This window comes from Mesorhizobium sp. CC13 (assembly GCF_039907765.1).
Classification (GTDB): Bacteria; Pseudomonadota; Alphaproteobacteria; order Rhizobiales; family Rhizobiaceae; genus Aminobacter.
In genome coordinates this window covers 56,956-110,710 of sequence record NZ_JARDJI010000001.1, presented here as the reverse complement: position 1 = coordinate 110,710, position 53,755 = coordinate 56,956, and the positions used below count along the sequence as shown (strand labels likewise).

At 65.8% G+C, this 53,755-nt stretch carries 60 protein-coding genes, 3 tRNA genes and 1 riboswitch (1 of these 64 cut by a window edge); of the genes, 33 read left to right on the top strand and 30 right to left on the bottom strand.

Translation table 11 applies throughout. The annotated features are described in order from the left end of the window. Positions 1-74 carry the final stretch of a phospholipase D family protein gene (locus PV773_RS00565; RefSeq protein ID WP_347964459.1) on the top strand. It extends 1,477 nt beyond the left edge of the window, so 74 of the gene's 1,551 nt are visible here — the last part of the coding sequence; its start codon lies off the left edge, out of view; it ends in the stop codon at positions 72-74. A 50-nt stretch (positions 75-124) separates the two neighbouring features. On the opposite strand, the gene PV773_RS00560 is transcribed toward PV773_RS00565, so the two are convergent. The 5 genes from PV773_RS00560 to PV773_RS00540 form a co-directional block, all read right to left on the bottom strand. Then, positions 125-643 (bottom strand): prepilin peptidase, encoded by a 519-nt coding sequence (locus PV773_RS00560; RefSeq protein WP_347964458.1) that lies wholly within the window; start codon positions 641-643, stop codon positions 125-127. Positions 644-645: 2 nt separating this feature from the next. Further along, entirely contained in the window at positions 646-1,197 is a 552-nt protein-coding gene (locus PV773_RS00555; protein ID WP_347964457.1) for a tetratricopeptide repeat protein, read from the bottom strand. A gap of 64 nt (positions 1,198-1,261) precedes the next feature. Continuing rightward, a complete protein-coding gene (locus tag PV773_RS00550; protein WP_347964456.1) occupies positions 1,262-2,218 on the bottom strand; it encodes a type II secretion system F family protein in 957 nt (318 codons plus the stop codon). A 10-nt stretch (positions 2,219-2,228) separates the two neighbouring features. Then, complete coding sequence (locus PV773_RS00545) at positions 2,229-3,200, bottom strand: type II secretion system F family protein (protein WP_347964455.1); 972 nt, start codon at positions 3,198-3,200, stop codon at positions 2,229-2,231. Further along, the gene (locus tag PV773_RS00540) at positions 3,200-4,582 is read right to left on the bottom strand and encodes a CpaF family protein (protein WP_347964454.1); all 1,383 of its coding nucleotides are present in this window, start codon (positions 4,580-4,582) and stop codon (positions 3,200-3,202) included. The genes PV773_RS00545 and PV773_RS00540 overlap by 1 nt, the downstream gene beginning before the upstream one ends. A gap of 694 nt (positions 4,583-5,276) precedes the next feature. On the opposite strand from PV773_RS00540, the gene PV773_RS00535 reads away from it, so the two are divergent. The 10 genes from PV773_RS00535 (at position 5,277) to PV773_RS00490 (ending at position 13,462) form a co-directional block, all read left to right on the top strand. Then, positions 5,277-5,486 (top strand): Flp family type IVb pilin, encoded by a 210-nt coding sequence (locus PV773_RS00535; RefSeq protein ID WP_347964453.1) that lies wholly within the window; start codon positions 5,277-5,279, stop codon positions 5,484-5,486. A gap of 107 nt (positions 5,487-5,593) precedes the next feature. Continuing rightward, positions 5,594-6,604 (top strand): Flp pilus assembly protein CpaB, encoded by a 1,011-nt coding sequence (gene cpaB / locus PV773_RS00530; RefSeq protein WP_347964452.1) that lies wholly within the window; start codon positions 5,594-5,596, stop codon positions 6,602-6,604. A gap of 71 nt (positions 6,605-6,675) precedes the next feature. After that, positions 6,676-8,106, top strand: a complete 1,431-nt coding sequence (locus tag PV773_RS00525) for a type II and III secretion system protein family protein (RefSeq protein WP_347964451.1) — start codon at positions 6,676-6,678, stop codon at positions 8,104-8,106. After that, positions 8,093-8,377, top strand: coding sequence for a hypothetical protein (locus tag PV773_RS00520; protein ID WP_347964450.1), 285 nt, complete (start codon positions 8,093-8,095; stop codon positions 8,375-8,377). Before PV773_RS00525 ends, PV773_RS00520 begins: the two co-directional genes overlap by 14 nt. A 75-nt stretch (positions 8,378-8,452) precedes the next feature. Further along, complete coding sequence (locus PV773_RS00515; RefSeq protein WP_347964449.1) at positions 8,453-10,003, top strand: TadE/TadG family type IV pilus assembly protein; 1,551 nt, start codon at positions 8,453-8,455, stop codon at positions 10,001-10,003. Positions 10,004-10,008: 5 nt separating this feature from the next. Beyond that, positions 10,009-10,533 carry a TadE/TadG family type IV pilus assembly protein gene (locus tag PV773_RS00510; RefSeq protein WP_347964448.1) on the top strand — a complete coding sequence of 175 codons (525 nt, stop codon included), beginning with the start codon at positions 10,009-10,011 and terminating at the stop codon, positions 10,531-10,533. Between the two features lie 2 nt (positions 10,534-10,535). After that, on the top strand, positions 10,536-11,168 hold the full coding sequence (locus PV773_RS00505) for a TadE/TadG family type IV pilus assembly protein (RefSeq protein ID WP_347964447.1): 633 nt from the start codon (positions 10,536-10,538) through the stop codon (positions 11,166-11,168). Beyond that, positions 11,165-12,328 carry a pilus assembly protein gene (locus PV773_RS00500; RefSeq protein WP_347964446.1) on the top strand — a complete coding sequence of 388 codons (1,164 nt, stop codon included), beginning with the start codon at positions 11,165-11,167 and terminating at the stop codon, positions 12,326-12,328. The genes PV773_RS00505 and PV773_RS00500 overlap by 4 nt, the downstream gene beginning before the upstream one ends. Next, on the top strand, positions 12,318-12,905 hold the full coding sequence (locus tag PV773_RS00495) for a L,D-transpeptidase (protein WP_347964445.1): 588 nt from the start codon (positions 12,318-12,320) through the stop codon (positions 12,903-12,905). Before PV773_RS00500 ends, PV773_RS00495 begins: the two co-directional genes overlap by 11 nt. Then, the gene (locus PV773_RS00490) at positions 12,902-13,462 is read left to right on the top strand and encodes a hypothetical protein (protein WP_347964444.1); all 561 of its coding nucleotides are present in this window, start codon (positions 12,902-12,904) and stop codon (positions 13,460-13,462) included. Before PV773_RS00495 ends, PV773_RS00490 begins: the two co-directional genes overlap by 4 nt. Positions 13,463-13,471: 9 nt before the next feature. On the opposite strand, the gene PV773_RS00485 is transcribed toward PV773_RS00490, so the two are convergent. Beyond that, positions 13,472-14,005 (bottom strand): hypothetical protein, encoded by a 534-nt coding sequence (locus PV773_RS00485; RefSeq protein WP_347964443.1) that lies wholly within the window; start codon positions 14,003-14,005, stop codon positions 13,472-13,474. Positions 14,006-14,187: 182 nt separating this feature from the next. Further along, positions 14,188-14,262, bottom strand: a tRNA-Thr gene (locus PV773_RS00480). Positions 14,263-14,420: 158 nt separating this feature from the next. Here PV773_RS00480 and PV773_RS00475 point away from each other — a divergent pair. The 10 genes from PV773_RS00475 to PV773_RS00430 all read left to right on the top strand — a co-directional run bounded on the left by PV773_RS00475 (position 14,421) and on the right by PV773_RS00430 (position 20,348). Next, positions 14,421-14,609, top strand: coding sequence for a hypothetical protein (locus PV773_RS00475; protein WP_347964442.1), 189 nt, complete (start codon positions 14,421-14,423; stop codon positions 14,607-14,609). 129 nt (positions 14,610-14,738) lie between these two features. Beyond that, complete coding sequence (gene murA / locus PV773_RS00470) at positions 14,739-16,028, top strand: UDP-N-acetylglucosamine 1-carboxyvinyltransferase (RefSeq protein ID WP_347964441.1); 1,290 nt, start codon at positions 14,739-14,741, stop codon at positions 16,026-16,028. 188 nt (positions 16,029-16,216) lie between these two features. Next, positions 16,217-16,651, top strand: coding sequence for a DUF2948 family protein (locus PV773_RS00465; RefSeq protein ID WP_347964440.1), 435 nt, complete (start codon positions 16,217-16,219; stop codon positions 16,649-16,651). A gap of 12 nt (positions 16,652-16,663) precedes the next feature. Beyond that, the gene (hisD, locus tag PV773_RS00460; RefSeq protein WP_347964439.1) at positions 16,664-17,956 is read left to right on the top strand and encodes a histidinol dehydrogenase; all 1,293 of its coding nucleotides are present in this window, start codon (positions 16,664-16,666) and stop codon (positions 17,954-17,956) included. 6 nt (positions 17,957-17,962) lie between these two features. Further along, positions 17,963-18,448 carry a UPF0262 family protein gene (locus tag PV773_RS00455; RefSeq protein WP_340036340.1) on the top strand — a complete coding sequence of 162 codons (486 nt, stop codon included), beginning with the start codon at positions 17,963-17,965 and terminating at the stop codon, positions 18,446-18,448. Positions 18,449-18,451: 3 nt separating this feature from the next. Further along, complete coding sequence (locus tag PV773_RS00450) at positions 18,452-18,910, top strand: low molecular weight phosphatase family protein (protein WP_347964438.1); 459 nt, start codon at positions 18,452-18,454, stop codon at positions 18,908-18,910. 88 nt (positions 18,911-18,998) lie between these two features. Further along, positions 18,999-19,217 (top strand): translation initiation factor IF-1, encoded by a 219-nt coding sequence (gene infA, locus PV773_RS00445; protein ID WP_019172992.1) that lies wholly within the window; start codon positions 18,999-19,001, stop codon positions 19,215-19,217. A 46-nt stretch (positions 19,218-19,263) separates the two neighbouring features. Continuing rightward, positions 19,264-19,893, top strand: coding sequence for a Maf-like protein (locus PV773_RS00440; protein ID WP_347964437.1), 630 nt, complete (start codon positions 19,264-19,266; stop codon positions 19,891-19,893). Continuing rightward, on the top strand, positions 19,890-20,108 hold the full coding sequence (yacG, locus tag PV773_RS00435) for a DNA gyrase inhibitor YacG (protein ID WP_347964436.1): 219 nt from the start codon (positions 19,890-19,892) through the stop codon (positions 20,106-20,108). Before PV773_RS00440 ends, yacG begins: the two co-directional genes overlap by 4 nt. A gap of 164 nt (positions 20,109-20,272) precedes the next feature. Next, positions 20,273-20,348 (top strand) — tRNA-Phe (locus PV773_RS00430). 120 nt (positions 20,349-20,468) lie between these two features. Here PV773_RS00430 and PV773_RS00425 read toward each other — a convergent pair. The 3 genes from PV773_RS00425 to PV773_RS00415 all read right to left on the bottom strand — a co-directional run bounded on the left by PV773_RS00425 (position 20,469) and on the right by PV773_RS00415 (position 23,304). Then, a complete protein-coding gene (locus PV773_RS00425; RefSeq protein WP_347964435.1) occupies positions 20,469-20,894 on the bottom strand; it encodes a hypothetical protein in 426 nt (141 codons plus the stop codon). A gap of 318 nt (positions 20,895-21,212) precedes the next feature. Then, positions 21,213-22,214: a magnesium transporter CorA family protein gene (locus PV773_RS00420; protein WP_347964434.1), complete on the bottom strand. Its 1,002-nt coding sequence runs from the start codon at positions 22,212-22,214 to the stop codon at positions 21,213-21,215. A 199-nt stretch (positions 22,215-22,413) separates the two neighbouring features. Next, the gene (locus PV773_RS00415; RefSeq protein WP_347964433.1) at positions 22,414-23,304 is read right to left on the bottom strand and encodes a hypothetical protein; all 891 of its coding nucleotides are present in this window, start codon (positions 23,302-23,304) and stop codon (positions 22,414-22,416) included. Positions 23,305-23,535: 231 nt separating this feature from the next. Here PV773_RS00415 and PV773_RS00410 point away from each other — a divergent pair, with 231 nt between their 5' ends. Beyond that, positions 23,536-24,132 carry a hypothetical protein gene (locus PV773_RS00410; protein WP_347964432.1) on the top strand — a complete coding sequence of 199 codons (597 nt, stop codon included), beginning with the start codon at positions 23,536-23,538 and terminating at the stop codon, positions 24,130-24,132. 45 nt (positions 24,133-24,177) lie between these two features. Here the strand turns inward: PV773_RS00410 and PV773_RS00405 are convergent, their stop codons facing one another. The 7 genes from PV773_RS00405 to PV773_RS00375 form a co-directional block, all read right to left on the bottom strand. Next, positions 24,178-25,110, bottom strand: coding sequence for a sugar kinase (locus PV773_RS00405; protein WP_347964431.1), 933 nt, complete (start codon positions 25,108-25,110; stop codon positions 24,178-24,180). Between the two features lie 40 nt (positions 25,111-25,150). Further along, the gene (locus tag PV773_RS00400) at positions 25,151-25,972 is read right to left on the bottom strand and encodes an IclR family transcriptional regulator (RefSeq protein ID WP_347964430.1); all 822 of its coding nucleotides are present in this window, start codon (positions 25,970-25,972) and stop codon (positions 25,151-25,153) included. Between the two features lie 43 nt (positions 25,973-26,015). Beyond that, positions 26,016-26,399 carry a RidA family protein gene (locus tag PV773_RS00395; RefSeq protein WP_347964429.1) on the bottom strand — a complete coding sequence of 128 codons (384 nt, stop codon included), beginning with the start codon at positions 26,397-26,399 and terminating at the stop codon, positions 26,016-26,018. Positions 26,400-26,415: 16 nt separating this feature from the next. Further along, positions 26,416-27,186 (bottom strand): amino acid ABC transporter ATP-binding protein, encoded by a 771-nt coding sequence (locus PV773_RS00390; protein WP_347964428.1) that lies wholly within the window; start codon positions 27,184-27,186, stop codon positions 26,416-26,418. A gap of 10 nt (positions 27,187-27,196) precedes the next feature. After that, on the bottom strand, positions 27,197-27,859 hold the full coding sequence (locus PV773_RS00385; RefSeq protein WP_347964427.1) for an amino acid ABC transporter permease: 663 nt from the start codon (positions 27,857-27,859) through the stop codon (positions 27,197-27,199). Positions 27,860-27,864: 5 nt separating this feature from the next. Continuing rightward, complete coding sequence (locus tag PV773_RS00380; RefSeq protein ID WP_347964426.1) at positions 27,865-28,527, bottom strand: amino acid ABC transporter permease; 663 nt, start codon at positions 28,525-28,527, stop codon at positions 27,865-27,867. A gap of 69 nt (positions 28,528-28,596) precedes the next feature. Then, on the bottom strand, positions 28,597-29,436 hold the full coding sequence (locus PV773_RS00375; protein ID WP_340036325.1) for a transporter substrate-binding domain-containing protein: 840 nt from the start codon (positions 29,434-29,436) through the stop codon (positions 28,597-28,599). A 153-nt stretch (positions 29,437-29,589) separates the two neighbouring features. On the opposite strand from PV773_RS00375, the gene PV773_RS00370 reads away from it, so the two are divergent. Next, a complete protein-coding gene (locus tag PV773_RS00370; RefSeq protein WP_347964425.1) occupies positions 29,590-30,648 on the top strand; it encodes a D-TA family PLP-dependent enzyme in 1,059 nt (352 codons plus the stop codon). 3 nt (positions 30,649-30,651) lie between these two features. Here PV773_RS00370 and PV773_RS00365 read toward each other — a convergent pair whose 3' ends face one another. The 3 genes from PV773_RS00365 to PV773_RS00355 form a co-directional block, all read right to left on the bottom strand. Beyond that, complete coding sequence (locus PV773_RS00365) at positions 30,652-30,876, bottom strand: GNAT family N-acetyltransferase (protein WP_347964424.1); 225 nt, start codon at positions 30,874-30,876, stop codon at positions 30,652-30,654. A gap of 406 nt (positions 30,877-31,282) precedes the next feature. Further along, entirely contained in the window at positions 31,283-31,732 is a 450-nt protein-coding gene (locus PV773_RS00360) for a universal stress protein (protein WP_347964423.1), read from the bottom strand. Positions 31,733-31,843: 111 nt separating this feature from the next. Next, on the bottom strand, positions 31,844-32,758 hold the full coding sequence (locus PV773_RS00355) for an ABC transporter substrate-binding protein (protein WP_347964422.1): 915 nt from the start codon (positions 32,756-32,758) through the stop codon (positions 31,844-31,846). Positions 32,759-32,914: 156 nt separating this feature from the next. On the opposite strand from PV773_RS00355, the gene PV773_RS00350 reads away from it, so the two are divergent. From PV773_RS00350 to PV773_RS00340, 3 genes are read left to right on the top strand one after another with little or no spacing between them, the layout of a single operon-like run. Next, positions 32,915-33,718, top strand: coding sequence for a transporter substrate-binding domain-containing protein (locus PV773_RS00350; protein ID WP_347964421.1), 804 nt, complete (start codon positions 32,915-32,917; stop codon positions 33,716-33,718). Positions 33,719-33,745: 27 nt separating this feature from the next. Next, complete coding sequence (locus PV773_RS00345) at positions 33,746-34,390, top strand: ABC transporter permease subunit (protein WP_347964420.1); 645 nt, start codon at positions 33,746-33,748, stop codon at positions 34,388-34,390. Further along, positions 34,387-35,040 (top strand): amino acid ABC transporter permease, encoded by a 654-nt coding sequence (locus PV773_RS00340; protein ID WP_347964419.1) that lies wholly within the window; start codon positions 34,387-34,389, stop codon positions 35,038-35,040. Before PV773_RS00345 ends, PV773_RS00340 begins: the two co-directional genes overlap by 4 nt. A gap of 12 nt (positions 35,041-35,052) precedes the next feature. On the opposite strand, the gene PV773_RS00335 is transcribed toward PV773_RS00340, so the two are convergent. Both PV773_RS00335 and galE read right to left on the bottom strand, forming a co-directional pair. Continuing rightward, the gene (locus tag PV773_RS00335; RefSeq protein WP_347964418.1) at positions 35,053-36,303 is read right to left on the bottom strand and encodes a D-amino acid dehydrogenase; all 1,251 of its coding nucleotides are present in this window, start codon (positions 36,301-36,303) and stop codon (positions 35,053-35,055) included. 147 nt (positions 36,304-36,450) lie between these two features. Continuing rightward, a complete protein-coding gene (gene galE / locus PV773_RS00330; RefSeq protein WP_347964417.1) occupies positions 36,451-37,440 on the bottom strand; it encodes a UDP-glucose 4-epimerase GalE in 990 nt (329 codons plus the stop codon). Positions 37,441-37,697: 257 nt separating this feature from the next. Here galE and hemA point away from each other — a divergent pair, with 257 nt between their 5' ends. Further along, a complete protein-coding gene (gene hemA / locus PV773_RS00325; protein ID WP_347964416.1) occupies positions 37,698-38,975 on the top strand; it encodes a 5-aminolevulinate synthase in 1,278 nt (425 codons plus the stop codon). 61 nt (positions 38,976-39,036) lie between these two features. Here hemA and PV773_RS00320 read toward each other — a convergent pair whose 3' ends face one another. Together PV773_RS00320 and mscL are read right to left on the bottom strand one after the other, a co-directional pair. Continuing rightward, positions 39,037-40,203 (bottom strand): pyridoxal phosphate-dependent aminotransferase, encoded by a 1,167-nt coding sequence (locus PV773_RS00320; protein ID WP_347964415.1) that lies wholly within the window; start codon positions 40,201-40,203, stop codon positions 39,037-39,039. A 111-nt stretch (positions 40,204-40,314) separates the two neighbouring features. Beyond that, positions 40,315-40,731, bottom strand: coding sequence for a large conductance mechanosensitive channel protein MscL (mscL, locus tag PV773_RS00315; RefSeq protein ID WP_347964414.1), 417 nt, complete (start codon positions 40,729-40,731; stop codon positions 40,315-40,317). Positions 40,732-40,972: 241 nt separating this feature from the next. Between mscL and PV773_RS00310 the strand changes: the two genes are divergently transcribed. Then, positions 40,973-44,467 carry a NahK/ErcS family hybrid sensor histidine kinase/response regulator gene (locus tag PV773_RS00310; RefSeq protein WP_347964413.1) on the top strand — a complete coding sequence of 1,165 codons (3,495 nt, stop codon included), beginning with the start codon at positions 40,973-40,975 and terminating at the stop codon, positions 44,465-44,467. Positions 44,468-44,469: 2 nt separating this feature from the next. Here the strand turns inward: PV773_RS00310 and PV773_RS00305 are convergent, their stop codons facing one another. Beyond that, positions 44,470-45,126: a response regulator transcription factor gene (locus tag PV773_RS00305; RefSeq protein WP_340036311.1), complete on the bottom strand. Its 657-nt coding sequence runs from the start codon at positions 45,124-45,126 to the stop codon at positions 44,470-44,472. Positions 45,127-45,279: 153 nt separating this feature from the next. Beyond that, positions 45,280-45,666, bottom strand: coding sequence for a hypothetical protein (locus tag PV773_RS00300; protein ID WP_347964906.1), 387 nt, complete (start codon positions 45,664-45,666; stop codon positions 45,280-45,282). 161 nt (positions 45,667-45,827) lie between these two features. Between PV773_RS00300 and PV773_RS00295 the strand changes: the two genes are divergently transcribed. After that, positions 45,828-46,178: a DUF952 domain-containing protein gene (locus PV773_RS00295; protein ID WP_347964412.1), complete on the top strand. Its 351-nt coding sequence runs from the start codon at positions 45,828-45,830 to the stop codon at positions 46,176-46,178. Then, positions 46,175-47,251, top strand: a complete 1,077-nt coding sequence (locus PV773_RS00290) for a quinone-dependent dihydroorotate dehydrogenase (RefSeq protein ID WP_347964411.1) — start codon at positions 46,175-46,177, stop codon at positions 47,249-47,251. Before PV773_RS00295 ends, PV773_RS00290 begins: the two co-directional genes overlap by 4 nt. Here the strand turns inward: PV773_RS00290 and PV773_RS00285 are convergent. After that, positions 47,227-48,507 (bottom strand): MATE family efflux transporter, encoded by a 1,281-nt coding sequence (locus tag PV773_RS00285; protein ID WP_347964905.1) that lies wholly within the window; start codon positions 48,505-48,507, stop codon positions 47,227-47,229. The two genes, PV773_RS00290 and PV773_RS00285, sit on opposite strands and share 25 nt — an antisense overlap. A 190-nt stretch (positions 48,508-48,697) precedes the next feature. Between PV773_RS00285 and PV773_RS00280 the strand changes: the two genes are divergently transcribed. After that, on the top strand, positions 48,698-49,594 hold the full coding sequence (locus PV773_RS00280) for a histone deacetylase (RefSeq protein ID WP_347964410.1): 897 nt from the start codon (positions 48,698-48,700) through the stop codon (positions 49,592-49,594). Position 49,595: 1 nt separating this feature from the next. On the opposite strand, the gene PV773_RS00275 is transcribed toward PV773_RS00280, so the two are convergent. Continuing rightward, on the bottom strand, positions 49,596-49,859 hold the full coding sequence (locus tag PV773_RS00275; protein ID WP_340036307.1) for a DUF6460 domain-containing protein: 264 nt from the start codon (positions 49,857-49,859) through the stop codon (positions 49,596-49,598). A 143-nt stretch (positions 49,860-50,002) separates the two neighbouring features. On the opposite strand from PV773_RS00275, the gene PV773_RS00270 reads away from it, so the two are divergent. After that, positions 50,003-50,076: transfer RNA gene (locus tag PV773_RS00270), tRNA-Gly, on the top strand. Between the two features lie 160 nt (positions 50,077-50,236). Here the strand turns inward: PV773_RS00270 and PV773_RS00265 are convergent. After that, positions 50,237-51,016, bottom strand: a complete 780-nt coding sequence (locus tag PV773_RS00265) for an ABC transporter substrate-binding protein (RefSeq protein WP_347964409.1) — start codon at positions 51,014-51,016, stop codon at positions 50,237-50,239. 107 nt (positions 51,017-51,123) lie between these two features. Continuing rightward, positions 51,124-52,212 carry a 2'-deoxycytidine 5'-triphosphate deaminase gene (locus PV773_RS00260; protein ID WP_347964408.1) on the bottom strand — a complete coding sequence of 363 codons (1,089 nt, stop codon included), beginning with the start codon at positions 52,210-52,212 and terminating at the stop codon, positions 51,124-51,126. A gap of 149 nt (positions 52,213-52,361) precedes the next feature. Beyond that, positions 52,362-52,439, top strand: a riboswitch (SAM riboswitch). A gap of 43 nt (positions 52,440-52,482) precedes the next feature. Between PV773_RS00260 and PV773_RS00255 the strand changes: the two genes are divergently transcribed. Continuing rightward, a complete protein-coding gene (locus PV773_RS00255) occupies positions 52,483-53,676 on the top strand; it encodes an O-succinylhomoserine sulfhydrylase (RefSeq protein WP_347964407.1) in 1,194 nt (397 codons plus the stop codon). Positions 53,677-53,755 lie beyond the last annotated feature (79 nt).

The window sequence follows — 53,755 nt, the reverse complement described above, 5'->3', positions numbered from 1 at the left end:
AGCCGCAGGCCAGCCTGCGGCGGAGGCTCGTCGCCAAGGTCATCGGCTGGCTGCCGATCGAATCGCAGCTGTAGCGCCGCAGGCTCCTCCGGAAGCCCGGGACGCTACCCTCGTTTCCACGGGATCAGGAACTCAACGCTGCCACGACCTGCGCGGCCAGCTGCAGCCCGATCGTCACGATCAAGGCCGCGGCAATCGGCACGCCGAACGGCACGACGCGCCTGCGGTCGAGATGCTCGACATAGACGCGGAACGCCGGCGACGGCAAAAGCATCGGGTTCCTCACCACCATCACGGTGACGATCGCGAAGACCAGCAGGGCGATGGCGAAGACCATGAGATCCGCCCCACCCGACACGAACGGCGCGACTGCCATCAGCTTGACGTCGCCCGCCCCCACCTTCTTGAGCAGCCAGAACGGAAACAGCGCCAGGAAAAGCACCAGCCCTGCCGCCGAGCTGAGGCCGAGGTCCCACCACGAGCCCTGCGCGAGCCCCGCCAGGAACAACGATGCCGCTCCCAGGCAAAGCAAGAGGAGCACGTTGCTGTTGGCGATGCGATGGGTCGTGAAGTCGAGCCTGGCGATCCTGAAGAGCAGTGGGATCGCCAGGAGCTTCATGAGCATCGCGGCGGCCGGCAGCATGTTCAGCGCTCGATGTTCTTGACGCTCGACGAGAGCAGCTTGAGGTTGTTGGCCACCGTCGGATCGTTGGGCGCGATCTCATAGGCTTTGAGGAAGTTGCTGCGCGCCTCCTGCAGCTTGCCGCGCAGCAGATACGAGTAGCCGACATTGTTGTAATATTCGGCGGTCGGGCCGAGATGCTTGACCGCCTGCCGGTAGGCGAGGTCCGACAGGTCGAATCGGCGGATGCGGTCCGTCGATGCCGCAAGCCCCAGCCAGGCGACGCCGTCATTGGGCGCGAGCTGAACGGCCTTGTAGAACAAGGCGCCGGCATTGCCGTAATTCTCCTGCCGAAACTGGTTCTTGGCCTCGGCCATGGCCTGGTCGGAGGCGTAGTATTCGACGTCGGAGACCGTCTTGAGGCCCTGGAAGGCGTCGCCGAACGCGGTGAATTCCGGCGAGACTGGCTCGTTCGTGCGCACCACGCCGTCGTCGAGCGCGCTGCCGGTCTGGCAGCCGGCCAGCGCCGCCCCCATGAAAAGGGCAGCCGCGGCAATCAGGATAGGCCTTGTCATTCTTGTCTCGTCCCCTCGGCGCGCCGGGCGCCATCTGCAATCTTGCCCCTGTCCGCCCGTCCGGTCAAAAGAACACGCCCCTCATGCGGATAATGACTGGCAGCATGATAATCATCAAGACCACCGGGAAGATACAGAGCCCCAAGGGGATCATCATTTTCACCGGCAGCGAATTGGCCTTGTCCTCGGCGCGCAGGATTCGCTGCGTGCGCATCTCGTCGCTGTAGACGCGCAGCGCTTCGGTTAGACTGGTCCCGAGCTCCTCGGACTGGCGAAACAGCACGGCCAGCGACCGCGCCTCGTCGAGGCCCATGCGGTCGGCGAGATCACGCAGCGCATCGCGCAGCGGCTTGCCGGCCCTGAGCTGCAGATTCATGATCGACAGCTGGATGCCGAGCCACTTGTGCGTGCCGGCAAGTTCGCTGCTCACCCGTTCCACCGCCGCCTCGAGACTCATGCCGGCATCGGCGCAGGTGATCATCATGTCCATGAAGTCGGGGAAGCCGATGCGGTACTGGCGCTGCCTGGCGCGCTCGAAGCGGTCGAGCGCGACGCTCGGGACGACGAGGCAGGCAAGCCCGAACAGCGCCGCTCCCGCGAAGGCCACGAAGCCGGGCAATTGCGGCGGCAGCACCCGCGACAGCAGCAGATAGGCGCCGAGGAAGCCAACCGCGACCACCCCGATCCGGCTCAGCATGTAGATCAGCGGCGCGCCCTTCTGGTGGAAGCCGGCGCGGAACAGTCTCAGTTCGAGCGCGTCGGGCTTGCCGCGCTCCTTTTCGAGCGCCCGGAAGTAGGCGTCGACCGGGCGCTGTGCCGCGGCACGCGCCACCTGCTCCTGGGCTGCGAGGGACCGGCGGTCGGTGATCCCGTCGGCAAGCAGGCTGCGGGCGACCATCTTCCGCGTCTGGATGACGGGCAGGATCACCAGTGCACCGAACAGGAACAGCGACGCGGCCGCGGCGAACACCGCCGTCGAGAGCAGAAGACCCGAATTCCCGAAGCTGGAGAGGAGTTCCATGCCAGCCTCCTCAAATCTCGAAATTGACCATGCGGTACATGATGAACACGCCGAGCAGGCACCAGGTGCCAAAGGCCAGGAAGACCGGCAGGATGAGGGGGCTGGTCCAGACGCCACCGTAGTAACTCGGGGAGATCAATTGCAGCAGCAGAAACATCGCGACCGGAAAAAGCGAAATGATCCAGGCCGACACCCGGCCCTCGGCCGAGAGCGCACGTATCTTGAGCCGCAGCTTCTGGCGCTCGCGCAGCACGCGCGCCAGGTTGGACAGGATCTCGGTCAGGTTGCCGCCGGTCTTGGCCTGGATCGACAGCGACACCGACAACAGGTTGAGCCCCTCGAAGCCGACGCGCTGGGCGAGCTTCTTGACCGCCTGCTCGAGGCTGAGCCCAAAGGTGATCTCATCGGCGACGATGCCGAACTCCGTGCCGATCGGGTCCGGCATCTCGCGCGCAACCAGGGCGATGGCGACGGTGGTCGGATGGCCGGCGCGCAGCGAGCGCACGATCATGTCGAGCGCGTCCGGCAGTTGCCTGGCAAACTTCCGGATGCGTTTGTTGCGCGCCCGCCGCAGGACGACCAGCGGCAGAACGAAGGCGACTGTGGCGAAGACGATTGCCCCCAGGGCCGGCGAGAAGGCCATCAGCAGCATGGCCAGCAGCGCCAGTGCCAGCCCGGCAAGCATGAAGACGGCGGCGAAGGCCAGCGGATTGCCGGTGATGCCGGACTGCGTATAGAGCCGGTTGAGCCAGACGATGCCGTAGCTGAAGTCGCCGCTCTCGGTCAGGCCACGCTCGCGCAGCAGTCCCTGCAGCGCCTGCTCGGCCGCCCCCTCCTCGGCCAGGCGCTTCAGCCTGCGGTTGATCGCGCCGGCGGTCGCCCGTCTGCCGGCATAGGAGAGGTAAAAGGTCTCGACAGCCAGGATGGCGGCCGCGGCCACGAGCACGTAGATGACGTAGAGGAGCGTCTGGCCGGTCAGCATCAGAGCGCCACCTGCGGGTTGAAGGCGTCCTTGGCGAAGTGGTGGCCAAGCGTCGCCGCCTCCTGGGCGAAACGCGGCCGGATGCCGGTGGCGCGGAAGTCGCCGACGATCTTGCCGTCCTCGGTCACGTCGCGGCGAACGAAATGGTAGATCTCCTGCAGCTGGATGACGTTGCCTTCCATGCCGGTCAGTTCCGAGATCGAGATCACCCGCCTGCCGCCGTCGGACAGGCGCTGGGTCTGGACGATGATGTCGATGGCAGAGGCGATCTGGGCGCGGATGGATTCGGCCGTCATCGGCATGCCGGCCATGCCGACCATCTGTTCGAGGCGCGACAGCGCATCGCGCGGCGTGTTCGCGTGGATCGTGGTCATCGATCCCTCGTGGCCGGTGTTCATCGCCTGCAGCATGTCGAAGGCTTCTTCGCCGCGCACCTCGCCGACGATGATGCGGTCGGGGCGCATGCGCAGCGCGTTCTTGACCAGCTCGCGCTGGCGCACCTCGCCCTTGCCCTCGACGTTGGGTGGCCGCGTCTCCAGCCGGCCGACATGCGGCTGCTGCAGCTGCAGCTCGGCCGCGTCCTCGATGGTGATCAGCCGCTCGCGATGCGAGATGTAGCTCGACAGTGCGTTGAGCAGCGTGGTCTTGCCGCTGCCGGTGCCGCCCGAGACCAGGATCGACTTGCGCGACCGCACAGCAATCTTGAGCATGTCGATCATCGGCGGGCGGATAGAGTTGAACTCGATCAGGCGCTCCAGAGAATAGGGATGTTTGGAGAATTTGCGGATCGATACCAGCGGCCCGTCGACCGAGATTGGACGCACGGCCACGTTGACGCGGGACCCGTCCTCCAGGCGAGCGTCCACCATCGGATAGGATTCATCGACCCGGCGGCCGATCGCCGAGACGATCTTGTTGATGACCCGCAACAGATGCGCCTCGTCGCGGAAGCGGATCGGCGTCTCTTCGAGCACGCCGCGGCGCTCGATGAACACACGCCTGTGTGTGTTGATCAGGATGTCGGCGATGGAATCGTCCTTGAGCAGCGGCTCGATCGGGCCGAGGCCCAGCATCTCGTCGGCCGTGTCGCTCGTCAGCTGGTCGAGCTCGCGGGCGTTGAAGGGCAGGTTCCTGTTGCGCACGAACTCGCGCACGATCGGCCGGATCTCGTTGAGGATCTCGTCCTTCGAGGCGGTGTCGAGCGCGGCCAGGTTGAACCGCTCGATCAGATGGCTGTGGATCTCGACCTTGAGCGCCAGCAGGCGGTCCGCCTCGCCGTCCGCATCTTCAGGGGCCGCAACGACATGGACCGCCACTTCAGGGACGGGTGTTGCGACCTGGGGAACGGCAGTGCCGTTCGATCTGGTAAAGCGTCCGAGCATGACTACGCCTCACTCCTTATGCCCGGCACCTGCGACCCGCGTGGATCGCGGTCCAAGCCAATCTCCGCCTTGGACGGCGGCCGAAGAGGAGGCCATTTGCGAGAATGCGACGGTAACTGCGTCCCCCGAAAAGGACAGCGCCACCCGGGCACCTGCCTCGCTTCCGAACCCTGCGATTTCCCCACCGCCCGCGTCCTTAAGCTCGTGGTAAATTATTTGCTAACCGACCCCCGCGCAAGCGCGACAGCCGGACACGCCCTGGTTTACTTGGTCTATAGTTAAGAACTGTCGCACGGCGATCCCTTTACTTGTCATAGGTTCACATGCTTTTGTATGAGTATCGCATACGACAGCGCACGCACCCCTCACAAACCCCGCCACCATGCGCAAAAACCTCTGCATAACAGGGCAATATAACGGTTTATGCAACACACCTAATATGATCAGGTCTTAGCCCGACAATACCCCTATATGGTTAAGGATGCGCTAAAATATCATCAATTCATAAGGTTAGGCTTGCCGGAATGAGGCGATTTTGCGGCCTTCCATGTATTGCTGGGTTAAGGAACCGTTAAAATGGTTTGACTTGCCGAAACAGCGGTCCCTAGCATCGTGAGTGACGGGGGATGCTTGGGTATGGATTTCATCCTTTGCTCGTCTCGTCGGGTTGAAACTCCAGTGGGGAGAAATTGGCATGAACAAGCTCATGACGATGGCCCGGCAGTTCCGCGACGATGAAGACGGCGCTGCCATGGTCGAATACGCAATCCTGATCGGCATCATCGCGGCTGCCGCGATCGGCTTCATCATCGGCATTGGCGGATGGGTCACCGGCCGGTTCACCGATCTTTGCGCCGACCTCAACGCGGCGCCTGGTACCTGCGCCGACGGCTCCGGCACCTGACGAAAACGAAGTCTGGTCCGGTCCGTCGAGGTCCGGACCAGACTCCCTCGACGAAAGGGCATCGATCGGGCAGGATCGCCTGATCGAATTTGACGGGCGGGACGGACATGCGTGCGAATTCGATCATCATGATTGTTCTGGCCGGCATCTTCGGCGTACTTGCCGTGGTGCTCGCCAACATGTGGCTGGCCAACCAGCGCAACCAGATGGCCAGCGCCAGCGAAGTTCCGGAATCGACAATCGTCGTTGCCACGGTGGCGCTCAAGTTCGGCGACCAGATTACCGCCGACAAGATGCGCCAGATCCCCTGGCCGGCAGGGTCGATCCCGGCAGGCGCCTTCAAGACTGCCGACGAGGTGCTCGTCAAGGAAGGCAGTCGCCAGGCACTGCAGGCGATCGGCGTCAACGAACCCATTCTCTCAAGCAAGATCACCGGCCCAGGCCAGCGCGCGACGCTGTCGGCCGTGCTTGCCGACGGCATGAAGGCCGTCTCCATCCGCGTCAACGACGTGCTCGGCGTCGCCGGCTTCGTCTTCCCGGGCGACCGTGTCGACGTGCTGCTGACCCGCAACGTGCGCAATGCCGACGGCTCCGACCAGAGCTTCGTCGACGTGCTGTTGCAGAGCATCAAGGTGCTCGCCGTCGACCAGGTTGCCGACGAGACCAAGGAGAACCCGACCGTCGTGAAGGCGGTGACGCTCGAGGTCAGCACCAAGGACGCGCAGAAACTGACGCTGGCCGCCGGCGCTGGTCAGCTGTCGCTGGCGTTGCGCCAGGTGGCGGCAAACCAGGGCGAGGACACGGCTCGCATCACCCTTTCGGATCTCACCGGCGACACGCCGCAGGATGTCGCCGCCCGCCAGGCGGATCTCGAACGCCAGGCCGCACTCGAAGCCGAGCGCAAGCGCAACGACGAACGTCTCGACGGCTTGCAGAAGGCAGTAGAGAATGTCGGCAGCCGGCTCGAAGAAATCGGCAAGGCAAAGCCCTCCACAGATGCGAAAGAGGTCGTTAAGGAAGTGGTAAAATACGTGCAGCCCGAATCACCCACTTATGCGACAGTGGGTGTGTTCAGGGGCACCGAACGCGTGACTTACGATGTGCCGCGGACGAATTGAGGGGAAGAGATTTCGCCGCGGCAATGATGTAAGCTTGATCGACTGACGCATAGCCAGAGGGGATGGAGTACATGCGAGGATTTTGTGCGGCGTTACTTGCGGCGGCACTGGCGATCGCCGCCCCACCCTCTCTGATCCCGGCCGCGGCCGGCGCGGCCGACCGGAACATAGACGTTTCCAGCCCGCGCGTTCACCGCATCTTCCTGCCGATGTCGCAGTCGGTGACCATCCAGGTGAACCAGAATCTCGGCGACATGGTCGTGGCCGACAACAAGATCGCCGACGCCCAGCCGATGACCGACCGCACGCTTTATGTCATCGGCAAGGGCGCAGGTACCACCTCGATCAACCTGTTTTCGGAAGACCGCCGTTCGCTCGGCGTCATCGAGGTCGAGGTCGGCGTCGACATCGACGACATGGCGGCCGCCGTCCGCCAGGTGGCGCCGCGCTCGCGCGTGACCATCGGCTCGGTCAACGGCAAGGTGCGCCTCGGCGGCCGCGTCAAGGACGGCGCCCAGCTCGCCGAGATCCTGCAGGTCGCCCAGCAATACAGCCCTGAGCCGATCATCAACGCCATCCAGGTCGACGACAGCCAGCAGGTCAATCTGGAAGTCCGGGTGCTGGAAGTGTCGCGCAACGCCGGGCGGGAGCTGGGCGTTTCGATGCGGGCGAAGAGCGATGGGTCGGATACCGGCAACGGCTTTGCCTCGGGGCCGGCATCCGCTGCGGCCCTGTTCGCCACCGGCAATGCCCCCTTTGCCTCGCTGATCGCGCGCGTCATCGATGCCGGCGTCAACGTCGACGTCATGATCCGCGCGCTGGAGGACAAGCGCCTGGCGCGGCGTCTCGCCGAGCCGAACCTGACTGCCCTATCGGGCGAGGAGGCGAGCTTCCTTGCCGGCGGCGAAGTGCCGATCCCGGTGCAGCAGGAAGAGAACAAGGTCACGGTCGAGTTCAAGGAATTCGGCGTCAAGCTGCGCTTCACCCCCATCGTGCTCGAGGACAGCAAGATCAACCTCAGGCTTGCCCCGGAGGTCAGCGAGGTCGACCCGACAGTCTCGATCCGTGTCAACGACCTCGACATTCCCGCCTTCAGCACGCGCAAGGCCACGACGGTGGTCGAACTGCGCGACGGCCAGAGCTTCGCCATCGCCGGCTTGCTGCAGTCGAGCAACCGCAAGGTCCAGAGCCAGGTGCCGTGGATCGGCCAGGTGCCGATCATCGGCGCGCTGTTCCGCTCGTCGAGCTACATCAAGAACGAGACCGACCTGGTCATCATCGTGACGCCGCGGCTGGTGCGCCCTGTGAAGCCCGGCCAGCAGCTGGCGACGCCGCTCGACAAGACGAAGCCGACCAACGATCCGGAATTCTTCCTCATGGGCCAGCTCGAAGTGTCGAAGGACATGGTGCGCGCCTACGAGCTCGGCAGCGGCGTGACCGGCCCCTACGGCCACATGCTCGACGTCAAATCCAAGGACAAGATGATCTATGTCAAGAAATAGCACCCTGTCCCTGATTGCCATCGCCGGGCTGCTCTCGGGCTGCGCCGACTATCTCAACCGCTACGACACGGTGACGCTGGCGGCCGGCGACACGCAGAAGCACAACATGCTTCTGCAGACCGCCGACCCCTTCAATCCGGCCGCGCGCAACAACCGCATTCCGACCAGCGGTGCGCGCACCGACACGGTCATGAAGCGATATCTCATTCCGCCGCCACCCACGGCGTCGCAGAACGTCACCATCAATGTGGGGGCCGGCTCAGGCAGTTAAGGAGAAGGATGCGGCGCCAAGTGGTGCCGGGCGTGCGAGGCGGCCGGCACAACGAACAGGCTGAGAGTTTTCGCCATGTTGCGGACACTTCGCGCATTCTGGCAGGACCAGGACGGCATCGCCCTCATCCTCGTCAGCATCATGCTGCCGGTCATCATCGGCTTTTCGCTGCTCGTCATCGACATGAGCCGCGCCAGCACCCTGCACAACGACCTGCAGAAGGCAGCCGATTCCTTTGCCCTCGCCGCCGGGGCCGAGCTTGACGGAACCGCCGGTGCCTGGGCCCGCGCCGAGCGCGCCATGGCGACACTCGTCCAGAACCAGAGCTATTTCTCGACCGCGGGCGTGACCACGCTGACGGCCGGCCAGCCGGGCGGCACGCTCAACTGCAACAGCGCCGGCAGCATCTCGTGGTGCTTCCTCAAGAGCCTGCCGACGAACGATAGTGACCAGGTGGCCTTGACTGACCGCGCGGATTCAAATCCGACAATTGGAGAAGGCCAGACCCGGTTTATCCAGGTCACGGTCACCCCGACCGCCTTCAGCACCATCTTCCCGGCATCGTTCCTGACCGGCGACACCGCCGACGACGGCTTCAACGTCGGCGCCCGCGCGGTCGCAGGCTTCACCTCGGGTGTCTGCGACTTCACACCCGTCTACATCTGCAATCCCTATGAGAATAGCGCCTCGGAAACACTCTACGATGTAGTTGCCGACCCCGCGAAGCGACGCCGCCTGATCGAGTTGCGCCAGCAGGGTGGAGCTTCCGCCCAGAATTCTCCGGGCAACTATGGCTTCCTGCAGCCTCCCGACGGCTCCGGCGGCGCCAACGCGATCCGCGACATGATCGCAAAGGTGAAGTCCGCTGCCTGCTACAATGAACGGGGCGTGCTGCTGCGGCCCGGCTTCATTGCAACCGTGCGTGACGCGCTGAACGTTCGCTTCGACGTTTACGATGGCCCGATGAATGGCAATAAGAATGATGTGAATTTCGCTCCTGCCAAGAACGTCAGGAAAGGCTACCAACCTGCGGCCAATGCCTGCAACGCGGCACCCGTCAGCCCGGCACAGCCGACAAACTACCAGTCGCTGCCCCGTGACAGCTGCTTTGCGACCGGGACTTGCACGATCGCCAACGGTCGTGTCGGCAATGGCGACTGGGACTTCGACGGATACTGGAACGCCAACTTCGCCACGACGGTAAATCCGGTCACGGTGTCGAAGCCCAAGGGCGCCGATGGTGTAAACCTTGCGAGCAATACAAACGAGCCGACCCGCTACGAACTTTACAGATACGAACTCTCGCAAGGGATCGTGAGCCATCCTTCGAATGGCGGTGAGATAGGTGCCCCAGCCTGCTCGCCAAACAGCGTCGCCGACCCCGACAGGCGGATCCTGTATGGAGCGATCCTCAACTGCCAGGCGCTGGCCGCCGCCGGCTTGATGAGCGGCGGCAATTCGTCACCGCCGCTGCCGGTCGAGGCCTTCGGCAGTTTCTTCATCACGGAGACCGTCGAGAGCGGACCGGATCAGATTATCCGTGTGGAACTCGTCGACATCACCGGCCGCGGCGGCCAGGGCACGCTCGACAATTTCCTGCGCGACGAAGTCCAGCTCTATCGGTGACGGCGATGTTCGACGCGCTCAAAGCCCTGAGGGACCGTTTCCGCCGCGACGAGCGCGGCACCACGCTCGTCGAGATGGCGCTGATCGCACCGCTGATGGTGACGCTGGGGGCCGGCGTGTTCGAGTTCGGCAACATGATCCACCAGAAGCTCCTGATGCAGGCCGGTCTCAACGATGCCGCCCGCTTCGCCGCGCGCTGCAACAGCCAGCTCTATGCCCAGGCCAGTCTCACCATCGACTGCGCCGACATCGCCACCAACATCGCCGTCTTCGGCAACGCGGCCGGCACCGGCCCGGCCCGGGTCACCGGCTGGGCCAAGGCCGACGTCACGGTGCAGATCGCCAATGCCGGCAGCTGCCACGACGCGGTCGTCGCCGGCGTCACCCAGTATCGTTCCGTCACGACCCAGGTCTGCATCGTCCGGGCATCCAGCGACAAGGTCTATGCCGATCTCGGCATGCTTGCGCTCCTCGGCCTGGGGCCGATCACGCTGCACAGCGCACATGAGGAGCGGTTGATCCGGTTCTGACCATGCTGAAGTGCTTCGCCACGTCAGAAAAGGGTGCGGCCATGGTCGAGGCGGCCATCGCCATGACGCTGCTCTTTCTGCTGACGCTCGGCTTCGTCGACTTCGGCAACGCCTTCTACCAGTGGAACGCGGCCGACAAGGCGGTGCAGTATGGCGCGCGCCTCGCCTCGATCTCCGACCCGGTGGCGACCGGCCTGGCCGCCGCCGCCCCGACCACGACGCCCGGCGCACCCGTGGTCGCCGGCGCCTATGCGCCCTTCGTCTGCAGTTACACGGCCGGCGTCGGCTCGTGCAGCAGCGGCGGGTTCAGCGCTACCAGTTTCAGCCGCATCTTCCGCGGCGATACGAGCTTCAGCGATAGCGACGACTGCCCTATCCGCACCGGCTCGCAGAGGCCGGGCATGTGCCACTTCTTCCCCTTCCTCACCCGCGCCAACGTGGTCGTGACCTATTCCGCCACCGGTCTCGGCTACCAGACGCGGCAGGGAGGCCCGGTGCCGACCATCACCGTCAGACTCCGCAACGTCAATTTCCAGTTCTTCTTCCTCAGCGGCCTCCTGGGCTTCGGCAACATCGCCATGCCCTCGATGCTGAGCACGGTAACCGGCGAAGATATGAAGAGCACAGCGCCATGAACGCCATCGATCAGAAGGTCCTTCCCACCCGCCGCAAGCAGATCGCGCTCTTCTCGGCCGATCCCAACTTCAAGCGCGAAATCGCCGCGAGGCTGGACGCGCTCGCCATCTACGAAGTGCATGTGGCCGAACCCGAGGCCTTCCTCAAGGGGGCCGTGCCCGGCTCGCGCCCCAGCATCATCATCCTCGACGTCGGCGACGGCGACATGTTGGCCAGTGCCGGGCTGGTCGAGGCGCGGGCCTCCTGGCCGTCGGTGCCGGTGATCGCGGTCTCGGGAGAATTGAAGCCGGAGCTGATGCGCAATCTCGTCCGGCTCAACACCTCCGACTGGCTGCGCAAGCCGCTCGACGGCAAGGAACTGATCAACGCCGTCACCTTCCACGACAGCGGCAGCCTTGCCGCCAGGAGCCGCATCGTCACCTTCATCGCGGCCAGCGGCGGCGCCGGCGCCACCACCCTCGCCATCGCCGGCGCCGAGCATCTCGCCGGCAAGTCGGCCGAGCGTGCCGCCGCCACCTGCCTCGTCGATCTCGACTTCCAGAACGCCAACTGCGGCGCCTACCTCAACCTGTTCAGCAAGTTCGACCTCGGCGGCATCATCGCCCAGCCGGAACGGCTCGACGTCGAGCTCATGGACGTCGTCAAGCTCAGCCGTCCGCGCGGCCTCACCATCTATTCGTTCGAGAGGCCGGAGATCCCCTTCGACCCGCATGGCGCCGAATTCGTCTTCAAGCTGCTCGACCTCGTCGCCTACCGTTTCGACGACATCGTCATCGACCTGCCCAATCTCGAGACGCCATGGCAGAATTCGGTGCTGTCCAACAGCGACGAAGTGTTCATCGTCTTCGAGCTCAATCTGGCGTCGTTGCGCCAGGCCAAGCGGCTTTACGGCAAGATCCGCGAATTGCGCGGCAACGGGGCGAGCGTGACGCTGGTCGCCAACAAGCAGAAGCGCAAGTGGTTCGGCAACCACTTCTCGCGCAAGGAGCTGGAAAAGGTGTTCAAGGCTCCCAACATCAAATCGATCAGCCTCGACCAAGCCCTGCTGACCGACTCGCTCAATCGTGCCATTCTGCCTTCCGAGGTGGACGCGCGGGCGCGATTCAACAAGGAGGTCAAGGCGATGTTCCGTGATCGGCTGGATGGCAATGCGGGCTAGGCGACCCGGCGCGCCGCTGCTGCGCCGAACGCGCATCGCGGGTCTTGTGCTTCTCGCAGGCCTGGCCTCCGCCGCTGCGGCGCAGGCCGCAAGCGGCGACGGGCGCCCGCCCGTGCCGGCAATGGGCCCCAGCCTGCGCAGCGCGGTCGACTTCCGCAGCGGCGAAAGCATAGGCACGATCGTCATCCGCAAGAACGAGAAGGCGCTGTACCTGGTCACCGCCCCGAGCAAGGCGCTGCGCTACCGGATCAGCGTCGGCCGCGACGGTTTCGGCTGGACGGGCACGGTCAAGGTCGGCGCCAAGAAGGAATGGCCCGAGTGGCGCCCTCCCGCCCAGATGCGCGGCCGCCAGGCGGGCCTGCCGGAATTCGTCCCCGCCGGTCCCTACAATCCGCTCGGCGCGCGGGCCCTCTACCTCTACCGCCAGGGCAAGGACACGCTCTATCGCATCCACGGCACCAACGACCCGAAGGGCGTCGGTTTCGACGGCACCTCCGGGTGCTTCCGATTGACCAACACCGACGTGGTCGACCTCTTCAGGCGCGTTCCCGTCGGCGCAAAGGTGATTGTCGAATGACCACCATCATCGATCCCGAAGTGCCCTCCATCGGCGCTGCCGATGCCATGCTGGATAGCGAGACGAGCACGTCGCGCTTCATCGTCTTTGCCGGCGTGGTGGCGGTGGTCATGACGCTGCTCAACCTTGCGGCGACAGTGTATTTCTTCCGCAGCATGGGCGAGTTGCGCGCCGCCGAGCAGCAGCTGGAGCGGCTTGCCGACTTCGAGGCCCGCATCATCGCCAAGATCGACCAGCTCAACACCGGCGTTCAAAGCCGTTTCGAGGACCTCGATGGCGATCTGCAGGGCCACTTCAACGATCTGATCGACCGCGTCGGCAAGCTCGAGCGGACCCCCGGCAACGCAACCGCCATGGCGCCGTCGCCCGAGCCCGTGCCAACCGAGATGGCGCCGCAGGTCGCGCCGCTCGAGGAGACGCCGCCGGAACTGGAAGCGGCGACGGACCCAGTCGCAGCACCGCGCCCGCCACGGCGGGCGTCGATGCCGTCTCCGAGTGCCGCCTATCAGCGGCTCGAGACCGCGGAAGGCAAGGTCTACTATCGCAAGGTCAAGTAGCGCCGATCTTCAGAGGTCGCGTTCGAGGGCGACGAGCCGCAACGTCCTTTCGCGCGCCCGCCGCCGCGCTTCGCCGAGGAACAGGTAGTGGCAATAGCCGCAGGCCAGCAGGCCCAGCGCCAGCACCGAGCCGGTCAGCCAGTCGAGCGAGAAGCCGGCGGGAAGCATGAAGGTCTCCAGCCCCGGCACGTAGGCAAGCACGCTGGCCGTCCGGGCATGATAGCTGGTGGCGAAGGCCGCGGCCACGAACAACAGCGCCGTATGGTTGACCAGGAACGCGCCGGCACGCAGCGCCCGCGCAAGCCAGGTGCAGAGCGCAGCCACTGCGGCAAGCGCCACGAACTGCATGCCGATCGATGTGCCCAGCAACGAATCGACCTGGAACCAGAAATTGCCGAACAGGGCCCGCAGCGCCAGCCAGGCGCGCCACATGCCGGGATCGGCGGGGAACTGGCCGAGCAGCACGGTTGCCGCCCTTTCGCCCGCCAGCAGCAAAAGGACCAGAAGCGGAAAGGCAATGACGGGAACCGTCCTGATGCGCATCGTCTCCTCCCGTTCGGGACGATGCGATGCTACCGCTCCATGGTTGCGCCAAGCTTAATGTGGTTACGAGCCATGAGACTGGCCGGCCCGGCGCCGGCAAAGCGCGATGCTGCCTACCGCAGGTCAGGTTGCAGGCCCTTGGGAAGGCGCGCTGTCGCGAGTGGCATATCGGAAGGAGAAAATGGTGCTGCCAGAGAGGATTGAACTCTCGACCTCTCCCTTACCAAGGGAGTGCTCTACCACTGAGCTACGGCAGCATCCGTGGACGCGGCGGCTTGTGCCACATGATTCCCGGGAGCGCAAGTTATGAGTTGCATCAAATCGGCTATCATTTTCCACAGGCCCTCTTACGCCACAATACTGGCCATTTCCGTTGCCAAGCCGATATGAACGAACGACAAGCGGGGACCACCACATGTCGTCGACGAAGAAAACGCCTCAGAGCGGGGCCGACCAGCGCAAGGCGCGGCTTGCGGCGGAGCTGCGTGCCAACCTGATGAAGCGCAAGGCGCAGGCACGCTCGCGGCGCACCGGCGAAGCCGATACGAGACCGGAGGGCCTGGCGGCCGCCGGTGACGACAAGGAGAAACCCGAGAAGGCCTGACGGCGACGGCAGGCGCTTGGCGCAGAGGACGGCGAAGCCCTGATTCTTGAACCGGGTGGCGCGATGGTCTAGACGGCGGCAAGAAAATTTCTCGCCAGCACCGGGCAATCCCCGGAGAAACGACGGTTTATGGATCGCATCAGAATTGTCGGCGGCAACGAGCTGACCGGAACCATCCCGATCTCGGGCGCGAAGAACGCAGCCCTTCCCCTGATGATCGCCTCGCTGCTCACCGACGATACGCTGACCCTCGACAACGTACCGCACCTGGCCGACGTCGAGCAGCTGATCCGCATCCTCGGCAACCACGGCGTCGACTATGCCGTCAACGGCCGCCGCGAGCGCCAGAGCGAAGGCTATTCGCGCACCATCAGCTTCACCGCGCGCAACATCGTCGATACCACCGCGCCCTACGAACTCGTCTCCAAGATGCGCGCCAGCTTCTGGGTCATCGGCCCGCTGCTCGCCCGCATGGGCGAGGCCAAGGTGTCGCTGCCGGGCGGCTGCGCCATCGGCACGCGCCCGGTCGACCTGTTCATCGAAGGCCTGCAGGCGCTCGGCGCCGACATCGACGTCGACAACGGCTATGTCGTCGCCAAGGCCAAGAACCGGCTCACCGGCAACCGCTACGTCTTCCCCAAGATCTCCGTCGGCGCCACCCATGTGCTGATGATGGCAGCGACGCTTGCCCGCGGCGAGACGGTGCTCGAAAACGCCGCCCGCGAGCCCGAGGTGGTCAACCTCGCCGAGTGCCTCAACGCCATGGGCGCGAAGATCAGCGGCGCCGGCACCTCGACGATCACCATCGAAGGCGTCGATTCTCTGTCGGGCGCGCGCCATCGCGTCATCCCCGACCGCATCGAGACCGGCACCTATGCGATGGCGGTGGCCATGACCGGCGGCGACGTGATCCTGGAAGGCGCGCGCGCCGACCTGCTGCAGGGCGCGCTCGACGTGATCGCCCGCACCGGCGCCGAAATCACCGAGACCAACTCCGGCATCCGCGTCATGCGCAACGGCTCCGGCATCTCGCCGGTCGACGTCGTCACCGCGCCCTTTCCGGGCTTCCCGACAGACCTGCAGGCACAGTTCATGGGTCTGATGACGATGGCGAAGGGCAAGGCCAAGATCACCGAGACGATCTTCGAGAACCGCTTCATGCACGTGCAGGAGCTTGCGCGCCTGGGTGCCCACATCACGCTGTCCGGCCAGACGGCGATCGTCGAGGGCGTTTCCAAGCTCAAGGGCGCGCCCGTGATGGCGACCGACCTGCGTGCCTCGGTATCGCTGGTCATCGCCGGCCTCGCCGCCGAGGGCGAGACGATGGTCAACCGCGTCTATCATCTCGACCGCGGCTTCGAGCGGCTGGAAGAGAAACTGTCGCGCTGCGGCGCGATCATCGAGCGCATCAGCGGCTGAGCAGGATAGGGCAATAGGGCAGTAGGGCAATATCCGTGAAAACGCTGCCCAGTCCCCTGTTGCCTTGCTCCCCTACTCCCCTACTCCCTTACTGCCCTACTCCCCTCCGGCCCGGTTGCGCGCTGCGTCAAGACCGCCTAACAAGACGGGAAGCATATAGAGTTTCCCGCGCAGGCAGCCGACCCAAGATGACCCAGCTCAAGCTAGTCGCCCTCGACGAACAGGATCTGGAGATCGTCTCGGCGCATGTGCAGGACGCCGTGGTCAAGGTCGGCGACCTCGAATACCGAGCCTCGGCCAAGCGTTTCGCTTTGGAGATGAACCGCTTCGCCTGGGAGACCAGGACGGGCCTGCTGCGCCCCAGATATGAACGGCGCCGTTCGATCCTGCATTTCGACAGGGTGCTCTCGGCCAAGCTGCACGGCATGTCGCGCGACAAGAAGGACGAGGTGCTGGAACTGCTCGCCATCCGCTTTGCGCCGGCCGAAGAGCCGGTAGGCACCATCGAGCTCACCTTCGCGGGCGGGGCTGCGATCCGGCTCGCGGTGGAATGCATCGAGGCGCGGCTGACCGACACCGGCGCTGCCTGGCAGGCCTCCTCCCGCCCCAATCACAATACCTGAGCATTTGCGACCATGGCCATCACGCTTCGCCACTCAGACGCAGACTTCGAGAAGCGGTTCGCGCAGTTCCTGACCACCAAGCGCGAGGTATCGCCCGACGTCGAGGCGACGGTGCGCGCCATCATCGACGACGTGCGCAGCCGGGGCGACGCGGCGCTCATCGACTACTCGAAGAAATTCGACCGCGCCGACCTCGCCACGCTCGGCATCGCCGTATCCCGAGCCGACATCGAGCAGGCCTACCAGGACGCCGATCCCGAGACGGTGGAAGCGCTCCGCTTCGCCCGCGACCGCATCCGTTCCCACCACGAGCGGCAGATGCCGAGCGACGACCGCTACACCGATGCCGTCGGCGTCGAGCTCGGCTCGCGCTGGACGGCGATCGAGGCGGTCGGGCTCTACGTGCCCGGCGGCACGGCGAGCTACCCGAGTTCGGTGCTGATGAATGCGGTGCCCGCCAAGGTCGCCGGCGTCGAGCGCATCGTCATCGTCGTGCCCGCCTCGGGCGGCACGATCAACCCGCTGGTGCTGGTCGCGGCCGACCTCGCCGGTGTGTCCGAGATCTACCGCGTCGGCGGCGCCCAGGCTATCGCAGCACTCGCCTACGGCACCGAGACGATCCGCCCGGTCGCCAAGATCGTCGGCCCCGGCAACGCCTATGTGGCCGCCGCCAAGCGGCAGGTGTTCGGCACCGTCGGCATCGACATGATCGCCGGCCCGTCTGAGGTGCTCGTCGTCGCCGACAGCGACAACGACCCCGACTGGATCGCCGCCGACCTGCTCGCCCAGGCCGAACACGACGTCTCGGCCCAGTCGATCCTGATCACCGACGACGCCGAATTCGGCAAGGCGGTGGAAGCGGCCGTCGCGCGCCAGATCAAGCAGCTGCCGCGCGGCGAGACAGCCGCCGCCAGCTGGCGCGATTTCGGCGCCGTCATCCTGGTCGAGAACTTCGACGCCGCCATCCCGCTCGTCGACCGCATCGCGGCCGAACATCTCGAACTCGCCGTCGCCGATCCCGAGGCGCTCCTGCCCCGCATCCGCAACGCCGGCGCGATCTTCGTCGGCCGGCATACGCCCGAGGTCATCGGCGACTATGTCGGCGGCTCCAACCACGTGCTGCCGACGGCGCGCTCGGCGCGCTTTTCGTCGGGGCTGTCGGTGCTTGAGTTCGTCAAGCGCAGCTCCATCCTCAAGCTCGGTCCCGACCAGCTGAGGGCGCTGGCACCGGCGGCGATCGCGCTTGCCAGGGCCGAAGGGCTCGATGCGCATGCGCGTTCCGTCGCCATCAGATTGAACATGTAGGCGGCGATGTCCGACAAGGGCCACGCACGCTCCCGCCTCGTCGACGTCGAACTCGACGAATCGATCGGCCGTTCGACGCCCGACGTCGAGCATGAACGCGCCGTCGCCATCTTCGACCTGATCGAGGAGAACAGCTTCCACCCGATCAACGACGACGGCCACGGCCCCTACAGGCTGAAGCTGTCGCTGGCCGATTCGCGGCTGGTCTTCGCCATCTCGCGCGAACATGGCGACCCGGTGGTCACCCACATCCTGTCGCTGACGCCGTTCCGGCGGATCGTGAAGGACTACTTCATGATCTGCGAGAGCTACTACGAGGCGATCCGCTCGTCGACGCCGAGCCAGATCGAGGCGATCGACATGGGCCGGCGCGGGCTGCACAACGAAGGCTCGCAGACGCTGCTCGATCGCCTCGCCGGCAAGATCGAGATCGATTTCGACACCGCCCGGCGCCTGTTCACGCTGATCTGCGTACTGCATTGGCGCGGATGACGCATGGCGGACGACGCTAAAGGCCCGCGCTCGGTGCTGTTCATGTGCCGCATGAATTCGGTCCGCTCGCCGATGGCCGAGGCGATCGCCCGGCACGGCCTGTCGCCGTCGATCTTCGTGGCGTCGGCCGGCGTTCGCGCCGGCGAGCGCGATCCCTTCGTCGACGCCGTGCTGGCCGAGCAGGGCATGCGGCTTGCCGGGCATCAGCCGCGCACGATCGGCGATCTCGAGGACGACTATTTCGACCTGATCGTGACGCTTGCCCCGGAAGCGCACCATGCCGCCCTGGAGTTCACGCGCTCGATGGCGGTGGACGTCGAGTACTGGCCCACCCCCGACCCGACCGTGGTCACCGGAAGCCGCGACCAGATCATGTCGGCCTACCGCGACGTGCGCGAGCGGCTGAAGGCCAAGGTGGCCGAAAGATTTGTGGTGGGAACGCCGGAAATAGACGCCGAATAAGCGTGTTCACAAAGCGCCGATTATCATATAGGTTCCGCGCAAATTCCGGCCGGGGCGCCGGCAATGCCACCCAAACCAAAGGTATCTAATGCCGAAGGAAGAAGTCCTCGAGTTTCCGGGCACCGTGACGGAATTGTTGCCGAACGCGATGTTCCGGGTCAAGCTCGAAAACGAACACGAAATCATCGCCCACACCGCCGGGCGCATGCGCAAGAATCGCATCCGCGTGCTGACCGGCGACAAGGTCCTCGTCGAAATGACGCCCTACGACCTGACCAAGGGCCGCATCACCTACCGCTTCAAGTAAGTCCGCGCGCGGCCCGCGAGCGAGCCTCCACCTACAGGATTGTGCGTTGAGCGATCTGCAAAAGCTTGTGCTTGCCTCGGGTTCACCCCGCCGCGTCGAGCTGCTGCAACAGGCCGGCATCGAGCCCGACCGGCTGTTTCCGGCCGATGTCGACGAGCGGCCGATGCGCGCCGAAAACCCGCGCTCGCTGGCCAAGCGCCTGTCGGCAAGCAAGGCACAGCGCGCCCACAACGTGATCGTCAAGGAACCGGAGCATTCGCCGGGCTTCATCCTCGCCGCCGACACGGTGGTCGCCGTCGGCCGCCGCATCCTGCCCAAGGCGGAGACGATGGACGAGGCGCTGCACTGCCTGCAGCTGCTCTCCGGCCGCTCGCACAGGGTCTACACCGGCCTGGCGCTGGTCACGCCGGCGGGCAAGCTGCGCCAGCGGCTCGTCGAGACGCGCGTGCGCTTCAAGCGCCTGTCGCGCCAGGACATGGACAGCTATCTCGCCTCGGGCGAATGGCGCGGCAAGGCCGGAGGCTACGCCATCCAAGGCTATGCCGGCACCTTCATCGTCAAGCTGGTCGGCTCCTACAGCAACGTCGTCGGCCTGCCCCTCTACGAGACGACCTCGCTGCTCTCGGGCGAAGGCTACCAGGTCCAGATGGGCTGGCACGCCGGCAACCACCCGTGACCGTCGATCCCAAGGACAAGGTGACGCCGCTGCGCGCCAGGCGGCCCTGCCCCGAATGCGGCAAGCCGTCGGCGCGGGAGACTTATCCGTTCTGCTCGCCGCGCTGCAAGGCGGTGGACCTGAACCGCTGGCTTTCGGGCAGCTATGCCATTCCCGTGCGCGACGACGAGGAAGAAGATTCCGACCGCGCGGCCGGCTCCGGCGAGGAAGCGTAGCCGCACTTCCACCTTCCGCAGCGGCCTGTGATTTCTTTCGAGAAAAACACGTTGGAGCGGCTGGACAGGGTGAAATCTCGTGCTATAACCCACGCGCTTTCGGGGGTGCAGCGCACCCTCAGAAGGACCGGATCGAGACCCCAGCGGCCTGATCCAGGACAGTTGCCCGGATAGCTCAGTTGGTAGAGCAGCGGATTGAAAATCCGCGTGTCGGTGGTTCGAATCCGCCTCCGGGCACCATTTTTCCCACAGCAGACCCGATTGCTCAAACCACAGCCACGCGCGCGCCGCTGCCCTGGCACCAGGACAGGCGAACCTACCCGGCCACTTCGCAGTTCCCGCCCGTCCCCCGTAAGACGGTTACCCGGCCTTCAAATAGATGACGCGCATGACCGCGACCTCTGACCCGGAGTTCGTGGCTCCTTCCCTGGTGCTGCCCTTGGTGCAGCTCCACACGTCGCCCGCCTTGGCCACAAACTCCATCTCGCCCGCCTTGACCTGCAACTCGCCGTCAGTGACCTGGCAGACCATGTCGTCGGTCATCGGTTCGCCGACGGGAAAAGCTGCCGCAGGCTGGAAAACGACGTCGATCATCTCGAGGTTCTTGTATGCGGCAATCACCGACTCGCGCTTGCCGAGTTCCACGACCCTTACGCCCGGGAAAATCTCCTTACCCTCGGCCGCGCCATAAGCCTTGGCGGCTGCCGGCGTCGGCGAGACGACAAGCGGCGTTGCGGCCACCGTCAGACCCAGTGCAAGTGCGGACCTGCGATTCATCTGTTGCATGGCTTCCTCCTACCTAAGTCGCCCACGAAGTAGGCATCGAGAATCATCGAACTGCCGCCGCCGCCAGTCAATTCGCACTTCCGATGTAGCCTCGCCGGCGTTGAACGTTCACGGTCGAAAGAGAGGCTCCGAGCGCTTCACCCAATGCACACGGACCATGCGATGCGCGTCGCACCGAATGCCGACATCAGCCCCGTTAGGTACCCTGCTTGGGTTGGCGAAAATGCTCGCCGACGGCGACGGTATCGTTCGCCTCATGGGGAGCAGAGAGCGCAGGCTGCTTTGCAAGCCTGCGCTCTGTGCCATGGCAGGGCCAGCTTACAGCCAGCCGCGGCGCTTGAAATACGCATAAGGCACGATGGCCGACAGAACCATCAGCCCCAGCGCCCAAGGATAGCCAAGCGCCCACTTCAACTCCGGCATGATGTCGAAATTCATGCCGTAGATCGACGCCACCAGCGTCGGGGGCAGGAACACGACGGCTGCCACGGAGAATATCTTGATGATCTGGTTCTGTTCCAGATTGATCAGCCCCAAGGTAGCGTCGAGCAGGAAGTTGATCTTGCCGGACAGGAAGATCGCATGTTCGCCCAGCGACGCGGCATCGCGCTGGATCAGCTTCACGCGCTCCCTGATGTCCTTCGTGGCCTTGCGGGGAGACGAACCGGCTGTCCGGTTGATCTCCACGGCGGTGTGATAGGCGGCCAGCCGGGTCATGCTGATCAGGCTTTCCCTGAGCTTCGTCAGCAGGTCGCCCTTCCGGCCGATCTGCTCGATCAGCGACTGGAGATCGCGTGTCTTCTTCGTCGCGCTCTTGGCCTTGTTGCGGAAGACCTCGCGCGAAATCGCATCGGCTTCGTCGCCAATGCGTTCGAGCGCGTCCGCGACCCGGTCGATGAGCGCCTCGACCAGACCGAGCATGACCGCCTCTCCAGTCATGCACTGGCCTGCACTGCCCCGCTGTCCCTTCGCGATGTAGTGAGCGAACGGCTTCGAGTCGAAATGGCGGACAGTGACGAGCGCCTGCCCCTTCAGGATGAAGGTGATCGGCGCCTTGACCGGATCGTCGCTCTCGATCTCGGTGACGGCCGTCATGGTCATGAACTCGGCGCCATCCTCGTTGTAGAGGCGATCCGAGAGTTCGATTTCCGCCATTTCGTCCCGCGTCGGGATGGCGATGCCGAGATGCGTCTCGAGGCGCTTGACCTCATCGGCCGAGGCGCTGAGGAGGTCGATCCAGAGGGCTTTGGCTGCCTCCGGATCGTCGAAGTCGGGGATCGTCTTGAGACGGCCGTTCTGGCCCGCAAAGATGCGCAGCATTTGTGGCTCCTTCTGGCAAGCTGCGACGCCGCCCGCGGAGCCCTGAGATCAGGAGCGTCGCGCGACCGGCAATATCGAAGAGGAACTTCGACTGTCGGGGTCCATGGTTATGTCCTGTCGTTTGATGACGGTGGGATGACCGTCGGTTGCGCGATGCGCCATCTTTGCCGCTGAGTCAACACACATTGGGGCCTTGGCACTAAACGGATATCGCCCCCTCGAACAAGCAGCCGGCGGTGGTCGGGTCATCGGCATCCGATACGGCCAGAACCTCTATGGCGCGCTCGGACCGCCAGGCGTGTATCCCCTCGATCTTCGCGAGGGGGGACAAGCCATCGATACGAACGAGGTTCAATTCCTCGTCGAGGATGCAAAGCGCCGAACCAGCAAGCCTGCCGTCGCGATAGGCGTCGGCGGTATCCTCGGCGACCGCCGAGAGCACGATCGAGCCGTCTGCGAGGGCGCAGGCATCGGTGACGCATAGCGGCACCTCCTCGACGGAGGGAAGGCGCAACGACGTGGCCGAGAGAATGTCGACCACGCCGCCTTGCAGTGCCCGGTCCAGCTCGACGGCAAGAACGGTGTTGTCCGGCCGCGAGGTGTTGCCACGATTGAACAGCAGCAGTTGACTGCCCCGCACGACCGCACCCTCGACGTTCACCTCATCCACCGCGCCCGCGATCGCCTGGAAAAGCAGAGCCATGTCGAGGAGCCGGACCGCCCCCACGCCTCCATCTGGGTCGAGGCCGATCATCGCGGCACGGCGGCGCTTGTCGGTCGACCCCGAGCCGATCGCCAGAAGCACCGACCGGCGCCCATCCTCTCCATCTGGCAGTCGGAGCAACACTTCGAAATCGGGCTTCACAGCCTTGCGCAGGTCCGGATCGCGCGGAAGCCGCCCCGGAAGCAGGCGGACCATCTCCCCCGGGGCACCGCCTTCGATAGGGAAGATCGCGAGGCCGAGTTCATCGTCGCCCACGACATACAGCTTCGATCCGACGGCGACCAGGCCGCTGGCTGCCGACAAATGCCGTTGGCCCGAAGCGCCGGGACGATCGATGGTCAGGTGACGTCGAAGCTTGAGTTCCATCGGTCCTGCAGGTGTTGGTGTCGTCGCTCGAATTGCTATCAGACAATCGCATCGGTTTCTGCATCAGGCCGAACGTGCCGCAATCGGTGCAGCGCGCCCTCCCCCTTCGCCGGTTTGGTTAGCCGCCTCCCCCATTCCGATGAATTTACAAGCGGACCGGGGGGCGCGAGGTTCGCGGATCACCCTGTTGATCGCAGCGCTTGTCCCGAAAACATCTGCGGAGGAACTGCCATGAGGTCTTCACATCTCGCCAGCTGCGCCCTGATTGCCCTGGCCTTCGTCTGGAACGCCGGTCCGGCCGTCAATCCCGCCAGGGCCGAGGGGCCCAGCAAGGCCGAACTCGACGCCGCCCGCCAGGCTCTGGAGAAGTACAAGGATCCCTACGTCGCCGTCCGCGACCTCTATCTGTCGACGGTGGGTTGCGTCCACTACAGCGGCGAGAAGATGGAAGGCCGGATGGAGTATGCGAAGGGCGCAATGGGCGTCCACTTCGTCAATCTCACCGTCAAGGGACCGCCCGACCTGGCCAAGCCGAACGTGCTGGTCTACGAGCCCGACGGCGGAAAACTGCGCCTCGTCGCCGTCGAATGGCTGGTTCCGCTCGCAGTCGCCAAGGAGCGGCCGACCCTGATGGGCCAGCCCTTCGAAGGGCCGATGGAGGGGCACGAACCCCTGATCCCCAAAGAGTTCGCCCACTACGACCTGCATGCCTGGCTGTTCAAGGACAATCCGAACGGAATGTTCAGCGCGACCAACCCGGACGTGACATGCGAGGGCCATCCCTTCAGCCTGCTGGAGGAACCCACCAAGATGGTGCCCGTCCCCTGAAGCGTGCGATCGGAGCCATGTCGCGCCGGGCCGGCGCGCGCGCCTTCAGCCGCACTGCGCGCCGGCCTCCAGCGCTTCGATCTCTGCTTCGGCCAGCAACGCGCCGTGGTGGCCGATGACGGTTGCCGCGACGCGGGCGGCGAACGCGGCGGCGAGGCCTTCGTCGCCGGTTTCGAGATAGTTCGCCAGGAAGGCGCCGTTGAAGCTGTCGCCGGCGCCGGTCGTGTCGACGACCTTTTCCGCCCGTGCGGCGGGGACGAAGGCTTGGCGGCCGCCGAAGCTCAGGGTGATGCCGTCGGCGCCGTCCTTGACGACGAGCTTGTCGACGCCGAGGCCGCGATAGCGCGCGATCGTCGCCTCGACCGAGGCGTCGCCGAAATGCGTCGCCTCGTCCTCGAAGCTCGGCATGACCATGCTGGAGACCGCCGCACCATCGGAAATCGCGCGCCGCATCCTCTGGGCATCGTCCCACAGGCGCGGGCGGATGTTGGGATCGAAGGCGACGGGCTTGCCGGCGGCCTTGGCACGGCCGATCTCGGCGAGCAGCGTCGCAAGCGCATCCGGCGCAAGGATCGCCAGCGTGATGCCCGAGAAGAAGACCGTGTCGGACGCATCGATCGCGGCGCGCAAGCCGGCCGGGTCGTCGGCGAGCAGACGCGCGGCCGAAGCCGAGCGCCAATATGAGAAGCTGCGCTCGCCGTCCTTGAGGTGGATCATGTAGAGGCCGGGCGTGCGCTCCGGCACGCGCCTGACGAAGCCGGTGCCGACGCCCGTGCCTTCCATGAAGGCGAGCATCTCGTCGGACACGGGATCGGTGCCTACGGCGGTGAAATAGTCCACCTGCCATGCTGCGGGCAGGAAGGCGCCCAGGTAGTAGGCGGTGTTGAAGGTGTCGCCGGCGAACCCCTTACGCAGCAGGCCGCCCTCGGCCTGCCTGAGTTCGACCATGCATTCCCCGATCAAGAGTGCGCGCGCCATGTGCCCTTCCAAGAATGAAGTCGGATCGTGTCGGAATTTCCTAGCCGCGGCCTTGGGCCCGGCTTGCGCCGTGGCCGTCGTCGTCGGCCATGTGGCCGAGGCGGCTCGAAAGGTCGGCCGCGGCGTCCAGCAGCGTCTTCAGGTAGCTCGCATGGTTCTTCAGCCCGTCTTCGCGCGGCGCGACCAGGCAGAGCGTCGCCACGCAGACGCGGTCGGCCTGGTAGACCGGCACGGCGAAGCAGTGGGTGAAGTTCTCGACGGCGCTGTTGAAGGTGTAGTAGCCGACCCTCGCCGCCTCGCGCACTTCGGCGATGAAGGCGGCCGGATCGATCCACTGGCCGTTGGGCAGGCGGAAATCCTCCTTCGGGATGAAGTCGAGGATCTCCTGGTCGCTCATGTGCGAAACCAGCAGCCGGCCCGATGCCGTCCACGGGATGGCGACCGGGTCGCCGACGTTCGACGAGATGCGGAACGGCCTCGAGCCCTCCTTCATCTGGGCGACGGTGTATTTGTTGCCTTCGAGCAGGCACATCTGCGCCGTCTCGCGCGTCTCTTCGGCGATGTGCGTGAGCAGCTTGTCGCATTCGCGCATCAGGTCGAACTGCTCGGCATAGGCCATGCCGAGGAAATAGAGCTTGCGGCCGAGGAACACGCGGCCGTCGTCGCCGCGATACTCCAGTATGCCCTGCCGCATCAGGAGATTGACCAGTTCGTAGACCGAAGAGCGCGGCGCACCGATGCCCGACGCGATCTCGTTGGGGCGCAAGGGCGTGCGCTTGAGACGCAGGAAGTTCAGGATCTCGAAGGCGCGGTCGAGACCCCGCGCCCGCCTGCTTGTCATGTCGTCCCGTACGTCGTCCATGCGCCGCCTCCCCGGCGGATTTGCTGATGAATCCGGTGTCGACTCACGGCGCCTTGTAGGCGACGCAGTCGATCTCGACCTTGCAATCGACCATCATACTCGACTGCACGCAAGCGCGCGCCGGCGGATGGTCGCCGAAATACCCGGCGTAGACGCCGTTGAAGGACCAGAAGTCGCGCGGGTCGTCGAGCCATACGCCGACGCGCACGACGTGTTCCAGCCCATAGCCCGCCTCCTTCAGGATGGCGATGACGTTTTCCATGGTCTTGTGCGTTTCTGGGATGATGCCGCCGCCGACGATCTCGCCGTTCTCCATGGCGACCTGGCCGGACACGTAGAGCCAGCCATTGGCCTCGACGGCACGGGCGAACGGCAGGGGTTGCTTGCCTGCCCCGGTCTGGCCGGTGCCGTAGCGCTTGATCGTCATGTCTATTCTCCGAATGCTAGTTGAAGGTAGAGGTCTTGAGGAACTCGGCCAGCCGCTCGGTCTGCGGCTTGACGAACATCTCGCGCGGATTGCCCTCCTCGCCGATGCGCCCCTGGTTCATGAAGATGACGCGCGACGACACTTCGTAGGCGAAGCGCATCTCGTGGGTGACGAGCAGCATGCTCATGCCGTCGCGGGCGAGGTCCTTGATGACCTGCAGCACCTCGTTGACCAGTTCGGGGTCGAGCGCCGAGGTGACCTCGTCGAACAGCATCAGCTTGGGGTTCATGGCAATGGCGCGGGCGATCGCCACGCGCTGCTGCTGGCCGCCGGAGAGCTGGCCGGGAAAGCGGTCGCGGCGCTCGGCCAGGCCGACGCGGTCGAGCCACTTCTCGGCGACACTGCGCGCCTCGTCGCGGGCCATGCCCTTGACCTTGACCAGGCCCAGCATGACGTTCTGCGCCGCGGTCACATGCGGGAACAGGTTGAACTGCTGGAAGGCCATGCCGGTCATCGCGCGCTGGCGGGCGATTTCCTTTTCCTTCTTGCGGCGGCGCACGCCGCCCACGGTCTCGTAGCCGATCTCCTCGCCGTCGATGCGGATCGAGCCGCCCTGGAATTCCTCCAGCATGTTGATGCAGCGGAGCATGGTCGTCTTGCCCGAACCGGACGAGCCGATGATGGAGATGACGTCGCCCTGGCGCATGGTGCAGTCGACGCCCTTGAGGACTTCGACCTCGCCGTAGCGCTTGTGCAGGTCGCGGATTTCGAGAAGGTTGCCGGTCATGGGTGCGGCCTCACGAGGGGATCGAGGTCTTGCGTTCGACGTAACGGCCGAAGCGCTCGATGCCATAGTTGATGACGAAGTAGAGGAAGCCCGCGAAGATATAGAATTCGAGGCTCATGAAGCTGCGCGAGATCAGCTCCTGCGTCCTGAGCAGGAGCTCGGCCACGCCGATGATCGACAGCAGCGTCGAGGCCTTGACCATCTCTGCCGCCGTGTTGACCCAGGCGGGCAGCACCTGGCGCAGCGCCTGCGGTCCGAGCACATAGGCGAAGGTCTGCGGGAAGGTCAGGCCGATCGCCTTGGCGGCCTCGGTCTGGCCCTTGGGGATCGACTGCAGCGCGCCGCGCACGATCTCGCCGACATGCGACGAGCAGAACACCGCGAGCGCCAGCACGCCGGCCTGGAACGGCCCGAGGTCGATGCCGATGGTGCCGAGAACGTAATAGCTCGCCAGAACCAGCACCAGCACCGGCGTGCCGCGGATGAAGTCGGTGTAGCCGCGCACCAGCCAGCGCACAGGGCCCTTGCCATAGGTCAGCGCCAGGCCGACGCCGATGCCGAGCACGGTGCCGACGAGAATCGCCAGCAGCGAGATGGAGACGGTGACGCCGATGCCCTTGAGGATCGGGATGCGCGCCAGCCAGAGCGTTTCGAGGAATGCGACGAGTTCCATGTCTGTCACCTCGGGATGGACATGCGCTTCTCGAGCCGGCGCAGCATGGCTGCCAGCACGGAGCAGGTGGCGACGTAGAGACAGCTCGCGACGATCCAGGTCTCGATGACACGGAAGGTCTCGACGTTGATCTTGCGCGCCTCGAAGGTCAGTTCCGGCACGGCGATCGCGGCGGCCAGCGAGGTGTCCTTGAACAGCGAGATCATGGTGCTCGACAGCGACGGCAGCACGTTGCGCAGCATCAGCGGGATGACGATGGAGTTGCGGATCTGCGCCTGCGTCAGGCCGATGGCAAGGCCGGCCTCCCTGAGCCCGTTGGGCACGGCCAGGAGGCCGCCGCGGAAGACCTCGGCGAGATAGGCGCCGGAATAGACCGACAGGGTCGCGACGAAGCTCTCGATCTTGCCGAGACGGAGGCCCAGCTGCGGCAGGGCGAAGAAGGTGAACAGCACCAGCACCAGGATCGGCGTGTTGCGGATGATGGTGACGTAGATGCGCGCCGGATGGCGCAGCAGGCCACGCTTCGACAACAGGCCGAAGGCGGTGATCAAGCCAAGTACGCAGCCGATGGCGATCGCCACGAAGGCGAGCGCCAGGCTGAGCGCGAGCCCTTCGAGCAAGAGGTCGAAGCTGCGCCAGACCGCCGAGAAGTTGAGGGTGTAACCCATGGTGCCCGTCCGAGTGAGAGATGTGGCGCGGCCGAATTCAGGCCAGGGGCCGCGCCACCTTTGGCGAGTTTACTTGTACTCGACCGGGAAGCCGATCTGCGGCGGAGCGAGTTCCTTGCCGAACCAGGTCTTGTAGGAGTTGGCGTAGAAGTCGAACTCGACGCCGGTCATCGCCTCGTGCAGCGCGGTGTTGACGAAGTTCAGCCAGTCCTGGTCGCCGCGCTTGACGCCGCAGGCATATGTCTGCGGGTTCCAGCCGTAGCCGCCGTCCTTGTAGCGGTCCGGGTTCTGCTTCATGTACCAGGCCAGCGACGACTGGTCGGTGGCAGCGGCATCGGCGCGGCCCGATTCCAGCGCCTGGTAGATCAGGTCGACGGACTCGTACTGGTCCACCTTGGCCTCCGGCAGTGCGGCGTGCACCATGGCCTCGGCATAGACGTTCTGCAGCACCGAGACGGTGACGCCCGAGCCGGCGGCCTTGAGCGCGGCATAGTCGGCATACTGGCTGTCGGCCTTGAGCATCAGGCCGACGCCCTCGCGGTAGTAGGGAATGGTGAAGGCGATCTGCTGGGCGCGCTCGCCTGTCACCGTCATGAACTGGCAGGTCAGGTCGACCTTGTCGGTGGTGATGTTCGGGATACGGGCATCCGACGACTGGTTGACGTATTCGATCTTGTCCGGATCGCCGAACAGCGCCTTGGCGACGATGCGGCCCATGTCGACATCGAAGCCCTGCAGCTTGTCGTCGGCGCTCTTGAAATGCCAGGGCGCGTTGGTGCTGCCCGTGCCCATGATCAGGCGGCCGCGCGCCAGAACCTCATCGAGCTTGCTCTGCTTTTCCTGTGCGCCGGCAGGCAGTGCCGCCATCAGCGCGAGCGCGGCGACGGCCGCGGAAAGTGCGATCTTCATCTCGCCGTTCCTCCCAAAAGAGTTCCCTAAAACAATGTCCATTATTGTGGACATGTGTCCTGAATAATGGATTGACGTATAAAGCGGCACGCGGCATTGTTTGTCAAGCGCTTCGCGGGCAAGGTCCCGGCGCGTGTGATTTGGAGGCAAGGCATGTTCGACGAGATCCAGACGCCCGCCGTGTTGGTGGACATCGACGTGGCGAAACGGAACATCGAGCGCTTCCAGGCCTATGCCGACAGCCACGGCCTCAAGGTCCGGCCGCACATCAAGACGCACAAGCTCCCGGCCATCGCCGAAATGCAGCTCGACGCGGGCGCTGTCGGCATCACCTGCCAGAAGGTCTCGGAAGCCGAAGCCATGGTCGCCGGCAGCGATCGGCTCAACGACGTGCTGATCACCTATAACATCCTGGGCGCCGACAAGCTCGCGGCGCTCGTGGCGCTGTCCCGCAAGGTCAAGCTGGCTGTCGTCGCCGACAATGCGACCGTGATCGACGGGCTTTCGACCGCTTTCGCGTCGGCTGGCGCCACGCTGAACGTCTTCGTCGAATGCAATACCGGCGCCGACCGCTGCGGCGTCGGCACCCCTCAGGAAGCGGCCGAAATCGCCGCCCGCATCCATGCCGCGCCTGGAATCGCCCTCGCCGGCCTGATGACCTATCCGCCAGTCGGCGGCGCTTCGAAGGTGCAGGCTTTCATGGCCGAGGCCAAGGCGATCATCGAGGCCAAGGGTATCGCGGTTCCCGCCGTCACCTCGGGCGGTTCGCCCGACATGATGCTGGCGCACCTGGCCCCCGTCACGACCGAGTTCCGCCCCGGCACCTATGTCTACAACGACCGCTCGCTGGTCGCGCGTGGCGTCACCACCTGGGACGACTGTGCGCTGACCGTGCTCGCCACCGTCGTCTCGGTGCCCGCGCCCAACCGCGCCATCATCGACGCCGGCTCAAAGACGCTGACCTCCGACCTGCTCGGGCTTACCGGCCACGGCCATGTGCTCGGCCGCCCCGACATTTCGATCGACCAGCTTTCGGAGGAACACGGCCGCCTGCACAGCGAAGGCGACATCGGCCTCAAGGTCGGCCAGCGCCTGCGCATCGTGCCCAACCACGCCTGCGTCGTCACCAACATGGTGGACGGCGTCTATGTCTACGGCAAGGACAGGGCGCCGGAATGCTGGCCGGTGCCGGCGCGCGGCAAGATCGTCTGAGGCTCAGCCGAGCGCCTTGACCATGCGCAGCAGCGGCACCGGAGCGCCGCCCCGGTCATCGCTGACGAGATCGACCGCCTCATAGCCGCAGGTGCGGTAAAGCGGCACGCCGGCCATCGTCGCCATGAGCTCCATCCGGACGAACCCTTCGGCGCGGGCCGCCTCTTCGCACAGCGTCATGATCAGCGTGCCTACGCCACGGCGCGCGAAGCCGGGATCTGTGTACATGGCACGGATGCGCGCCGGCTCCTTTGCCGGGTCCAGCAGGCGAGCATCGCGCCGGTGTGCGGTCGCTGCCGTAGAGTGTGGCGCGGCGACTCCAGCCGCCACAGCCGGCAATGGCGTCGCCCAGGAGGATGACGAAATAGGTGCCGTCATCGACGAGTTGCGTGTCGAGCCCCATGATGGCGCGGCTCGACTCGATCTGCTCGGGGTTCAGGAAGGGCTTCTGCAGCTCGGCTATCGCCGCATCCATGATCCCTTTCAGGACCGGCAGGTCGTCCTGCGTCGCCAACCGATGCGTCAAGGCGGAGTCCGTCAAGGAAACCTCCCCTTTCGCGCCCGGAGGGGCCGGGCCCGGGCAAGCCGCCATCATACGCCGGTTTTCGCGGCGGATTAACCTCGTGCCGCGAAATCAGCGAACGACCAGCACCGGCACCCTGGAGTGGGTCAGCACCTCGACGGTCTGGCTGCCGAGGATCAGCCGCCCCAGCCCGCGCCGGCCGTGCGAGGCCATGACGATGAGGTCGCAGCCGCGATCCACCGCCACCTGGTTGATCGCCTCGGCCGCCCACATCTCCTCGACATGCAGCGTCTCGGCGTTGACGCCGAGCTTGTCGGCATCCGCCTTGGCGGCCTTGAGCACCTTCGCGCCATACTCTTCGCCGGCCTTGTGGTAGGAGACGATGTCCTCGGCGGTCGCCACCGGGCCGTACATGCCGGCGGAGGCAAAGATCGGCGCCGGCTCGGTGACGTTCAGGATCGTCACGTTGCTGCCGAGCCCCTTGGCCAACTTCAGCCCGTGCTCGAGCCCCTTCTGCGCCAGTTCCGAGCCGTCGGTGGCGATGAGGATGTGAGTGTACATGGGCTGTCTCCTTGGCGCAGCGGATTTCGGCGCCAGCCTCGCCCGGCAGCCGGCGCCCGGTCAAGGTCAGCCGCGCGGCTGCGGGGACACGTCGCACGCGCAGCGGATTGGTCAGTTCCGGCAGATTTCGGCCGGCAGGCCCGAGGGAGACCTGCTCGCCTCGGTTCCGACGGAGAAGACGGCGCACTCCAGCGTGTTCGCCATCTTCTCGCCGTCGATGTCGAAGGCCATGGCGCTGTCGCCGTCGCGGAAGACCTGGTGGCTCAGGACCCATTCCAGCTGCGCCCTGACGATCGCCGGGTCGAGCCCGGGCGACCGCTTGAGCACGGCGCGCACGCCAAGCTCGGGGTCCTTCAGGCAATCGCGCCACGCCTGCCGCGTTATCGACCGCAGCTTGCCGGCCAGCGAAGGGTCGCGTTCCAGCACCGAATCGAGCGCGACCAGGGCGCTCGAATAGATGTCCAGTCCGTGGTCGGCGAAGTAGAGGAACTGCAATCCGCTGCTGTCGTGGCCGCGCATCTGCATGGCGAATTTCAGCGTCGCGTCGAAGCAGGTCGCGGCGAGCACGGCCCGCGTGGCGACCAGCCTGTCGCGCTCCTCCGGCTGCACGCCGAGATAGCTGTAGTCGTTGGTCGCATAGCCGTTCTTGGCGAGCAGCAGCGGCAACAGCCGCGCCGAGGTGTCGCCATTGGGGCCGCACAGGGTGCTGCCAGACACATCGGCGAGCGTGAGCGGTTTGCCGTCCGGGAGATAGCCCAGGCAGCATGGCGAATGTTCGTAGACCGGCAACAGGCAGGTGATTTCCTGCTTGCCGCTGCGCAGGGCGCGCTCGAACACCGAGGACACGTCGCCGAAACCGATATCGGCGGCGCCTTCGGCCAGGGCACGCGTCACCTGCGAGGAGCTGAAACCCTCGACGAAGCTGCAGTCGAGCCCTTGGTCGGCAAAATAGCCGGCGTCCGCAGCGTGCAGGAACGGCGAGTTCTGGCCCTGGTAGAGGTGGTTGAGTTTGAAGCGCAGGTCCATTTTCGCAAAAATCCCAGACTTTGGAATATGCCGCTCTTGAGAAACAGATTCTCCGGAAAGTATCCTAACGGTGGAGGCTCCCGTCCTTGGTAGCCCCCCGGGTTTGCGATATAACCACCCTACCCGGTTTTCAAGCTGGCCACCAAAGGAGAGATCATGGAATTCGTGCGGACGGCGCTGCTGGGCATCATTGCGGCTTTCGGCATTAGCGCGGCGAGCGCGCAGGACTTCAAGTCCGGCCTCGTCAACGCCGACACGATCACGGTCGGCACCTCGGGATCGGCCCCGCCCTTCAGCATGACGAGCGCCACCGGCGAACTCGAGGGCTTCGACATCGACGTCGTCAACCTGATCGCCAAGCAGCTCGGCGTCACCGCCAAGTTCGAGAAGCTCGACTTCGCCGGGCTTTTGCCAGGCCTGACCGCCGGCCGCTTCGACCTGATCGCCTCGGGCGTGACCCGCACGCCGGAGCGGCTGGCCTCGAAGGACTTCTTCCTGCTCTCGCCCTATATCGTCAACGGCGTCGCCGTCACCCGCCGCGAAGCCGACAGCGCCATCACCGGCTGGAAGGACGTCTGCGGCAAGACCATGGGCGCCGTGCGCGGCGGCACCTTCCAGAAGGTCGCCAAGGAGAAGCTGCCGGCCGACTGCGTCACCGAGAGCCGTGAATATCCCGGCGCGACGGAGCTGTTCCTCGACCTCGAAAACCGCCGCATCGACTTCGCCGCCCACGACTTCCTGGGGCCGAAATATCTCGCAAAGTCGGGCAAGCTGACCGGCGCAGTCACCCTCGACGACCTGCTCTCGACCATTACCCAGAGCGTCGCCGTCAACAACAAGAACAAGCCGCTGGCCGACGCCATCGACGCGCAGTTCGAGACCTGGCGCAAGGACGGCACCCTGCAGGGCCTCGCCGACAAGTGGTTCGGCGCTTCGATCGACTGGTCGAAGGCGCAGTAGCCAGCCTTCCGGGAGGGGCGGCCGGACATGGAAATAGCGATTGCCTGGCTGCCGCGGTTGCTCACCGCGGCAGTGCTCACGATTGCGCTGTCGGCGGTGGTTTTCACATTGTCGGCAGCGTTCGGCCTGCTGCTCTCGCTCGTCCACTACGGCCGCGAGAAATCCTGGCTCCGCCGTGGCATCGAGGCGTTCAGCGCCTTCTTCCGCTCGGTGCCGGAGCTGGTGGTGCTGTTCCTGTTCTTCTTCGGCGGACCGCAGGTGGGTGTCGACCTCGGTCCCGTCGGCTCGACCATCATCGCCTTCACGCTGGTCGGCATCGCCTTCGATTACCAGGTGTTCAAGGGTGCGCTGAAAGCCATCCCGTTCGGGCAGTATGAGGCCGGCCTTTCGCTCGGCCTGCCGAAACTGATCGTGTTCCTGCGCGTGCTGGTCCCGCAAATCCTGCCTTTGGCGCGCAAGGGCTGGATCACCTACGCCATCGGCACGGTCAAGCGCATGTCCATCGCCTCGGCCGTCTCGGTCAGCGAGATCCTCTACGTCACCAAGCAGGGCATCGCCGCCACCAACGCGCCGTTCACCTTCCTGACGCTCGCCGTCGGCCTCTACATCCTGATCGTCACGCCGCTGCTCGTCTTCAACGAGCGCAAGCCCAGGCAGGCGGTGGCGCGATGAACGTGCTTCTCGATCCGACCTACCAGCGCATGCTGCTCGACGGGCTGGTGATGACGCTCGTCATCTCGGTGGTCGTCGTCATCGTCTCGAACGTTTTGGCGCTGCCGCTGGCCATCCATATGCAGCGACCCAGGGGCGTGTTCCGGCGCATCATCGTCGGCTACAGCTTCTTTGCCCGCGCCGCCCCTGTGCTGGCGCTGCTGTTTGCGCTCTATTATGGCCTGCCGCGACTCGGCATCTATCTCGAGCCGGTGCCGTCGGCACTGATCGGCCTGATCTTCGCCTCGACCGCCTACAACCTCGAATTCCTGCGCTCGGGCTTCGAAAGCATCCCCGCCGGCCAGCTCGACGCTGCCAAGGCGCTCGGCCTTCGGCCGTTCGCGACCTACTGGAAGGTGATGATCCCGCAGGCCTACCGGCTCGCGGCACCGTCGCTGTTCTCCAACGCCATCCAGATGGTCAAGGGCAGCTCCCTTGCCAGCCTCGTCGCCATCGACGAGCTGACGGCCGCCTCGACGGTCATCATCTCCGAGACCTACAAGGCGATCGAGGTGCTGCTCGTCGTGTCGGTGTTCTACCTGCTGATCGCGGCCGTCATCATCGGCCTGCAATATGCCTACGAATCCCGCCAGACCTTCGGACGGCGCTAGAGCCGTCCGCCGTCAGCCCCTATAGACCAGCCCCTCGGGATCGATCTCCGGCTTCCGCCCCGCCACGAGATCGGCCAGGAACTTGCCCGAGCCGCAGGCCATGGTCCAGCCGACATGGCCATGGCCGGTATCGAGATAGAGGCCCTTGTAGCGGGCCGGGCCGATCACCGGCACCGAGCCGGGCATCATCGGCCGGAGCCCGGCCCAGACCTCGGCCTTGGCCGGATCGAAGGCGCCGGGGAACAGCTCCTTGCCGGTGTCGAACAGGCGGGTGAAATCGGATGGCTTGTGGCTGCGGTCGAAACCGGTGAATTCCGCCGTCGAGGCCAGCCTGAGGCGATCACCGAGGCGCGAATAGGCGACCAGCCTGTCCTCGTCGACGCCGCCCATGGTCGGTCCCTTCGACGGATCGTCCATGGTGACGGTCGCGGTGTAGCCCTTCACCGGATAGACCGGCAGGTCGATGCCGTTGCGCCGGCCGATGAGCCCGCTCTCCGGCCCCATGGCGATGACCACGGCATCGGCGTTCAGCCGACCGGCGGAGGTCTTCACGCCGACGACGCTGTCGCCCTCGACGATCAGGTCCTCGACCGTGGTGTCGAACATGAACCTGGCGCCGAGCTTCTGCTCGGCATGGGCGGCGAGCGCCTCGACGAACATGCGGGAATCGCCGGTCTGGTCCATCGGCGAGAACACGGCGCCGGCGATGCCATCCTTGGCGGCCACAAGCCCCGGCTCGAGTTCGGCCATGCGGTTGCGGTCAACGACCTCGATGTCCAGCCCGTGCTCGGCCAGGAAGCCGTACATCGCAGCGCCGTGCTCCAGGCTCCGCTGCGAGCGGAAGAAATACATGATGCCTCGGGCGCGCTGGTCGTAGCCGATGCCGGTCTCGGAGGCGATCTCGTTGATGCAGAGGCGCGAATAGAGCGCCAGCCTGAGCTTCGCCTTGGTGTTCTCGCGCACGCATGCATTGGTGCACTGGAGCAGGAAGCGGAAGCTCCAGGCGTAGAAGTAGGGATCGAGCCCAAGCCGCACCTTGATGCCGAGGTCGGGCGTATAGAGCGACTTGATGAAGGTCTTGAGCGCCGCCGGCGAGGCCCAGGCGGTGGCGTCGCCGGGCGACACCAGGCCGGCATTCGAATAGCTCGTTCCCCGCGCGGCCTGCGCGTGGCGTTCGACCACCGTCACCTCGTGGCCGTCGCGGGCCAGGTAGTAGGCGGCCGCCGTTCCGACCACGCCCGCTCCGAGAACCAGGATCTTCATTCCGTACCTTGATTGACACCGGGCTCTGACCGGGAACCCATGACCGCCGGGAACTCAGTTCCGCGGGTGCACGACTAGCGCTTCCTCCCCCGAATTTCGAGGGAGGAAGGGCAAGATTCCACTAAGCCAGCGCCAGGCAGGCCGCCGTCAGGCCGAGTTCTTGCGGCTCAGCAGGCTTTCCCAGTTGAGCGCGTCGCGCACGATGCCGTCGAGATCGTCACGGGCGGGCGTCCAGCCGAGCTCCTTGCGGGCGAGGTCGGTGTTCGCCACCACCGAGGCCGCGTCGCCGGCACGGCGGCCGCCGGTTGCAACGGCAAAATCGGAGCCATGAACGCGGCGCACGCTGTCGATCACCTCGAGCACTGAATAGCCGTGGCCGTAGCCGCAATTGGCGACGAGGTTGCCTTCGCCTGCACGCAGGCGAAGCAAGGCCAGCCGGTGCGCCGCGGCCAGGTCGGAGACGTGGATGTAGTCGCGCACGCAGGTGCCGTCGGGCGTCGCATAGTCGGTGCCGAAGACCTGCATCGATGCCCGCTTGCCGAGCGCGGTCTCGGAAGCCACCTTGATCAGGTGCGTTGCGCCCTTGGTCGACTGGCCGGTGCGGCCCTTGGGATCGGCGCCGGCAACGTTGAAATAGCGCAGCGCCGTGTAGCGCAGCGGATGCGCGGCGGCCGCGTCGCGCAGCATCCATTCGCTCATCAGCTTGGACAGGCCATAGGGCGACTCGGGCGCGAGCCGGGCGTCCTCGCGCACCGGCTCTACTCCGGCCGCGCCATACACGGCAGCGGTGGACGAGAAGATGAAGTGCTTCACGCCGCAGCCAACCGCCGTCTCGATCAGGCTGCGGGTCTTGCAGGTGTTGTTCTCGTAGTAGCCGAGCGGGTCGGCGACCGATTCCGGCACCACGATGGACCCGGCGAAATGGATGATGGCGTCGACACCGTTCTCCCGGATCAGCTTGGCGACGAGTTCGCTGTCGGCGACATCGCCCCTGACGAGCTTGGCCTCCGGCGCCACCGCCCAGTCGAAGCCGGTCGAGAGTCGGTCCAGCACGACGACCTGTTCGCCGGCATCGAGCAGTTCCCAGACCATATGGCTGCCGATATAGCCCGCGCCGCCCGTCACCAATACCGCCATCTATGCCTCCATATGCCGACTCGTGGGCCTCCTCTGTAGCGCGAAAGGTCGGTCGAATACGAGGCATGTCCGAACACAATCGATGAACGCAGGCAATGCGGCCGGGTCGTTGCGCCGCGCTTGATCTGCATCAACGACGCCGCCCGCGCCGGATGGTCTTTGACATGCGTCGAGGGCGTGGCATTTTGACCGGTATGGGTCGATGGACGCCGAACCGGCCGTTGATTATGCTCACGGCGAAAAATTGGGACGTCGAGATGAACTACCAGCGGTTTTTCGAAGAAGCGATCGACCAGATCCACGCCGAGCGCCGTTACCGCGTATTCGCCGATCTGGAGCGCATCGTCGGGAAATTCCCGCGCGCCATCTGGCGGTCCAACGGCAGGGCACAGGAAATCACCGTCTGGTGCTCTAACGACTACCTCGGCATGGGCCAGCATCCCGACGTGGTCGCGGCCATGCAGCAGGCGGCCGGCAACATGGGCACCGGCGCCGGCGGCACCCGCAACATCTCCGGCAACAACCACCCGCTGGTCGAGCTCGAGCTCGAACTCGCCGACCTGCACGCCAAGGAAGCCGGCCTCGTCTTCACCTCGGGCTTCGTGTCCAACGAAGCGGCGATCTCGACCATCGCCAAGCTCCTGCCGAACTGCCTCGTGCTTTCGGACGAACTCAACCACGCCTCGATGATCGAGGGCGTGCGCCGCTCCGGCGCCGAGAAGAAGATCTTCCGCCACAACGACGTCGCCCACCTCGAAAGCCTGCTGCAGACGGCCGGCCGCGAGCGGGCCAAGCTGATCGTGTTCGAGAGCGTCTATTCGATGGACGGCGACATCGCGCCGATCGAGGCGATCGCCGACCTCGCCGAGAAATACAACGCCATGACCTATATCGACGAGGTCCATGCGGTGGGCATGTACGGCCCGCGCGGCGGCGGCATCACCGAGCGCGAGGGCCTGGCCCACCGCATCGACATCATCGAAGGCACGCTCGCCAAGGCGTTCGGCACGCTGGGCGGCTATATCACCGGCACCCGCGCGGTGATCGACGCCGTGCGCTCCTACGCGCCGGGCTTCATCTTCACGACGGCTCTGCCGCCGGCGATCGCCGCCGCGACCACCGCATCGATCCGGCACCTCAAGAATTCGCAGGCCGAGCGCGACGCCCAGCAGCGCCAGGCGGCCCGCGCCAAGAAGGTGCTGGCCGACGCCGGCCTGCCGGTGATGGAGTCGGCCACCCACATCGTGCCGATCCTGGTCGGCGACCCCGAGCTCTGCAAGATGGCCACCGACCGCCTGCTCGGCGTGCACGGCATCTATATCCAGCCGATCAACTATCCGACCGTGCCGCGCGGCACCGAGCGCCTGCGCATCACGCCGACGCCGTTCCACGACGACGGCCTGATCGAGACGCTGAAGGATGCCTTGATCGAGACCTGGAACGCGCTCGGCATCCCCTACCGTACCGAGGGCCACACCCAGGTCGCCAAGAGCGAGCGCATCGTGCCGCTGCTGGTGCCCAAGTCCGGCGGCTGACCAGCAGGTAGCCGTATTCAACGAAAAGGCCCGGAGCGGTTTCGCTTCCGGGCCTTTTTCGTCAGAGGTCCCTGATCCACTTCGCCAGGCGGTGCGACGCCTCCTCGACCTGGTCGAGGCGGCGGTGGAAGCAAAGCCTGAGGAAGCCCTCGCCGCCGGCACAGAAGGCCGTGCCCGGCGCCAGGCCGACCAATGCCTTGTCGACGATGTCGAAGGCGGCCCGCTCGGCGTCCTTCATGCCGTCCACCGCGAAGAACAGGTAGAACGCGCCCGGCGGCACGCTGAACCGCACCCGACCCGTCTCGCCCAGAACCCTGCAGACGATGTCGCGCGCCTTTCCGGCCCGCTCCACCTGCTCGGCGATGAAGCCGTCGCCCTCGTCGAGGGCGGCTATGGCGCCGCGCTGCAGGAACTGCGCCACGCCCGACGTCGAGTACTGCACCAGGTTCTCGAACATGCGGCTGAGCGAAGGATGCGTCTTCAGCCAGCCGACGCGCCAGCCGGTCATCGCCCAGTTCTTCGAGAAGGTGTTGACGAACAGGACCTTGTCCTCGGGCTCCATGACGTCCATGAAGGACGCCGCCCGGCCGCCGCCGTAGTAGAACAGCGCGTAGATCTCGTCGGCGACGATCCAGAGGTCGTGCTTGCGGGCAAGATCGAGGATCGCCTGCAGGGTCTCGCGGTCGGCGGTCCAGCCCGTCGGGTTGGACGGCGAATTGACGAAGATGACCTTCGTGCGCGGGGTGATCGCAGCCGCGATCTTCTCCACGTCGCAGGACCAGCCGTTGTCGGTCATGTCGAGCAGCACGGGCACGGGCCTGGCGCCGGCAATCCCCGCCGCACCGGCGAAATTCGGCCAGGCCGGCGCGAGATAGATCGCCTCGTCGCCGGTGCCGGACGTCGCCTGCAGGGCCATGGTGATCGCCTGCATGCCGCCGATGGTGACGATGAAGGAGTCGGCGCCGAAATCCTTGCCGAAATGGCGCCGGTGATAGCGCGCGATCGCCTGGCGCAGCTCCGGAATGCCGGCCTGCCAGGTATAGAAGGTTTCACCGTTGGCGAGCCCGCGGCTGGCGGCATCGCTGATGAAGGCAGGCGTCGGCATGTCGCTCTCGCCGGCCCAGAGCGGGATCAGGCCGGCGCGCTCGCGGCCGTAATTGGCCACCGCCTCGATACCGCTCACCGGCGCGAGACGGGCTTCGGGGCGAACCATATCGGTCAGGCTCATGGTCAATCCGATTGCTGTTGGCTTCGACGACAGTCCTAGCGCGCCGCCCAAAACGAAAAAACCCCCGCTGGGCCAGCCACGCGGGGGTTTTCGGCATGCCAGCGAAAGACGTCACTTCTTCGCGAGAAGGTCGCGGATCTCGGTGAGCAGCACCACATCGGCCGCAGGTGCAGCCGGCTCGGCCGCCTTCTCCTTCTCGAGCTTCTTGCGCATGGTATTCACGGCCTTGACCATCAGGAAGATGATCCAGGCCAGGATCAGGAAGTTGATGACGACGGTGATGAAGTTGCCGTACGCGAACACCGGCCCCTGCTTTTTCGCCTCTTCCAGCGACGTCGCGGTCACCGCGTCCGAAAGCGGGACGAAATAGTTCGAGAAATCCGCGCTTCCAGCCATGCCGATGATCGGCATGATGATATCGCCAACCAGCGACGACACGATCAATCCGAAGGCGCCGCCGATGATCACGCCGACGGCCAAGTCCATCACGTTGCCCTTGGAGATGAACTCCTGGAATTCCTTTAGCATAGAACCCTCCATTCACGATCTGCAAAAAGGCGAATCGTTCCCCGCCGTCCGTCGCCGAGCGCCGCCACCATAGCAAAAACCTCCGCGTGCAAAACCCGTCAATGCAACGACAGCGTACAAGCCGGACCCGACCCTGCGGAAAGCCTCTAGGCGACAAGGATAATGGACTTGGCAACCAAGCTGTGATTGCCTCCGGCGGAAAGGCCCGGGAAGCGGCCCGGATCCGGAGAAGGCGCTCGACGTGCAAGGCCTGGCCATCGTCTTCATCGCCATCGCCTATGTGTCGCTGCTGTTCGCGATCGCGAGCATCGGCGACCGCCGGGCCGCCAGCTGGGCACCCGGTCGCCCGCGGCCGTTCATCTATGCGCTGAGCCTTGCCATCTACTGCACCTCCTGGACGTTCTTCGGGTCGGTGGGTCTCGCCTCGGAACGCGGGCTCGAGTTCCTCGCCATCTATATCGGGCCGGTGCTGGTGTTCATGTTCGGCTTCCCGCTGCTCAGCCGCGTCATCAAGCTGGCCAAGGCCGAAAAGATCACCTCCATCGCCGACTTCCTCGGCGCCCGCTACGGCAAGAGCTTCACCGTCGCCTCCATCGCCACGCTGATCGCCACCGTGGGCGCGGTGCCCTACATCGCCCTGCAGCTCAAGGCGATCTCGGGCTCGGTCAGCCTGATGGTCGAGCACTACAGCGGCTCGCCGCCGTCCTTCGATCCGTTCGTCAGCGACATCTCGCTGGTCGTGGCGCTGCTGCTCGCCCTGTTCGCCGTTTTGTTCGGCACCCGCCACGCCGACGCCACCGAGCACCAGAACGGTCTGGTGCTGGCCGTCGCGGTCGAGTCCATCGTCAAGCTCGTGGCGTTCCTGGCCGTCGGCCTGTTCGTCACCTTCGGCCTGTTCGGAGGCCCCGGCGACATGTTCAAGAGCTTCGCCGCCAACACCCAGGCGGCAGATGCCATGGGCTACGGCACGTCGCTCGGCACCTGGCTGGTCGTCACCGTCATGAGCGGCTTTGCCATCGTCATGCTACCGCGCCAGTTCTACGTGATGATCGTCGAGAACCGCAGCGACAGCGAGCTGCGCACGGCCGCATGGGTGTTTCCGGCCTATCTGGTCGCCATCAACCTGTTCGTGCTGCCGATCGCCTTTGCCGGCCTCGCCGTCGTCGGCGGCGGCACCACGGGCGACCTCTACGTGCTGTCGCTGCCGCTGTTCGAAGGCTACGACTTCCTGGCGATGGTTGCCTTCATCGGCGGCCTGTCCGCCGCCACCGCCATGGTCATCGTGGAAAGCGTGGCGCTGTCGATCATGATCTCCAACGACCTGGTGATCCCGATCTTCGTGCGCCGCCTGATCAACACCAAGGCCGGCAACACCGAGGACTGGTCGGCGATCATCCTCAACATCCGCCGCGCCTCGATCTTCATCATCCTGTTCGTCGCCTTCCTCTACTACCGCGAAAGCACCAACAGCACGCGGCTCTCCTCGATCGGTCTGATGTCGTTCGCGGCCATCGCCCAGTTCGCGCCGGCTTTCATCGGCGGCCTGATCTGGCGACGCGCCAATGCCCGCGGCGCGGCCCTCGGCATGACCGCCGGCATCGCCACCTGGTTTTACACCCTGCTCTTGCCTTCGCTCGCCTCGCCCGGCGCCTCGATTATCTCCGACGGCCTCTTCGGCATAGAGGCGCTTCGCCCGCAGGCGCTTTTCGGCACCGTGGCCGAGCCGCTCAACCATGGCGTCCTCTGGAGCCTCGCCGTCAACACGCTGTTCTTCGTGCTCGGCTCGCTGTCGCGCGCATCCGTGCCGCTCGAACGCATCCAGGCGTCGATCTTCGTGCCGCGCGACACCAGCCCGATGCCGAGCCTGCGCCGCTTCCGCACGGCGATCACCGTCAACGACCTCAAGGATACGATCGCCCGCTACCTCGGCGTCGAGCGCACAGAACGCTCGTTCCAGACCTTCCAGAACGAGAGCGGCAGCAAGCTCGTCGGCAACGAGCAGGCGGGCATGGACGTCATCCGCTTCTCCGAGCAGCTGCTCGCCAGCGCGGTCGGCTCATCGTCGGCCCGGCTCATCCTGTCGCTGCTGTTCAAGCGCGGCGACAACTCCGCCAAGGACACGTTCCGGCTGCTCGACGACGCTACCGAGGCGCTGCAGCACAACCGCGACCTGCTGCAGATCGCCCTCGACCAGATGGAACAGGGCATCACCGTCTTCGACCAGGACTTCAGGCTGATCTGCTGGAACCGGCAGTACCGGTCGCTGTTCGACCTGCCCGACGACATGGGCCAGGTCGGCGTTTCGATCGACCGCATCCTCGGCTACCTCGTGGCGCGCGGCGACATTGCGCAGGCCTCGCGCTTGACCGCGCTCAACCGCCTTACCGGCTTCGGCGGACCATGGCAGATCGAACTCAAGACGAGTGGCCGCATCATCGAGATGCGCTCCAACCCGATGCCCGACGGCGGCATCGTGGCGACCTACACCGACATCTCGGCGCGCGTCGCCGCCGACCTCGCGCTCAAGCGCGCCAACGAATCGCTCGAGCAGCGCGTGAAGAGCCGCACCGCCGAACTCACCCGCGTCAACGAGGAGCTGGCGCAGGCGCAGATGCTCGCCGAGGAGGCCAATCTCGGCAAGACGCGCTTCCTGGCGGCCGCCGGCCACGACATCCTGCAGCCGCTCAACGCCGCCCGCCTCTACTGCTCGTCGCTGATCGAGAAGGCCGGCAAGGGGACGGCCGGCCAGGCGGCGCGCAACATCGAATCCTCGCTGGAATCGGTCGAGACGATTCTGGGTGCGGTGCTCGACATTTCGCGCCTGGACGCCGGCGCCATGAAGCCGGCCGAATCCGCCTTCCGCCTCGACGGCCTGCTGCGCCAGATCGGCACCGACTTCCAACCCATGGCGCGCGCCAAGGACCTCGACCTCGTCATCGTGCCGTCCAGGCTCGCGGTCGAGACCGACCGCAACCTGCTGCGCCGGCTGATCCAGAACCTGGTCTCCAACGCCATCAAATACACCCGCTCGGGGCGCATCCTCGTCGGCGTCAGGCGGCGCGGCGAACTCGCCGAGATCCAGGTCATCGACACCGGCATCGGCATCGCCGCCGACAAGCTCGGCACCGTCTTCAACGAGTTCACCCGTCTCGACGACGGCGTGCGCGAGGCGCAGGGGTTGGGGCTGGGCCTGTCGATCGTCGACCGCATCGCGCGCGTGCTGAAGCTCGAGATCCGCATCCATTCGCTCAAGAACAAGGGCACGCGCTTCTCGGTCATCCTGCCCGTCACCACGACCGAGGCTTTGCCTGCCGCCTCGGCTGCGCGGCCGCGCGTGCAGGCGGGCGCGGTGCTCGACGGCCTCAGGGTGATCTGCATCGACAACGACGCCCGCATCCTCGAAGGCATGCGCCTGCTGCTCGAAGGCTGGGGCTGCGCGGTGCGCACCTATTCGGGCACGGTCGAGTTCGCTGCAGCCGCCACGGACGGCCCCGCGCCGGAAGTCATCCTCGCCGACTACCATCTCGACGGCGAGAACGGCCTCGACGTCATCCAGGCCCTGCGCGCCAGCTTCGGCGAGACCACCCCCGCCGTGCTCATCACCGCCGATCGTTCGAACGAGGTGCGCGCGGCCGCCGACGCGATCGATGTCATCGTGCTCAACAAGCCGCTGAAACCGGCCGTGCTCAGGACGCTGATGAACCGCATGCGGCGGATGGCCCACGCCGCGGAATAGGCTCAGGAGGCGATGCGCGGCTCGCTGCCGATCTTGGAGAGCAGGATCACCGCCTGGGTGCGGCTGTCGACGCCGAGCTTCTGCAGGATGGCCGAGACATGCGCCTTGATGGTCGCCTCCGACACGCCGAGCTCGTAGGCAATCTGCTTGTTCAACAGCCCTTCGGCCAGCATGCCCAGCACCCGCGTCTGCTGCGGCGTCAGCGACTGCAGGCGCTTGATGAGATCGGAAATCTCCGGATCGCGCTCCACGCCGAGGTCGATGTCGCTCGGCGCGATGATTTCGCCCGACAGCACCGTCTCGATCGCCTCGCGGATCTCGTCCATGCTCGCCGATTTCGAGATGAAGCCCGAGGCGCCGAGCTCCAGCGCGCGGCGGATGGTTTCGGGATCGTCGGTGGCCGAAACGATGACGACCGGAACCGTGGCATGGACGCCGCGCAGCGAGATCAGCCCCGACAGGCCGCTGGCGCCCGGCATCGAAAGGTCGAGCAGCACGATGTCCAGGTCGTCATTGGCGGCGACGATCGCCTTGACGCTTTCGAAATCGCCGGCCTCGAGCACGCTCGACACGTCGGCCAACCCGGCGATGGCCTGCTTGAGCGCGCCCCGGAATAGCGGATGATCGTCTGCGATGACGAACTTGTGGCCTGCCGACAATTGTCCCTCCCGAGATCCCGGCCATCTGCGCGCCATGGACCGTCGGGCGCGATTATGCGGCCCGGTGGCGCCTTTTCAAGCAGTTAAACGGAAGTCGGGCCTCCAGAATACGCTTCATGCGCAACTTTCGGGCATCGGCGGGCCGTCCGCGGTTCAGGTCCGGTCGGGGGCAGGCGCCGGCTGGCCGGTCTTTTCATTCTCGAAGTCCTTCACGATGCCCAGGAAGCTGCGGAAGAAGCGCTCCATGTAGCCCATCGTCTTCTCGAACTCCTCTTCGCTCGGCAGGGTCGATTCGAATTTCTGGGCCAGCGAGCCCTCGAGCTTGACCACACGCTGGTCGAGATCCTTGAGCTCCGTCTGCAGCCGGTCGATCTCGTCCTGCAGCGCCGAGCGCTCGTCGGCGGCCAGCTTGCAGACGAGCTGGCCGTCGCGGTCCTCGCAGATCGACATCTCGCCGGTCCGCGTGTCCATGCGCACGTAGCCCTTCTCGGTCTTCTCCATCTGGTAGCGCTGGGCCTCGGCTGCCGAGGCGTTCCCCATGCCCAGGCCGGCCAGCAGGGGGACGAGCAGGATTGCACTCTGGCGCATGGCATTCTCCATTTTCGACCCGGCGCCATTATCGCGCCCCAATAGGCCCAAATTACGGTGGGGCGAGGCTTGCCGCCCTTCCACGCATGATGCTTTCAGCCTATAGCGCCCGTATGACGAAGACCATCTACAAGATCTGCCCCGAGCCGCTATGGCGCGACGCCGAGCGCAAGGGGGTTTTCGAAGGCGCCCCGGTCGATCTGGCCGACGGCTTCATCCATTTCTCGACCGCCGGACAGGTCAGGGAAACAGCGGCAAGGCACTTCGCCGGCCAGGCCGACCTGCTCCTGGTCGCCATCGACGCCGACAGCCTCGGCGCGGCCTTGAAATACGAGGTCTCGCGCGGCGGCGCCCTGTTCCCGCATCTCTACGCCCCGCTCCAGACGGCAGCCGCCGTCTGGGTCCGGCCGCTGCCGCTCGAGGCAGACGGCAGCCACGACTTTCCGGAGCTCGAACGGGAATGAATGCATTCGACCGGCTTGGACGCCACCTGCTCTTCGGCTTCGATCCGGAGGCCGCGCACGGGCTGTCGATCAAGGCGCTGCGTTGCGGCCTCCCGGTCGGCGGTCGCGCGCCGCAGGATGCCCGGCTCAGGGTCAAGGTCGCCGGCCTCGACTTCCCCAACCCGCTCGGCATGGCCGCCGGCTATGACAAGAACGCCGAGGTGCCCGATGCGCTGCTCGGCCTCGGCTTCGGCTTCGCCGAGGTGGGCACGGTCACACCGCTGCCGCAGGCGGGCAACCCCAGGCCGCGCATCTTCCGCCTCGTCGAGGACGACGCCGTCATCAACCGGCTCGGCTTCAACAACGAGGGTCATGACGCCGCCGAGCGACGGCTTGCGGCCCGCGCCCGCCGTCCGGGCATCGTCGGCGTCAACATCGGCGCCAACAAGGACAGCGCCAACCGGATCGCCGACTACGTCATCGGCGTGAAGCGCTTTGCCCGCCACGCCTCCTATCTGACCGTCAACATCTCGTCGCCCAACACGCCGGGCCTGCGCAACATGCAGGCGCGCGAGCAGCTGGCCGAACTGTTGGCCAGCGTCATGATCGCCCGCGCCGAAGCCGGCCAGGCGGTGCCGATCTTCCTCAAGATCGCGCCCGACCTGCACGAGGCAGAGCTCGAGGACATCGCCGCCGAAGTGACCGAAAAGGCGATCGACGGCATCATCGTCTCCAACACCACCATCACGCGGCCGCCGCTGCGCAGCACAGCCAACACCGGCGAAACCGGCGGCCTCTCCGGCAAGCCGCTGTTTGCGCGCTCCACCGCGGTGCTCGCCCGCATGCGCAAGCTGGTCGGCCCCGAGCGCGCCATCATCGGCGTCGGCGGAGTGGATTCCACCGACACCGCGCTCGAGAAGATCCGCGCCGGCGCCGACCTCGTGCAGATCTATACCGGCATGGTCTATGCCGGGCCGTCGCTGCCGGCGCGCATCGTCCGCGGCATGTCCGACTTCGCACGGCGCGAGGGCCTGGAAAGCATCTCCAAACTGCGCGACAGCAAGCTCGATCAGTGGACCGCGGCACCGCTGTGAAAGGCCGTGCGCGCCCTCGGCCGCAGCAGCGCGAGCAGCGACAGGCCGCGCGCGATCAGGAACAGATGCAGCGACATCCATAGGCCGGCATTGCCGAAGGCGACCGGGAGTGTCGCCAGCGCGGCCACGAACACGAGCAGCGACAGCAGCATCATGTTGCGCATGTCGCGCGACCAGGCGGCGCCTATGAACACGCCGTCCATCTGGAAGGCGAGGACGCCGCTCAAGGCAGTGAAAGCTGCCCAGGGCAGAAACGCCATCGCCACGGCACGCACATCCTCCGCCGTCGAGATCATCGCGACGAAGCTGCCGCCGAAGGCGAGCAGGACGAGCGCCATGACGCCGGCCATCGCGAAACCCCAGACCGAGCAGAGCCGGACCGCCTTGCGGAAGGCCGCCTCGTAGCGGGCGCCGATCGCCCGTCCGGCCAGTTGTTCGGCCGCGGTGGCGAAACCGTCGAGGAAGAAGCTCGCGACGAGGAAAAAGTTCATCAGCACGGCGTTGGCCGCCAGCGTCGCGGTGCCGAACTGCACGCCCTGGCGGGTGAACAGCGCAAAGGCCGCGAGCAGCGCAAAGGAGCGGATCATGATGTCGCGGTTGAGCACGAACAGCCGGCGAAACGCCTTGCCGTCGAAGATGCCGGCGCGCGCCAGCGGCGGCTGCCGGCCGAACCGCCGCATGAGCACGGCGAGCCCGAGAAAAGTGCCCGCCACCTCGCCGCCCACCGCCGCCCAGGCCACGCCTTCGACGCCCCAGCCCAGCTCCAGTCCGAGGAGGATGGACAACACGATGTTGACGCCGTTGAGCGTCGCCTGCAGCAACAGGCCGAAACCGCCCTCGCCGCGGCCGAGCACATAGCCGAGCACGGCGTAGTTGACGAGCGCGAACGGCGCCCCCAGCATGCGGATGCGGACATAGGCGTCGAGTGTCTCGCTGACGCGCGGCTCGGCCGACATGAACCATTGCCCGGCGAGCGAAGTGAGCGGCGCCGCAAGCATCAAAAGCAGGCCGGCGACCACGGCGATCACCGTCGCCCGCCAGAACACGGCCTGCTGCTCGGCATCGTCGTCGCGGCCGACGGCCTGGGCCACCAGGGCCGTGGTACCGGCGCGCAGGAAATTGAAGCTGGTGAAGACGACGTCGAAGGCGACGGCGCCCGCGGCCAGTCCGCCGAGCAGGGCCGCATCGCCGAACTGCCCGACCACCGCCGTGCCGACCACGCCGATGAGCGGCGTCGTCAGATAGGCGAGCGTCATCGGCACGGCGATCGCCAGCACCGTCCTGGTGGTCACGTCGAAAGCGCCTACATGCGTGACCCTGGACGCAGCGTCCAACGTCTCCCCTCCTCAGGCATGATTCCCGTCAGCTGTGCAGTTGGACCGGTTTCTTCGGCCGGCGCAACCGTCTAACCTGGCAGGACAATTCATTGCGCCGCACTGGTTCAGCATGCCGCTTCAGATCGTCAGCCACCCGGATTACGACGCCGGCTTCTCGCCGGATCACCGTTTCCCGATGGGCAAATACACCCAGCTCATGGCGCGCCTCGGCGAACTGGGGCTGACGGCCGGCCTCAACCGGGCGCAACCGATCTCGCCCGACTGGCTGCGGCTCGCGCATGAGGACAGCTATGTCGGGCAGGTGCTGGCCTGCACGGTGCCGACGCACATCGAGCGTGAGATCGGCTTTCCCGTCGGCGAGCGGGTGTCGCGGCGCGCCCAGCTCGCCGCCGGCGGAACGCTGCTCGCGGCACGGCTGGCGCTCGACCACGGCATCGCCTGCAACACGGCCGGCGGCAGCCACCACGCCAGGCGCTCGCAGGGTGCCGGCTTCTGCACCTTCAACGACGTCGCGGTCGCGGCGCTGGCGCTGCTCGCCGAGCGGCTGGTCGAGAACATCCTCGTCGTCGATCTCGACGTTCACCAGGGCGACGGCACCGCCGAGATCCTCGCCGGCATGGCGGGGACCTTCACCTTCTCCATGCATGCCGAGAAGAATTATCCGGTGCGCAAGGTCGCCTCCAGCCTCGACATCGGCCTGCCCGACCGCACCGGCGACGATGCCTATCTGGCGACGCTGTCGGAGGCGCTCGGCAGCCTGTCGGCGATGCGCCGCTGGGACCTCGTCTTCTACAACGCCGGCGTCGACCCGCACCGCGACGACCGGCTCGGCCGCCTCGCCCTGAGCGACGACGGCCTGCGCCGGCGCGAGCGTCTCGTCATCGAGCATTTCCGCGCAGCCGGCGCGCCGCTCTGCGGCGTCATCGGCGGCGGATATTCGACCGACGTCGCCGCGCTCGCCGCCCGCCACGCGATCCTGTTCGAGACGGCCGCCGGCTTCGCCTGAGCTATTTGCGGTAGCTGAACAGCCTGAGGACGACGAAGGCCGGGATGACGATCGCGGCGCCCAGCAGGATGTAGCCCAGGAAGCGGTCGATGGCGCGGAAGCCCATGCGCCAGATGTCGAGGAAGAAATCGCGGATGCCGTAGAGCACGTCCCAGGGCGACCAGCCGAAGGCATTCATCACGATGCCCACCAGGAAGGAGATGACCAGGAGCTTGATGAGCACCCGAAGCGGGGTGTCGCCGAGAAAACGCGCCAGTCCGTTCAAGTCAGTCTCCTGCGATTCTTGGGCCTACCCCCGAATATCGCGATTGCGCCACGCGCTTCAAGATGCGGCACCGGGGCATATCGGCGAAGATCTCATCGAGTGCCATTGCCGAGCGGGATGCGCGATGCTAACCAAGTGCCCGCGCGGGTATGATGTAATGGTAGCCTGTCAGCTTCCCAAGCTGAACGCGCGGGTTCGATTCCCGCTACCCGCTCCAGCTTTCAATTCAAGGTCTTGAGCCAGGATCGACCGCCCCCGCGGTCATCAGGGCCTAAGGCCGTCGCTGCGGAATCGGCCAGCAATTCTGGCAAAGGCCGGCTTCCGAGCGGACGCCGCAGGCCGGTGGCCTGCGGCATCCTGTTTCGAAGCTCTGTCGATCAATCCTTGCCGTAGATGTCGAAGTCGAAATACTTGGCGTTGATCTTGGCGTAGGTGCCGTCGGCCACGATCGCGGCGATCGCCGCGTTCAGCTTCTCGCGCAGCGGGTCGCCCTTGCGCACGGCGATGCCGGTCAAAGACTCCGTGCCCTTCAGGTCGCCGACCAGCTTGCAGCAGTCGTTGCCGGTGGTCTTCATCCAGTCGACCAGCACGAACTTGTCCGACACCACCGCATCGAGGCGCCCGTTGGTCAGGTCGGCCATGGCTTCGTCCTGCGTCGGATAGAGCTTCACGTCGGCGCCGGCCTTGGCATATTTGTCCTCGGCGTAGATGGCCTGGGTCGTCGAGGCCTGCGCGCCGACGGTCTTGCCGTTGAGCGCATCCGGCTCCGGCGAGGCCAGGGTCGTGTCCTTCAGCGCCACCAGCGCCAGCGGCGTGGTGTAGTACTTGTCGGTGAAGTCGACCTGCTGCTTGCGCTCCTCGGTGATGGTCATCGAGGCAACGATGGCGTCGAACTTGCCGCCCTGCAGCGCCGGGATGATGCCGTCCCAGTCCTGCGTGACCCACTCGCACTCCACTTTCATCTGGGCGCAGAGCGCGTTGCCGACGTCGATGTCGAAGCCGGCGAGCTTGCCGTCGGCGGTCAGGGTGTTGAAGGGCGGATAGGCGCCTTCCGTGCCCAGCTTGAGCTTGCCGCCCTCCTGCGCCGAGGCGGCGCCGACGCTCAGCAGAAGGGCCGCCAGCGCGGCGGAGCATGCCAATCTTCTGGAAATCTGCATTTTCGTCTCCGTTGTCGAACCACTCTTTTTTGGCGAGTGTTCCCACCTTCCAGCCAATCACACAGGCCGGCAACGGACAAGCAAAGTCTTGATAAGGCTGGGCTACCTTAGGTCATGCGGAAGTGCTTGGACAGCTTGAGGCCCTGCGCCTGGTAGTTGGAGCCCAGGTCCGAGCCGTACAGTGCGCGCGGGCGTGCCAGCATGTACTCATAGACGAGGCGGCCGACGATCTGGCCATGTTCGAGGATGAACGGCACCTCGTGGCTGCGCACCTCGAGCACGGCGCGGCTGCCGGTGCCGCCGGCGGCGGAATGGCCGAAGCCGGGATCGAAGAAGCCGGCATAATGGACGCGGAACTCGCCCACCAGCGGATCGAACGGGGTCATCTCGGCGGCGTAGAGCGGCGGCACGTGCACGGCCTCGCGCGAAACCAGGATGTAGAATTCGTCCGGGTCCAGCACCAGTTCGCCCGAACCGTGGTTGTAGATCGGCTCCCAGAAATCGACCACCGCATGGGCCGCGCGCTTGTCGACGTCGACCAGGCCGGTGTGGTGCTTGCCGCGATAGCCGACGATGCTGCCCGCCTCGCCGCCGAGGTCGATCGACAGCGCTATGCCGCCGCCGGAAATGTTGGGCGGATCGATCGCCACCAGCCGGTCGGAGACGTGCAGCGCGTGCAGCTCCGCCTCCGACAGCAGCGCATTGCCCTTCCTGAAGCGGATCTGCGACAGGCGCGAGCCCTTGCGCACGACGATCGGGAAGGTGCGCGGGCTGACCTCAAGATAGAGCGGGCCGGCGTAGCCGGCAGGGATCTTGTCGAACTCCTGGCCGCGGTCGGTCATGACGCGCGTGAAGATGTCGAGGCGGCCGGTCGAACTCTTGGGATTGGCCGAGGCCGAGATGTCGGCGGGCAGGTTGAGCGCCTCCTGCAGCGGCACGATGTAGACGCAGCCCGTCTCCAGCACGGCGCCGTCGGCGAGGTCGATCTCGTGCAGCTTGAGCCGGTCGAGCTTGGCCTGCACCAGGTGGCCGGGGCCGGGCAGGAAGCTGGCGCGCACGCGAAAGGCCTTGGCGCCGAGGCGCAGGTCGAGGCTCGCCGGCTGGACCTGGTCGGCGTCGAGCGGCGGTGCGGCCAGCGCACCCGAAGCGAACAAAGCCGCGATGTCCTGGTCCGGAAGAATGCCCGACTGCCGCATTGGCCAACTCCTCTACAACGCCGGCGCGACCGTGCGGCAAGGACGCTGCAGCGCTCGATGCCCATGGACCCGGCCTTCGGACCATGCGCGTGGCCCAAAACGTTTAGTCGAGCCCGCGATTGACGCAAGCCGGCGACAGGTCTAAAGGACCTTTATCCCGTGGTGATTTGGCCGGTCGGCTTGCAGCCACGTTAAACAAGTCGCTAAAGGGCCGCAGTTGGACCGGTTTGCGACTTCTCGCGGCCGGTTTTTTTGTATTTGGAAGTCGCTATGACCACCGACAAGACACGCAACTGGAATCCCCAGACCACCCTCGTCCACGGCGGCACGCTCCGCTCGGAATTCGGCGAGACCTCCGAAGCGATCTACCTGACCCAGGGCTATGTCTACGACAGCGCCGAAAGCGCCGAAGCGCGCTTCAAGGGCGAGACGCAGGGCTTCATCTATTCGCGCTACGCCAACCCGACCGTAGACATGTTCGAGAAGCGCATGTGCGCCCTCGAAGGCGCCGAGGACGCCCGCGCCACCGCCTCGGGCATGGCCGCGGTCGCCGCCGCCATCCTCTGCAGCCTCAAGGCCGGCGACCACATCGTCGCCGCGCGGGCGCTGTTCGGTTCCTGCCGCTGGATCGTCGAGACGCTGGCGCCCAAATACGGCATCCAGGCGACGCTGGTCGACGGCACCAGGATCGAGAACTGGGAAAGGGCTCTCCAGCCCAACACCAAGCTCTTCTTCCTCGAAAGCCCGACCAACCCGACGCTGGAAGTGGTCGACATCGCCGCCGTGGCCCAGCTCGCCGACTCGATCGGCGCCCGCGTCGTCGTCGACAACGTCTTCGCCACGCCGATGCAGCAGAAGCCGCTCGAACTCGGCGCCCACATCGTCGTCTACTCGGCCACCAAGCACATCGACGGCCAGGGCCGCTGCCTGGGCGGTGTGATCCTGTCCGACAAGAAGTGGATCGACGAGAACCTGCACGACTATTTCCGCCACACCGGGCCGAGCCTGTCGCCGTTCAATGCCTGGACGCTGCTCAAGGGGCTGGAGACGCTGCCGCTGCGCGTCCGTCAGCAGACCGAGACCGCCGGCAAGATCGCCGACTTCCTCGCCGGGAGGCCGGAAGTTTCGCGCCTCATCTATCCGGGCCGCGCTGACCATCCGCAGGCCGACATCGTCAGCAAGCAGATGAAGGGCGGCTCGACGTTGATCTGCTTCGACGTCAAGGGCGGCAAGAAAGCGGCCTTCGCCTTCGAGAATGCGCTCCGGATCATCCTGATCTCGAACAATCTCGGCGACTCCAAGAGCCTGATCACCCATCCGGCGACCACCACGCACAAGAACCTCACCGACGAGGCCCGCGCCGAACTCGGCATCGACGACGGCACGCTGCGCCTGTCGGTCGGCCTCGAGGACGCCGACGACCTGCTCAACGACATCGGCGACGCGCTGAAGGCCGCCCGCTGAGATCTCCGGCGGCCCCAGGCGGTCAAGCAGGTAGACAAATGAGGGGGCGCTCCGGTCGACCGGGGCGCCCCCTCTTTCG

Excerpts from the sequence above, each read along its gene's own strand:
- PV773_RS00560 (WP_347964458.1), bottom strand. The coding sequence starts at position 643 with ATGCTGCCGGCCGCCGCGATGCTCATGAAGCTCCTGGCGATCCCACTG.
- PV773_RS00555 (WP_347964457.1), bottom strand. The coding sequence starts at position 1,197 with ATGACAAGGCCTATCCTGATTGCCGCGGCTGCCCTTTTCATGGGGGCG.
- PV773_RS00550 (WP_347964456.1), bottom strand. The coding sequence starts at position 2,218 with ATGGAACTCCTCTCCAGCTTCGGGAATTCGGGTCTTCTGCTCTCGACG.
- PV773_RS00545 (WP_347964455.1), bottom strand. The coding sequence starts at position 3,200 with ATGCTGACCGGCCAGACGCTCCTCTACGTCATCTACGTGCTCGTGGCC.
- PV773_RS00540 (WP_347964454.1), bottom strand. The coding sequence starts at position 4,582 with ATGCTCGGACGCTTTACCAGATCGAACGGCACTGCCGTTCCCCAGGTC.
- PV773_RS00535 (WP_347964453.1), top strand. The coding sequence starts at position 5,277 with ATGAACAAGCTCATGACGATGGCCCGGCAGTTCCGCGACGATGAAGAC.
- cpaB (WP_347964452.1), top strand. The coding sequence starts at position 5,594 with ATGCGTGCGAATTCGATCATCATGATTGTTCTGGCCGGCATCTTCGGC.
- PV773_RS00525 (WP_347964451.1), top strand. The coding sequence starts at position 6,676 with ATGCGAGGATTTTGTGCGGCGTTACTTGCGGCGGCACTGGCGATCGCC.
- PV773_RS00520 (WP_347964450.1), top strand. The coding sequence starts at position 8,093 with ATGTCAAGAAATAGCACCCTGTCCCTGATTGCCATCGCCGGGCTGCTC.
- PV773_RS00515 (WP_347964449.1), top strand. The coding sequence starts at position 8,453 with ATGTTGCGGACACTTCGCGCATTCTGGCAGGACCAGGACGGCATCGCC.
- PV773_RS00510 (WP_347964448.1), top strand. The coding sequence starts at position 10,009 with ATGTTCGACGCGCTCAAAGCCCTGAGGGACCGTTTCCGCCGCGACGAG.
- PV773_RS00505 (WP_347964447.1), top strand. The coding sequence starts at position 10,536 with ATGCTGAAGTGCTTCGCCACGTCAGAAAAGGGTGCGGCCATGGTCGAG.
- PV773_RS00500 (WP_347964446.1), top strand. The coding sequence starts at position 11,165 with ATGAACGCCATCGATCAGAAGGTCCTTCCCACCCGCCGCAAGCAGATC.
- PV773_RS00495 (WP_347964445.1), top strand. The coding sequence starts at position 12,318 with ATGCGGGCTAGGCGACCCGGCGCGCCGCTGCTGCGCCGAACGCGCATC.
- PV773_RS00490 (WP_347964444.1), top strand. The coding sequence starts at position 12,902 with ATGACCACCATCATCGATCCCGAAGTGCCCTCCATCGGCGCTGCCGAT.
- PV773_RS00485 (WP_347964443.1), bottom strand. The coding sequence starts at position 14,005 with ATGCGCATCAGGACGGTTCCCGTCATTGCCTTTCCGCTTCTGGTCCTT.
- PV773_RS00475 (WP_347964442.1), top strand. The coding sequence starts at position 14,421 with ATGTCGTCGACGAAGAAAACGCCTCAGAGCGGGGCCGACCAGCGCAAG.
- murA (WP_347964441.1), top strand. The coding sequence starts at position 14,739 with ATGGATCGCATCAGAATTGTCGGCGGCAACGAGCTGACCGGAACCATC.
- PV773_RS00465 (WP_347964440.1), top strand. The coding sequence starts at position 16,217 with ATGACCCAGCTCAAGCTAGTCGCCCTCGACGAACAGGATCTGGAGATC.
- hisD (WP_347964439.1), top strand. The coding sequence starts at position 16,664 with ATGGCCATCACGCTTCGCCACTCAGACGCAGACTTCGAGAAGCGGTTC.
- PV773_RS00455 (WP_340036340.1), top strand. The coding sequence starts at position 17,963 with ATGTCCGACAAGGGCCACGCACGCTCCCGCCTCGTCGACGTCGAACTC.
- PV773_RS00450 (WP_347964438.1), top strand. The coding sequence starts at position 18,452 with ATGGCGGACGACGCTAAAGGCCCGCGCTCGGTGCTGTTCATGTGCCGC.
- infA (WP_019172992.1), top strand. The coding sequence starts at position 18,999 with ATGCCGAAGGAAGAAGTCCTCGAGTTTCCGGGCACCGTGACGGAATTG.
- PV773_RS00425 (WP_347964435.1), bottom strand. The coding sequence starts at position 20,894 with ATGCAACAGATGAATCGCAGGTCCGCACTTGCACTGGGTCTGACGGTG.
- PV773_RS00420 (WP_347964434.1), bottom strand. The coding sequence starts at position 22,214 with ATGCTGCGCATCTTTGCGGGCCAGAACGGCCGTCTCAAGACGATCCCC.
- PV773_RS00415 (WP_347964433.1), bottom strand. The coding sequence starts at position 23,304 with ATGGAACTCAAGCTTCGACGTCACCTGACCATCGATCGTCCCGGCGCT.
- PV773_RS00410 (WP_347964432.1), top strand. The coding sequence starts at position 23,536 with ATGAGGTCTTCACATCTCGCCAGCTGCGCCCTGATTGCCCTGGCCTTC.
- PV773_RS00405 (WP_347964431.1), bottom strand. The coding sequence starts at position 25,110 with ATGGCGCGCGCACTCTTGATCGGGGAATGCATGGTCGAACTCAGGCAG.
- PV773_RS00400 (WP_347964430.1), bottom strand. The coding sequence starts at position 25,972 with ATGGACGACGTACGGGACGACATGACAAGCAGGCGGGCGCGGGGTCTC.
- PV773_RS00395 (WP_347964429.1), bottom strand. The coding sequence starts at position 26,399 with ATGACGATCAAGCGCTACGGCACCGGCCAGACCGGGGCAGGCAAGCAA.
- PV773_RS00390 (WP_347964428.1), bottom strand. The coding sequence starts at position 27,186 with ATGACCGGCAACCTTCTCGAAATCCGCGACCTGCACAAGCGCTACGGC.
- PV773_RS00385 (WP_347964427.1), bottom strand. The coding sequence starts at position 27,859 with ATGGAACTCGTCGCATTCCTCGAAACGCTCTGGCTGGCGCGCATCCCG.
- PV773_RS00380 (WP_347964426.1), bottom strand. The coding sequence starts at position 28,527 with ATGGGTTACACCCTCAACTTCTCGGCGGTCTGGCGCAGCTTCGACCTC.
- PV773_RS00375 (WP_340036325.1), bottom strand. The coding sequence starts at position 29,436 with ATGAAGATCGCACTTTCCGCGGCCGTCGCCGCGCTCGCGCTGATGGCG.
- PV773_RS00370 (WP_347964425.1), top strand. The coding sequence starts at position 29,590 with ATGTTCGACGAGATCCAGACGCCCGCCGTGTTGGTGGACATCGACGTG.
- PV773_RS00365 (WP_347964424.1), bottom strand. The coding sequence starts at position 30,876 with ATGTACACAGATCCCGGCTTCGCGCGCCGTGGCGTAGGCACGCTGATC.
- PV773_RS00360 (WP_347964423.1), bottom strand. The coding sequence starts at position 31,732 with ATGTACACTCACATCCTCATCGCCACCGACGGCTCGGAACTGGCGCAG.
- PV773_RS00355 (WP_347964422.1), bottom strand. The coding sequence starts at position 32,758 with ATGGACCTGCGCTTCAAACTCAACCACCTCTACCAGGGCCAGAACTCG.
- PV773_RS00350 (WP_347964421.1), top strand. The coding sequence starts at position 32,915 with ATGGAATTCGTGCGGACGGCGCTGCTGGGCATCATTGCGGCTTTCGGC.
- PV773_RS00345 (WP_347964420.1), top strand. The coding sequence starts at position 33,746 with ATGGAAATAGCGATTGCCTGGCTGCCGCGGTTGCTCACCGCGGCAGTG.
- PV773_RS00340 (WP_347964419.1), top strand. The coding sequence starts at position 34,387 with ATGAACGTGCTTCTCGATCCGACCTACCAGCGCATGCTGCTCGACGGG.
- PV773_RS00335 (WP_347964418.1), bottom strand. The coding sequence starts at position 36,303 with ATGAAGATCCTGGTTCTCGGAGCGGGCGTGGTCGGAACGGCGGCCGCC.
- galE (WP_347964417.1), bottom strand. The coding sequence starts at position 37,440 with ATGGCGGTATTGGTGACGGGCGGCGCGGGCTATATCGGCAGCCATATG.
- hemA (WP_347964416.1), top strand. The coding sequence starts at position 37,698 with ATGAACTACCAGCGGTTTTTCGAAGAAGCGATCGACCAGATCCACGCC.
- PV773_RS00320 (WP_347964415.1), bottom strand. The coding sequence starts at position 40,203 with ATGAGCCTGACCGATATGGTTCGCCCCGAAGCCCGTCTCGCGCCGGTG.
- mscL (WP_347964414.1), bottom strand. The coding sequence starts at position 40,731 with ATGCTAAAGGAATTCCAGGAGTTCATCTCCAAGGGCAACGTGATGGAC.
- PV773_RS00300 (WP_347964906.1), bottom strand. The coding sequence starts at position 45,666 with ATGGGGAACGCCTCGGCAGCCGAGGCCCAGCGCTACCAGATGGAGAAG.
- PV773_RS00295 (WP_347964412.1), top strand. The coding sequence starts at position 45,828 with ATGACGAAGACCATCTACAAGATCTGCCCCGAGCCGCTATGGCGCGAC.
- PV773_RS00290 (WP_347964411.1), top strand. The coding sequence starts at position 46,175 with ATGAATGCATTCGACCGGCTTGGACGCCACCTGCTCTTCGGCTTCGAT.
- PV773_RS00285 (WP_347964905.1), bottom strand. The coding sequence starts at position 48,507 with ATGACGCTCGCCTATCTGACGACGCCGCTCATCGGCGTGGTCGGCACG.
- PV773_RS00280 (WP_347964410.1), top strand. The coding sequence starts at position 48,698 with ATGCCGCTTCAGATCGTCAGCCACCCGGATTACGACGCCGGCTTCTCG.
- PV773_RS00265 (WP_347964409.1), bottom strand. The coding sequence starts at position 51,016 with ATGCAGATTTCCAGAAGATTGGCATGCTCCGCCGCGCTGGCGGCCCTT.
- PV773_RS00260 (WP_347964408.1), bottom strand. The coding sequence starts at position 52,212 with ATGCGGCAGTCGGGCATTCTTCCGGACCAGGACATCGCGGCTTTGTTC.
- PV773_RS00255 (WP_347964407.1), top strand. The coding sequence starts at position 52,483 with ATGACCACCGACAAGACACGCAACTGGAATCCCCAGACCACCCTCGTC.